Here is a 57,671-nt window from a genome sequence, read left to right on the forward strand (position 1 = left end):
GTGGGTGAAGGGCTCGAAGGCGGACATCACCCGCCGGGCCATGCGGGCTCGCGCCTCCTGCGCCGCCTCCAGCACGCTGGCAGCGAGCTGACCTGCGGGCATCGTACGGTACTTGTCGTCCAAGAAGGTCAGTGCGGTCATGTCGCCCTGGGCGGATACGGTCACCTCGACCGAGCGGTCCGCGGAGCGCACCGTCGCCTCGGCGTGTGCCAGTTCGCTCTCGGCGCGCGCCACGGCGGCCTCGGTCTCCTCCAGTTCCGCCATCGCCTTGGCGAGCCGCTGTTCGATCGACTCACTGTTCACCGCGCACTCCCTCTCCCGTTCCCTCTTCCGTGGCCTGCGGGCGTCCTCAGCGCCCGATGACCGCCGGGGCGCCGCCGTCGTCGGTGCCCCACACATCGTCGTCCTCGGCCAGCCACGCCTCGCGGGCGCGGTCGCCGCTCTCCGTGGACGTGCCACCCTGGCCGGCGGCGCCGGGCCCGCCCACCGGGTAGGGGGAACTGGAGGTGGTCGGCCGGGTGTACACGATCTCCTCGTCCTCGTCGGCTCCCGCGAGCCGTCCGACGCGCCCGCCCCTGGCACTGCCGACCGGGTCGGTGAGGACGGCCCGGGTGCGTTCGCCAGTGCCCTGGCCGCCGCCCGTGCCGCCCATGCCGGGCATGCCGCCGCCTCCCATGCCCATCGGGTTGAGCGGGGTGCCGTTCGCGGACTGTGCCGCCGAGTTGCCGACGAGCGCGGCGGCGCCGGGGGCAGCCGACCTGAGGGAGCCGCCGCCGTACGGGGTGCTGTCGTAGTCGTCGTAGTAGTCGTCGAGGCTGGAGTCCGGGCCGCCGGGCGAGTTCAGCGACCCGCCCGGTCCGTGGGTGTTCAGGCTGGACGACTGGGTGAGCGGGGAGTGGAGGCCCTGGGTGTTGAGCCCGTCGGTGTCCGGACCGTCGCGGTTGAGGCTGTTGAGGTCCGGGATGCGGTTGTTGAGCGACGGGCCGTCGCCGTTCAGGTCGGTCGTGGTGGTGTGGCCGCCGGAGTCGGTGGTGGTCAGCCGGCCCGTATCCGGGTCGAGGACCTGCTTGGAGCCGTCGGGGAACTCGGTGGTGAGCGTGCCGTCGTTGTTGAGGGTGGTGGTGGACCCGTCCGGGTTGGTGAACGACTCGCCGGGGTTGAGCTGGTGGGTGGTGACGTGGCCCGAGGGGTCGGTGACGGTGATCTGACCGGTGTCCGGGTTCAGGGTCTCCGTCGAACCGTCCGGGAAGTGGGTGCTGACGGTGCCGTCCGGGTTGATCTGCGCCGTGGACCCGTCCGGTGTGGTGAACGTGTTCGGGGCCGGATTCAGGCCGGTGGTGGTGGTGTGGCCGGCGGAGTCGGTGGTGGTGAGCTGCCCGGTGTCCGGGTTGAGCGTCTCCGTCGAGCCGTCGGGGAACTCGGTGGTGAGCGTGCCGTCGTTGTTGAGGGTGGTGGTGGACCCGTCCGGGTTGGTGAACGACTCACCGGGGTTGAGCTGGTGGGTGGTGACGTGTCCCGAGGGGTCGGTGACGGTGACCTGGCCGGTGTCCGGGTTCAGGGTCTCCGTCGAGCCGTCGGGGAATGTCGTGGTCAGCGTGCCATCGCCGTTGAGCTGGGACGTGGAGCCGCCCGGGTTGGTGAAGGCGCCGTCGGTCGGGTTCAGTGTCGACTCCGACAGGCTGCCGTCCGGGTTGAGGGTCTCCACATGGCCGGTCCTCGGGTCGAGCGTCTGGCTCGAACCGTCCGGGAAGGTGGTGGTGAGCGTGCCGTCGTCGTTGAGCGTGGTGGTCGATCCGTCCGGGTTCAGCAGGCTGGTGCCCGGGTTGAGCTGCGAGGTCGACGTGACGCCCTTCGGGGAGGTGTTGGTGACCAGGCCCGTGCGCGGGTCGATGGTCTGCGTCGAGCCGTCGGGGAACTTCGTGGTCAGAGTGCCGTCGTCGTTGAGCTGGGTGTTGCCCCCGGTAGGGGAGTTCAGCAGCGAGGAGCCCCCCTTGCTGTCCGGGTCGTTCAGGCCGCCGTTGGTCAGGCCGTTGTTCAGCAGCGAGGTGAGTGGGGGCATCAGTGCGGACGGGTTCGGCCCCCCGAGCGGGGAGTTCGGGTCACCGTTCAGGCTCAGGCCGTCGCCCAGACTGTTGTTCAGCCCGTCGTTGAGCGTGCTGAAGTTGTCGTTGCGACCGTCGCCGAGGCCGTTCAGCCCGTCGCCGAGGCCGTTGAGGCTCTCGTTGAGCCCGTCGTTGATCCCGTTGAGACTGTTGTTGAGCCCGTCGTTCAGCCCGTTCAGGTTGTCGTTGAGCCCGTCGTTGAGGTCCTTGAACCCGTCACCGAGGCCGTTGAGACTGTCGTTCAGCCCGTCATTGAGGTCCTTGAACCCGTCTCCCAGGTTGTTGAGGCTGTCGTTGAGCCCGTCGTTGAGATCACCCAGCCCGTCACCGATCGTGTTGATGTTGTCGTTGAGGCCGTCGAGGTAGTCGTTCAGCTTGTCGTTGTTCGCGTTGGCCTCGTCCTCCGCGATGTCGGCCTCCTCCTTGGCGAGGACTTCGGCCAGCGTCTCGGAGTTCTTGTCGGTGACCTCCTGGTCGAAGGCATCCGTCACATCCGCCCAGGCGGACTTCACGTTGCTGAGGGCGTCGATGGCCGGCTGCTTCAGCATCGAGTCGGCGTGGTCCGACCAGCTCTTGACGGCCGCGTCGGCGATCTTCTTCCAGGTGGTGTGCTGGGTGAGGTCGCCGTAGTCGGAGGTCTGCTTGAACGCGGCCGTGGTCGAGTAGGTCTTGTACGAGCCCCCACCGCCGTAGCCACCGTAGTACTGCGTCTTCACGTTGACGTGCTGGATGTTGTCCTTCAGGACGAAGCCGGACACTTCGTCCAGCACCTTCACCAGGTGCCGGTGCGGGTCGTGCTGGCCTTCCTTGGCCCAGTTGTTCCACGCAGTCTGGAGATCGGTGACCGCTTCCTTGAGTGCGGTCTGCGCGGCGGCCAGGGCGTCGCTCAGCTTCGACTTGGGGACGTAGCCGCCCACCGTGGTGTTCTTCGGGCTGTAGTCACGGCCGCCCAACTGGGATACGTATCCGTCGTAGTTGGTCTTCAGCTCCTTCAGCAGGTGCCAGAAGAGGCTGGCCGCCTTGCCCTTCCACGCGGCCTGGTCCTCGCCGAGCGACTTCATCCATCCGTTGACCACGTCCGAGTGGTCCTTGAAGAACTGCATCGCCCGGTCGAAGGACTGACCGGTCTCCTCGAAGGACTTGAACTCGACAGCGTTGCCATCGAGGACCGACAGGTTGCTGAAGCTCCAGCCCTTGGTGGTGTGGTTGTTCAGCAGCTCGTCCAGAGCCAGCTTGCTGCCGGAGATGTACTGGGCCATCGGGCCGGAGTCCCACTGGACGTGCGAGTACGAGCCCTCGAACTCGCCGCCGCCGGAGATCGCCCCGTCCCCCCACAGGTCGGCGCGGCCGTCGTCGCCCACGCCCACGCCGATCATCACGATCCGTGCCTTCTTCAGGCTCACGCTGTCGTGCGCGCCGTCGCCGCCCGCGTCGTAGAAGGCCAGGTCGTAGTCCTCGCCCTTGCTCTTCTGGAAGCCGCTGAGCGCCGTGTAGTCCTCGGTCGACACCGCGCGCATGGTCTGCCCGGAAATCTCCATCCGGAACAGCTTGAGGTCGGAGAAGTCGTCGCCGCTGTCGCTGCTGAGGGAATTGAACAGGCTGGAGCGGGCCGGGATGGTGTAGCCGGTGAAGTTGGTGATCGCCTGGGCGTAGTAGTCGTCCGGGTCGTAGGTGGGCGTTCCGGAAGTACTGTTGCCGTCGTCGGCCATGGCACGGACTCCACTGCTGGGGCTGAGGGGGGTGGGGGAGAGGAGGACGCGGGACCCTGCGTCAGCTGTCGGAACCGGTGCCGCTCATGTCGTCGTCGACCGTGTCGAAGATGTCCATCAGCTTCTCGCCGTCGATCGAGGTCAGACTGTCGCCCTGGGTCTTCAGCAGCGTCGTGATGGTCTCTTCGAGAGCGGACTCGATGTCCTCGAAGAGGACCTTCTGGCTCTTGAAGATGCCGTCCAGCGCGCCGCCCTGTGTCTTCAGGGCCTCGATCAGCGCCGAGCCGCCGGTCGGGTCCTCGCTGTCGCCGCCGCCCATCAGCCCGATGCGCAGCATCTTGGCATCGCCGGACGCCGAGCCCTCACCGGTCTCCGCGACCAGGTTCTTCAGCGAGCGGACTCCCGCGTTGTCCTTGCGGATGTTGAGCAGGTCGGTGATGAAGTCCCCGACATCGTTGTTCTTGAAGTTCTTGAGCGCCGTCGAGTCCAGATGGGTCAGATCTGCCATGGGTGCCTCCGGTGGCGGGACGCGCCGGACCTGCGTGGGCACGGCGACGGTGCGGGGAGATGGCTCCACCGCGCCGACCGAGGGCGGACCGGTCGGCGCGGTCGGGACGGCCTGCTCAGCGGCCGATGGTCACCTCGGACCACATCTGGCTGAGCGAGTTCTCGCTGTACTTGTAGTTGCCGGAGATGTCGCTCAGGAGCTGCGCGTGCGAGGTGAGCAGCGTCTCCATGTTCTGCACCGCGCCGTCCCAGGCGGCCTGCTTCCGGCGGTACGTGTCGGCGTCGTTGCCGTACCAGGTCTTGGACAGCTCGCTGAGCTCTGCCTCAAGGTTGGACAGCGTCTGGGCGATCGCCTTGGTCTGCATCACCATGTCGTCTGCCGCGTTCGACATGTGGTTGTAGCTGACGTAGATGAAACCGTCGCTCAGGTTGTCTGCCACGGTCTGCCTCTTTCACACGGAGTTGAGGGTGGGGGGCTGCCTGTCCGGTAGGTCACCGGGGCGTGGCGCCGATGTGGCGTCAGGTCGAAGTCAGCCGGCCAGTTGATCGAAGGCCGACTGGGATGCGTTGTACGCCTGGTTGATCGCGTCGTTCGACGAACCCTGGGTCTTGTTGTGCTCGACGAGGCTCTGGTTCAGCCGGTCGATGACATCCTCAAGGTTCTTGAGGATGACGTTGCACTGGCCGTCCCACTGAGCGAGGAGCTGGCCGTACTGGCCGCCGTCGCTGCCCTGATAGCCGGAGCCCAGGGTGGACTTGGTGCCGTCGACGTCCTGGCGAATCTTCATGATCCCGCTGAAGGCCGATTCAAGGGCCTGGATGCCGTTCCGGGTTGATGACTCGCTTGACTGCTGGCCGTCTCCCGCCATCGTCCCACCTTTCGTGAGTCGGATCTTGGTACGAGCAACTTGAGACTAAAGTGAGGCAAGTTGAGAAGACAACAAGCTGAGGTAGATCTGAGGTTGGCGCTCGATATTTTCCCGGGGCATTAACCGGTGGGAAACCTCCCCGGCGCAGCCGGATCTCAGGAGCCGGAAGCGGCCTTCCCGATACTCGATTCAGATGCCCGGACACCCGGTTCGGCGCCGCCGGTGCGACACTGCGTCGCGGGACCCGACGCGGCCTTCCCCGCTTCGGCGCCCGGGTTCGACCGCGCCGCGGCCTCCGTGCTCAGGTCCGGTCCGGTCGGCAGCAGCGACAGCAGCGTGGACGGAACCCGCACTGCATCGCCGTCGGAGTACCCGAGGGCGGCCAGCGCCTCCGCGTTCGCGACGCGGTACTTCACCCCGTCGTCGCCCACGAGGAACGTGGTGTTGCCGACCGTCGCGCCGGCCGCGCCCAGTACCCGCACCAGGGTGCCGTGCCCCGGGCGCGTCACCACGTGGTCCACCGCCACACAGGCCGGGACCAGTGCCGTGGAGTCGGCCGCCGCGTAGGGCGACAGCGCGACCTGGGCGATCCGCACCGACGTCACCCGCACCTCGCCGCCGTCCGGATCGACCCGCGTGCACGCCGCCTGCCCGGCGGGCAGCCGCAACGCCGCCGGCGGGCTGTCCGGCAGCCCTGCCACCGACGGGTCGGTGCCGGCCGTGCCCGGCGCCTGATGGGTGCGGAGATCCGAGACGCTGATGGCGACGGGCTCCGGGGACGCGCCGTCGTACGCCTTCCTGCGGGTGTCCGGGTCGCCCAGCAGCAGAGCCGCCTGAGTGGCCGTCACCGCGTGCAGGCCGTCCTTCTGGAGCACGTAGTCCTGGCTCACGGAGCCCGCCGTCATCCGGAACACCTGCCCGACCCGGGTCTTCCCGCCCGGCAGTGCCGGGCCCGGCGCGCCCCGGTCCGCGACCTTCGGGGTGGCCAGCTTCGGGCCGCTGACCAGGGCGTCCAGGAATGCCGCCGACACCGGGCGGGGCGTCACCGCACCGTAACCCAGTGACTCCGCCGCCCCCGACCTCCGGTCCAGCTCCAGCCTGCTGCCCTGCCACATCAGGTACGTGCGGTCGTCCGGCCCCCGCACCACCAGCGCCGAACCCGCGCCGACCGGCCGGGTCTCCACCGGCGCGCCCGGCACCAGTGTCGTCTCCTCCCCGTCGCCCGTGGAGCACACCTCCCACGCCGACGTCTCCAGGTCACCCGAGCCCGGTACGCCGTCCGGGGCGCCGGCGATGCCGACCGGTGCGCCCACCGGAGTGCCCTTCAGGGAATTCGTGCCCACCGCGGTCGTGTCCAGGTCCGCGCCGCCGATCAGCAGCGCCGAGGCGTAGTTGCGCACCGGACGCAGCCGGCCGTCCGCGTACAGGTAGCGGGCGCCCGTGTCCTTGTTGACGATCAGGGTGTCGCCGCTGCGCCAGGCGTCGTTGCCGCCCGGCCGGAGCAGCCCGTACACGAAGGCGCCGGCCGAGATCAGGACGGCGACGATGATGCCGATCAGCGCACCGCGGGTGGTACGTCCCAGCGGGCTCTCCGGGGCGTCGGGGTCGGCCAGCAGCATGCCCGAGGTCAGCCGCCCCATCATGAACGTGTGTGCTTGCACCTGGTCGCGCTTGGACCGCACGGTCGCCTCCTGCTCTCAGTGGTTCGTCGTCGTCGCGGTGCCCGGCCGGCCCGTCATCCGTTCCAGCCGCGCAGGGCGCCGAGGACGCCCAGCAGCCAGAGGGTGAGCGGCAGCAGGGAGACCGCCAGAAGGGTGTGCAGCAGCTCTGCGGCCCGGCCCCAGTACGGCACCAGACGGCGGCCCGGCACCGTCCACACCGCGATCGTCAGCACCGTCGCGACCACCAGCAGGCCCACCACCAGGAGCACCCGGTCCACACCGGTCAGGTCCAGGCCCCAGCCGAACGCCAGCAGCAGCAGACCCCAGGCGCCGGGCAGCACCAGCACCAGCCGCTGCGTGGTGTTCACCAGGCCCCGGCCGTGCAGAAGCAGCAGCAGCGACAGCACCAGCGCGCACAGCAGCGCGGGCAGCGTGGGCCGGTGCGCGAGCGCCACCAGGCAGGCCGACGCCAGCACGCCCGTCGCCCCGTACAGCGCCGTCATCCACTCGCCGGCCAACTCGGTGCGAGTTGCGACATCGTTGCCGCGGTAGGGCTCGATTCCCTCCTGCAGCTGTTGAGCGTTGGTCGGCAGCGCCGGCATCCGCATTCCCGCGAACCGGAACGACAGCGCCGGGACCAGGCCACCGAGGAGCACCGTCAGCATCGCCACCACGCCCGCCGCGGCGGCCGCCCGCAGGTCGAACAGGGTCATCACCGCACCGCCCACCGCCGTGGCGAACGCGGTCAGCGCGGAGGCCAGGAAGAGCGGGGTGCGTACCGCGGTGGCCGCAAGGGCGAGCACCGCGCCGCCCGCCCAGGCCGCCGCCGCGCCCAACAGCCGCGCGCCCAGCACCTGATGGGCCTGGGGTCCGCTCAGCTCGCCGCCCGGCACAAGCCAGCCCGCGAGAGCCAGCGCCGGAGCCGCCAGCAGACCGAGGACCGCGCCGGTCGTGCCGTCGTCCACCGCCCGGCTCGCCGAGGCCGCGCCGGCGAGCAGCAGCGCGCCGGTGGCGACGGCCGCGCCCGCGCGCAGCGCCACCGACGCACCGGGCCACGCCAGCAGCGCCAGACCGGCCAGCACGGCCACCGCGACCAAGGCGCGCAGCAGGTGCCGTGCCGCCCCCTCGCCCCAGTTGTGCAGCCGGTCCCGGGTGACCGAGGCGATCCCGTCGACCAGGTCGTCGAGGCGCACCTCGGGCAGCGCTTCGGTGCGCGGTCGCAGATGCAGGACGTCGCCGTCGGTCAGGCCCAGGGTCGCCAGCGTCGCCTCCTCGTCCAGCGGCCGCCCGCCGAGGCGCTGGAGTATCCAGCCGTCGTGTTCGAGACCCGTCTCCTCGATGTCCTCGCCCGCGTACCGCAGCACCGTCGGCAGCAGGTCGGCCACCGGCACGTCGGAGGGCACGGAGAGGTCGATGGTGCGGCCCGGGGCGCGCACGGTCAGGTGGCACAGGTCGGCCACGGAAGTGTCGGTCATACCGGGGGCTCACGTCTCCTGAACGTCGGAACGGAGGGCGTGGCGTGCGGTGTTGCAGGCCACTGAGGGGGAGGTGGCGCGAATGAGATGGACGACAGTCGAACGGCGGGCAGCGTGCGGAGGGAGGGGGTGACGTGGACTTACGGAGTTGACGGGGTGCACACTACTGTCACTCCCGGAGGCCCTCGTAACGGGAGCCCCGGCAGCGTGCACGGCACACATACCCGGCCGGGCGTCCCAGGACTCCGCCGTCCGTACGGCGCGCCCGTACCGCGCCCGCCGGCGTCGGCACCCGGTTCGTGCGCCGCCTCCGGGTACCGCCGCGTGCGTGAAGACCGCTAAGGAGCCCCAGCGTTGAGCGTGGTCCTGTTCCGTCGTCCGGCCCGTCGCCGTGGACCCGACATGCCGAGCGGCGAGCTGACCCTGCAGGAACCGCCGACCCTGATGGAGACCGTGCCGGACACGTCCGCGGTATGGACGTACCTGCCGATGGCCATGATGTCGGTCTCGATGATGCTGATGTTCCTGCGCATGGGAGGCCAGGGATCCGGCATCTTCATGTACATCGCGCTCGGCATGATGGTGCTCGCCGCCGCCGCGATGATGGTCGGTCAGGTGATGCGCAAGGCGGGCGACCGCAAACAGCGGCTGCGCGGCGAACGCCGTGACTACCTGCGCTACCTGGCGCAGAGCCGGCGCACCGTGCAGCGCACCGTCGTCGAGCAGCAACTCGCGCTCGCCTGGCGCCACCCCGAGCCCGCCGTGCTGCGCTCCATGGTGCGCACCACCCGGCTGTGGGAACGACGCACCAAGGACGTCGACTTCGCCGAGCTCCGCATCGCAGTGGGCGACCAGCAGCTCGCCCTGCGGCTCAACCCCGTCTCCACCAAACCCGTCGAGGACCTCGAACCGCTCTGCGCGCACGCCCTGCGCCGCTTCATCCGCGCCTACAGCACCGTCCCCGGCCAGCCCATCGCGCTCTACCTGCGCTCCTGGTCCCGGGTGCTGCTGCGCGGCGACCAGGACGCCGCGCGGGGCATGCTGCGCGCCGCGCTGAGCCAGCTCGCGGTCTTCCACCCGCCCGAGGAGGTGTGGATCGCGGTCTGCGCCGACGACGAGCACCGCGCCGAATGGGAGTGGGTGAAGTGGCTCCCGCACAACCAGCACCCCCAGGAGACCGACGGCGCCGGACCGCTGCGCATGGTCGCCTCCGCCTTCACCGACCTGGAGAACCAACTCGGCAGCGAGTTCTCCGAGCGGCCCGCCTTCGACCCGGATGCCGTGCCCGGCCGCGACGAACCGCTCGTCGTGGTGGTCGTCGACGGTGCCACCGTTCCGGCCGGCCACCGCTTCGACGGCCCGGGCTACCGCAACGCCGTCGTCCTCGACCTCTCCTCCACCCTCACCTGGCGCCCCGGCCGCACCACCCTCCGCCTCGACGTCACCGCCGAGACCGTCGCCCTGGTACGCACCGACCGCAGCCGCAAAGAACAGACGACCGTCCTCGGCCGCCCCGACCAGGTCGGCCCGGTCGCCGCCGAGACCCTGGCCCGGCTGATATCCCCGTACCGGATGAGCCTCACCGCCGACGCGGTCGAGCCGCTCTCCGCCGACATGGAGCTCACCACCCTCCTCGGCATCCCCGACCTGCACCGACTCGACCCCGAGTCCCTGTGGCGGCGGCACAACGGCTCCGCACGGCTGCGGGTGCCGGTCGCCGTCGGCGCGGACGGCCGCCCGGTGGAGCTGGACATCAAGGAGTCCGCGCAGGGAGGCATGGGCCCGCACGGCATGCTCATCGGCGCCACCGGCTCCGGCAAGTCCGAACTGCTGCGCACGCTCGTCCTCGGCCTCGCCCTCACCAACTCCTCCGAGACGCTCAACTTCGTCCTCGTCGACTTCAAGGGAGGTGCCACCTTCCTCGGCCTGGACGAACTCCCGCACACCAGCGCCGTGATCACCAACCTCGCCGACGAAGCCGCCCTGGTGGAGCGCATGCAGGACGCCCTCCACGGCGAACTGCTGCGCCGCCAGGAACTGCTGCGCGCGGCCGGCAACTACACCTCCGCCCTTGAGTACGAGCGGGCGCGCGCCGGCGGCGCCGACCTCGCCCCGCTGCCCAGTCTCTTCGTCGTCGTCGACGAGTTCAGCGAACTGCTCGCCGCGCACCGGGAGTTCATGGAGCTCTTCGTGATGATCGGCCGCCTCGGCCGGTCCCTTGGTGTGCACCTGCTGCTCGCCTCGCAGCGCCTGGACGAGGGCCGCATGCACCAACTGGAATCGCACCTTTCCTACCGGATCGGGTTGCGCACCTTCTCCGCGATGGAGTCGCGCGGTGTCCTCGGCGTCCCCGACGCCTACGAACTGCCCTCCCAGCCGGGCAGCGGCTTCCTCAAGAGCGGCGTCGAGGCGCTGACCCGGTTCCGCGCCGCCTACGTATCCGGCCCCTACCGCCGTCGCGGCGGCGTCGTCGCCCAGGCCCGCGTCGCCAGCCAGGTCGTGCCCTGGACCGCCGAGTACGTGGTGCCCCGCGCTCCCGCTCCGGCCACCGTCGCGCCCGAGGCGGAGGAGGCGGACGACAGCTCCAGCCTGCTGTCGGTCGCCCTGGACCGGCTGCGCGACGCAGGCCCGCCCGCCCACCGCGTGTGGCTGCCGCCGCTGGGCGCCCCGTCCCCGCTCGACGTCCTGCTGAACGGCCTGGCCGTCGATCCTGAGCGCGGCCTGACCGCGCCGCGGTGGAACGGCACCGGCAAGCTGCGGGTGCCTGTCGGCCTCGTCGACAAGCCCTTCGACCAGCGCCGCGATCCCCTCGTCGTGGACCTCGCGACCGCGGGCGGCCACGTCGCCGTCGCGGGCGGCTCGCAGAGCGGCAAGTCGACCGTGCTGCGCAGCCTCATCATGGGCCTCGCGCTCACGCACACCCCGCGCGAAGCGCAGTTCTACTGCCTCGACTTCGGTGGCGGAACGCTCTCCCAGCTCACCGGGCTGCCACACGTCGCCGGCGTCGCCGCCCGCCTCGACGCGGACCGGATCGGCCGCACCGTGGCCGAGGTGACCGCCGTACTCACCCGTCGCGAGCAGTTCTTCCTGGAGCACGGCATCGACTCGATGGCGACCTACCGGCGCCGCCGCGCCGCCGGGGAGTTCCCCGACGAGCCGCACGGCGACATCTTCCTGGTGATCGACGGCTGGTCCACGGTCCGGCAGAACTTCGACCAGTTCATCCCGACCTTCAACCAGATCGCCACCGGTGGCCTCAACTACGGCATCCACCTCATCGTCGCGACCTCGCGCTGGCTGGAGCTGACCGCCCCGGTGCGCGACCAGGCAGCGACCCGCCTGGAGCTGAGACTCGGCGACACGATGGACTCCGTGGTCGACGTCCGCAAGGCCGCCGGCGTGCCCCGTACGCCCGGCCGGGGGCTCACCGTCGACTCCAAGCTGCACTTCCTCTCCGCGCTGCCCCGCGGCGACGGCTCCAGCGACCCGGAGACGCTGAGCGAGGGCGTCAGCGACCTGGTCGAGCGGATCGCCGCCGCCTGGCACGGGCCGCGCGCACCGCAGGTACGGATGCTGCCGCACCGGCTGCCGGCCTCGGAGCTGCCCGCGCCGGAGCTCGGCCAGGGCCAGAGCCTCAGGCTGCCCATCGGGCAGGACGAGGAGACGCTGGACACCGTCTGGCACGACTTCTCCCGCACCCCGCACCTCGTCGCCGTCGGCGACACCGAGAGCGGCAAGACCAACCTGCTGCGGGTGGTGGCGGATGCCATCGTCGCCCGCTACGCGCCGACCGAGGCCCGCATCCTCGTCGTCGACTACCGCCGTGACCTGGTGGAGGCGGTGCCCGAGGAGTACCGGCTCGGGCACGCCGTCTCGGTCGATGCCCTCAAGCAGCTCGTCGGCGGCTCCGCGAAGGCGCTGCAGACCCGACTGCCCGGCCAGGAGATCACGCCGGCCCGGATGCGCCGCGCCGACTGGTGGTCCGGCCCCCGGTTGTTCGTCCTCGTCGACGACTACGACATGGTCGGCGGCGGCACAGTGATCGATCACCCGTTCGCACCGCTCTTCGACCACCTCGCGCTCGGCCACGAACTGGGCCTGCACATCGTCGTGGTGCGGTCCGCCACCGGCGCCGGACGCGGCCTGAACGACCAGCTGCTGCGACGCCTGGACGAGGTCAACACCCCGGGCGTCCTGATGTCGACACCGCCGTCAGAGGGGTACGTCTTCGGGAACGTGAAGCCGCGAGTACTGCCGCCGGGGCGCGCGCTGCACATCGTGCGGCGCAAGCCGGTACTGATCCAGACGGCGCTGGCGGCGGGGACGGAGCAGGAGTAGGCGGCCCCCGGCCCATGCGCCGCACTGATACGGCCCCGCACCCCCCGCCAGGGGCGCGGGGCCGTATCGCTCAGGGGCGCCGGGCAGACGGCCGCCAGCCCGTGCGGCGGCCCCGCGGGATGATCACGGCGAGCCAGACGACCGTGACCACCACGGCCACGCCGGCCAGCGTCGGCCACATGGCGCGGCGAAGCGGCCCGGCGGCCCTGTCCTCCGGCATCCGCACCGGGGCGGCCGACTCCTTGTCCGCGGCCAGTCCCGCCGAAGCCCGCGCGGCGGGGGAGGCGGAGGTGAGGACCGCGGTGACGGCGGCGTACGGGTCGACCCGCGGCACGGCGTCCGGGTAGGCCGATGACCGCAACAGACCGGCCGTCTGCGCGGCCGTCAGCTCCGGGTGCACCGACCGCACCAGCGCCGCCGCCCCCGCCACGTACCCGGCGGCCAGCGAGGCGCCCGAACCGATGTAGTGGCCGTTCTTCGACGGACCGATTCCGATCACCCCGTCACCGGGCGCCGCGAGCTCGGCGCTCCCGGTGGTGTACGAGCCGGCCGGCCGCTCACCCCTGACGTCCACGTCGAGCACGGACAGCACCCCGTCACTGGCGGCCGGGTAGTAGTCCCGGGCCGGGACCTCCCGGCCCACCCCGTCGGTCGGCGAGTCCGGCACGGCGGCCGCGATCAGCAGTACATCCTTCTCCGCGGCCAGTCGCACCGCGGACCTCAGTGCTGCCGTGTCGCGCGCGAACGCCGCCGACACGGTCACCACCTTGGCACCGGCCCCGACGGCGGCCTCGATGCCCGAGGCGACCCGCCCGGCCGTGGCGGCGCCGCGCTCGTCGGTTCCGCGCACCGCGACGATGGCCGAACGCCGGGCGACGCCCGCGAACCTCACACCCTTGTCCGACTGTGCGGCGATCAGCCCGGCCACGAACGTGCCGTGCCCGACACAGTCCTTCCCGGCCGCGCCGACGGCCGTCACGCGGCCCTTCAGCGTGGGCGCGGAGGACGAGACACCGGTGTCGACCACGCCCACCTTGACCCCGGAGCCGGACGCGAACTGCCAGGCGCGACCCAGCTGGAGGCTGATCTGCTCCCACGGCACGGCGGTGGCCTGCCGCCCCGACCCCTCGGTGCAGCCGCCGCTGCCCGTCAGCCTCGTCCTGAGCACCGGCAGTTCCACGGTGTTCCCGTCGGCCGCCGCGGCGCTCACAGCGCCGGCACCGCTCAGAGCGGCCGTCAGCAGCAGCGCCAGCGCGCCGGCGGCGGTCCGGGACAGGTTCCTCCCGCGCATCGCCGTCACGCCCCCGCCCCGCCCGAGGCGGACGCCGACACCGGGTCGGTGAGGTCCTCGGGGAGCAGCAGCCGCAGGTCGTCGAGGCTGGGCGCGGCCATTCGGCTGAGCCGTCCCGCCTGGCGCGTCATCATCCGCTCCAGCACCTGACGGGCGGTGCGCGCGTTGCCGAACGACCCGTCGCGCGGCAGGGTGTCGAAGTGGTGCCGCAGTACCGAGCCGAGTCCGGTACCGCACTCGTACCCGGCCTGCAACGCGTGTTGGCGCACGATGGTGACGAGTTCGTCGGACGAGTAGTCGGCGAACTCGATCTTCCGTGAGAACCGCGAGTGCAGCCCCGGGTTGGAGGCCAGAAAGCCCTCCATCTCGCTGGTGTAGCCGGCGACGATGACCACCACCTGGTCGCGGTGGTCCTCCATCAGCTTCAGCAGCGTGTCCACGGCCTCCCGGCCGAAGTCGGCGCCCGACGCCTCCCGAGGTGTGAGCGCGTACGCCTCGTCGATGAAGAGGACACCGCCCAGCGCCCGCCCGAAGACCTCCTTGGTGAGCTGCGCGGTGTGGCCCACGTAGCGCCCGACCATGTCGGCGCGGGACACCTCGACGAGCTGGCCCCGCGGCAGCACGCCCAAGGAGACGAGGAGTTCGCCGTAGAGCCGCGCCACCGTGGTCTTGCCGGTGCCGGGCGGCCCGGTGAAGACGAGATGGTGGCTGAGGCGCGGCACCGGCAGCCCGGCGGCCTCCCGTTGCCGGGCCGTGGAGACAAGGTTGACCAGATCCGTGACGTCCCGCTTGACGGCGGAGAGCCCGACCAGGGCGTCCAGGCGACTGAGCGCGTCGTCCCCGGCGTCGGTGCCGTCCGGACCCGCCTCGGAATCACGGGCGGCCTCCTCGCTGATGTCCTGCGGCAGCAGCAGTGTGAGGTCCTCCTCGGTGACCCGGGTCAGCGAGGCCAGCCGTACCGCCTGACGGTCCACCATCTCCTCGAAGACCTGACGCGCCGCACGGCCGTTGCCGAATCCGGCGTCCTTGGGCATCCGGTCGAAGTGTGTCGCCAGCGCCTTGCGGGTCTCGTCGTTCAGCACGTACTGGTGGCGCCCGCACATGCTCTCCAGGATCTCCACGAGTTCGGGAACCGAGTAGTTCTCGAATTCCACCGTCCGCGAGAACCGGGAGGCCAGACCCGGGTTGGAGCCGAGGAAGGCCCGCATCTCACCGGAGTAGCCGGCGACCACGACCACCACGTCGTCGCGGTGGTCCTCCATCAGCTTCAGCAGCGTGTCCACGGCCTCCCGGCCGAAGTCGGCGCCCGAGCCGCGCGAGTCGGAGGTGAGCGCGTACGCCTCGTCGATGAAGAGCACACCGCCCAGCGCCCGTTCGAAGGTCTCCGTCGTCTTGATGGCGGTACCGCCGATGACCTGCGCGACCAGATCGGCTCGGGAGACCTCGACCAGGTGCCCGGACCGCAGCGTCCCGAGCTCGGCCAGGATCGTGCCATAGAGCCGCGCGACCGTCGTCTTACCCGTGCCGGGCGGCCCCGCGAAGACCAGGTGCCGGCTCATCGGCGGCGCGGACATGCCCAACTGGGCGCGGCGCCGGGCGAGCTGGGTGAGGTTGACCAGCGTGCGGACCTGTTCCTTGACGTTGTCCAGGCCGATCAGGTTCTCCAGGGCGGCCATCGGGCCGTCCGGGCGGCCGGGACCATCAGACTCGGGCACGGTGCCCGCCGGATCAGTGCCCTCGGCCTCGCCGTAGCCCCAGGCGTCGCGGGACTCGTTGCCGGTGCTGTTCAGGTTCTCCACCGCGAGCCGGCCATTCGCCTTGGACTGGACGAGCCCGCCGCCCTTGTTCTCGCGCACAGTGCAGCCGACCACCGACACCGGCGACTCGGTCTCCACCCGGATGCCGTCACGGCCGTTCCCCGCCGCCTCGCAGCCGTTGAAATTGGCCCGGCCGCCGTCGCGGACCAGGAAGCCGTGGTCGGTGGCGGCGGCGGTCCGCACCCGGGTCGCCGTCAGCTCGCCGCCGTTGTCCACGACGACGCCGCAGCCGCCCGCCGACACCAACTCGCCGTCGCGCAGCGCAGCCGTGCCCTGGCCGCCGATCTCCAAGCCCGCGCCGCCGGGGCCGGTCACCTTCAGGCCTGCCAGATAGACGTTGCCCCCCGAGGCGACCGCCACTCCGGCGCCTCCCGGCGACTCCACCGAGCAGTCCTCCAGCCGGCCGCGCCCGCCGTCGGTCACCGAGACGCCGGTGCCGCCCGTGCCGGTGATGCGGGCCCTGCGCACCAGAGGGTTGGCTCCGCCCCTGACCACGATGCCGGTGCCCCTGACGTCCAGGATCTCCACACGGTCCAGCTCGGCCGCCGAGTCCGCTTCCAGCAGCACTGCCTCGGCCTCGCCGTCCCGGACGGTCAGCGAGGTCAGGGTGGGCGAGGAGGAACCCGCCACGTGCAGCGCCGGCCCCCGCGCGCCGCTGAGCCAGCAGTCCTCGTACGTGCCCCGCGAACGGTCGGTGACGAAAAGGCCGTTGCCCGCCGTGCGTGAGGTGCGGCAGCGGCGCAGCACCGGGTCGGCACCGTGCGAGACGATGATGCCCTGGCCGGTGGTGCCGTTGACCCGCACGTCGTCCAGCTCGACCCGGGCGGCGCTGGTGAGGTGAGCACCGATCGCGGTGTCGTGGATCACGGTCCGCAGTATCCGGACCGCGCTGCGCTCCTCCAGGGCCAGCGCGGGCTTGTCGGTCGAGGAGAGGTCGCAGTCCTCGACGGAGACCTGCGCGTCGCCGTTGGCCAGCAGGCCGTTGCCGCGTGCGTCGCGCACGGTACAACCACGTACCGTCGCCCTGCCGCGCTCGCCGATCACCACGCCACTGGTGCCCAGGTGCTCGAAGGTGCACGATTCCAGCGAGCTCTCGCTGGCCGAGGTGACGACCACGCCCGCGCCGGTACGGCTGGAGACCCGGCACTCGCGCATGGCCAACGAGCCGGAACCGCGGGCGAGGACAGTGGCCCAGGACGCGCCGGAGACGTCGCACCCCTGCATCGCCACCTGCCCGTGCGAGGCGTCCACGACGGGAGCCTCCTCGTCCTGGCCCTGCACCACCAGATCGGTCAGCATCAAGGCGTCGGCACGCAGCGATATCGCGGTCCCGGTGCGCGGTGCCAGGCGGACGCTGCCGCGCGACTGCTCGGCGGCGATGGTCACGCGGGTGGTGACGACGAGGTTCTCCTCGTATGTCCCCGGGCGCACACTGAGCACCGCCCCTCCGCGCGCCCTGGCCAGGGCCTCTGCGATCGTCCGGGCGTCCCCGGTGCCCTCCGGACAGATCGTCAGTACCTGGCGCACTCCGTTGACCTCCTTGTATCGGCACCCGTGGGTTGCGGTCGGCCCCATCATGCCTTCCTCTCACCTGCGATCCCACCCCAGTCCTGCCGTCGAGGCGGGGGACCGGGCGCTGTGCGATGCGTCGGAGGGTGGTGTACCGCGCATTACGGGATTTTCCGTAACACCCTTACTGGGCCCGGGGATTCTCCCGAGACCCATTGTTCATCGCAGAGATATGACTAGTCCCCGGATGTGTGCGTGAATGAGAGCGCTCACAGGGATGCACGACGAACTACGGGACGGATGGGCCAGATGACGGACCGGACCGGAACGGCCTCGAAGGTGACGACGGAAGAGACTTCTGCGGCCCTCGACCCCGCCGGAGCCGGCCCGGAAACGCACCCGGCTCCGGCGGCACCGGGCGTCCGGTTGCCAGAGGCCGGGCCGGGGGCGGAGTCCGAGTCCGCCGCCGAGCCGGTGACGTGGTCCGAGCCCGCCGCTGCCGGCCCCGCCGCTCAGGAGGAGACCTCCGTCGGCACGCATCCGGCGCAGGCGCCGGAGAAGGGGGACGGGTCCGCGGCCTCGGCCCCCGAAGCGGGGACGCCAACTTCCGCCCCCGAAACGGAGACGTCCCTTTCCGCACTCGATGCGGCGGCGGAGCCGGGAGTCGCCGAGGCCTTGGCGGCTTCGGAGCCTGAGGGTGCCGAGCCCGGCGCGGCGGCTCCGGCGGGGCGCCCGAGCCGTCCCCTGCTGGCGGGCGCCGCCTTGCTGGGGGCCGCGCTGGTCGCCGTGCCGGTCCTCCTCATGAGCCGTCACAGTGAGCCCGAGCGGCACGACACCACCGTCGCCAACCAGGCGGGCACGCTGCTGGGCGGCGGGGAGCCGACGAGAGAGGGGGCGCAGGCGTACGCTTCGTCGCCCGCTTCGCCCACGAAGAAGCGGGCGAAGCCGAAGAAGTCGCCGACACCGAAGGAGGTCGTGCAACGGCAGGCCCCGGTCGCGGCCCCAGTAGCGCCGTCGCCGTCCCCGACGAAGAAGCCCTCGCCGAAGCAGACCTCGAAGCAGACCCCGAAGCAGACCCGGAAACCCACCCCCGAGCCGGTGAAGAAGCCGTCCCGGCCGGCGGACATCACGGTCACGGCCACCAGGGTGTTGCGGGCCGGCGAATCCGTCGAGGCGAACAGGACGAGGCTGCGGATGCAGCGCGACGGCAACCTCGTCGTATACGACGAGAACGACAAGCCCCGCTGGGCCACCATGACCTTCGGCCACGACTACCAGGCGGTCTTCCAGGCGGACGGCAACCTGGTCGTCTACACCGCCGACAGTCGACCGGTCTGGGCCAGTAAGACCCAGGGCCACCGCGGCGCGATCCTGCGCCTCCAGAAGGACGGCAACCTGGTGATCTACGCGGGAGGGGCACCGCTCTGGGCGTCGAAGACCCAGCACTGAACGTGCCGCCCGTCGTGCGGGCACATGTCCGCACGACGGGCCCGCACCTTCGGCGGGACCCCGCCGGCCACCCTCACGGTGGACGGCGGCCACGCGGGGCGGCGGGTCTGTTCACGTCGTGACACGGAAGGGGGAAGTGGGCGCCCCCTGCCAGGTGGTGGCCGCCTCGGCGTGGGTCCGGTCGCCTGTCCGGTGCCCGTGTGGTGGAACTACGCCCGTGCGGCGGCCGTCTTGGCGGCCTCGATCGCCGACGCGAAGTCGGGCGTGGCCCCGATCTGCGCGAGCAGCACGTTCGCGGCGTTGTAGCAGTTGAACGTTTCGATCTTTCCCTCGCGGAGGTACCAGAGGTCCGCCGTCGGTACGTCGATGCGGTTCCCGGTGGGAGGGATGTCGCCGGCCGGAGTCGGAAACGCGCCGAGATGCGTCCCCTGAATCCGCAGCTCTACGGCGACGACGTCACCGAGCACATGCACTGCGAGCAGCTCACGGTGGATGTCGGGGAAGACGCCGGCCAACCCCGCCAGTGCCTGGGGTATCTGGTCCCCCTGGAATGTCATCGAGTTCGGCATGTCGTTGAAGGTTCCGTCATCGGTGAACAGGGCGCGGAAGCCCCGTCCGTCCAGGACGTTCCCCTCCGCCAGCCGGTATGCCTCGCGGACAACCTCTTCATTGCGTGTCACTTCTGTTCTCCTCGGTGTGCGGTGTCGTCGCGGGTGCAAGCCCTCACGGCGCCACTCGACGAAGTGGTGCGATCCCGCCGAATCGTCGGGTTCCGCGGCGGACGGGGCCGGTGCCCGCAGCGGGGCACGTACAGCGCTCCGCCTCGATGTCCAGTTTGATGATGGGTATCATTGGAACCCTTGTTATGATGAAGGTCATCATTGAAAAGGTCAAGTCGGGAACGACGGCGGAAGGACTGCAATGCCGCGGATCACCAAGGAGGACAAGGCCCGCAACCGGCGGAACATCCTCGAAGCGGCGGGCCGCATGTTCCGCTCGCAGGGCATCGACGCGGTCGGGATCGCCGAGCTGATGAAGGAAGCCGGACTCACCCACGGCGGCTTCTACAACCACTTCGCCTCCAAGAACGACTTGGTGGTCGAGGTCTGCAGGGCCTCCTTCGCCGCCTCACTCGAAAGCCTGGACGGCATGATCGAGGACGGTCAGTACAAGGCCGGCCCTCCGCTGAAGCATGTCGTGGCCGGCTATCTGTCCACCGCACACCGTGACGACGCGGACGGTGGCTGCCCCTCCGCCTCCCTGGTCACCGACGCCGTACGGCAGAACGAAGCGGTGCAGAGCGCGTACGCCGAAGGCGTCGAGGGCTATCTGGCCGGTTTCGCCGCCGAGTTCCTGTGCGAAGCCGAGGAGAAGGGCCAGGAACTCGACCCGGCCGAAGCCCGCCAGAAGGCCATCAGCCTGCTCAGCGAAATGGTCGGCGCACTGATGATCGCCCGCGCCGTACGCCACGTCGACCCCGGGCTCTCCGACGAGATCCTGGAGGCCGGCCGCAATCACGCCGTCGGCTGATGCGACCTGCGCTGCTGCGGGACACGGATGCGATCCGGTCGGTCGCAAGGACGGATGTGCTCACTGCGAGGCTGATCGGGCTGTCCCCGTATGGCTGGAGCTCAACTCCTCCACGCCGTCCGTGCGGTGCTCGTCCGGCATGTCGTTCTGCTTCCGGGCAGACCTTTCGTCTCCCGACGACGTTGCCGGCTTCATCCTCGGGAGCGCCAGGGCCTTCGCTCAGTTGTCCGCAGGAGGCGCACCGACGCCGCGGTCGGAGCGACGAGGCAAGCGTGACGGTTGCCATCACCGTGTGTGCCGCGCGCAGAGCGCGGCGAACAGCGCCACCCCGACGCAACTTGCCGATCGCTGCGTGGTGTTGTGGCATCCGGCGCTGCGCCTGCCTCCCGGGGCCCTACGTGTGACAGGGCTGTGCCGGAACAATTGCGCCATGGCGGGCTGTCAGCCGCCCCCTGAGCAGCGAGCCGATGCTGTGGAGCACCGCTTCGAAAGGCTTCGCCCCGATCCGTCGGGCCGACTGTCAGTGCCGTGATGCAGGATGCAGTGCATGATCCAGACTCTGCCCCTGGCCTTGCCCGGCACACTGGTGGACCACCACCGCCTCGACCTGACCGCGCTGTACTCCACGGGCTGGGGCTTGAGCCTCTTCGACCTCGCCGGAGCCTCGAACGGCGAGGTGTACGCCCTGTACGGCGTTTACCGGTACACCTACGGTGTCGACGACGAGGAGCCGGACCCGCAGACCGCGAACTTCGGATACAGGATCATCACCCGGTACTCCGAGGAGGGCGAGATCCTGGCCAGCGCGCAGTTCCGCACCGGCGGCCCGGACGAGGGAGACTCGGGCGTCGCAGACGGCGGCGACATCGGTTTGTGCGTCCTGCCCGACGGGGTTCTCGCCCTCACCGCAACGCCGGACAACACCACGCTCGTCGCTCCGGACCTGAGCCGGATTCTGGCCGTCTACGACTCGAAGGACGGGCGCCCCTACCGCGAGTTCACTCCCGGCGAAGGCGACCCCTTCGCCGGGTCAATCAGCATCACCCCATCGGGCCGACTGCTGTGCACCCTCGCCGAGTACGGCGTGTGGAGGTACGGCAACGTCCTCACCAACCTCGTCGGCATCGCCGAGGGAGCCCTGACCGCCGACTCCAAGCCGGCCATCCGCGCACTCGCCTCGCTCGACCCCGAACCGGCCCGCCACAGCGCCGTCGACCTGCGCCCCCACGCCACGTACCAGGACGCCCCCGTCGGCATGGCCAACCGGCCCCGGCCGGCCCTCACCGAACTCGTCGCCGCCGAGGACCGCCTCTCGGGCTGGGACCGGTCCCACCTCGGTCGCCCGGTCCCGCTCTCCGACGGCCTTTTCGTCGTCCCCGTCTACGCCAAGACATTCCGAGGCGGCAGCCGGGGCCAGCCCTTCGTCTTCGCCCTCGTCAACGACCAGGGCGAGATGACCGGACGACTCCGAGGCCTGCATGAGTGGCACGACTCGCCCTTCACCGGCTTCTGCTTCAACCTCGCCGCCGACCCGCACCGGGGCCACGCCTTCCACCTCAACCGCTACGGCCTCTACGCCTGGAACGCGGCAGGAGCACTCCGCGCCAAGCTGGACACCGACTCCAAGACGTTCAAGGCACTGACCCACTTCACCCTCGGATCCTGCGCGCCCAACGGTGACCTGCTGTTGGCCCACACCAAACAGCACCTGATCCTGCGCATCCCTGCCCCCGACGACCTGACCGACCTCGCGGCCTCCGTCGAAGAGGCACTGCGGGCGTACGCCCGACAGCGCACGGCCCTGAAGAAGCAGTGGAGCCCGGTGAACTGGCACTGGACACACTCAGCACCGCTCCACCGGCTCTGACTCATCCCAGCCGCCGGTCTCGGCCGGGACAGACGACAGACCTGGACCTTTGCCGCGTTCGCTCGTTTTCGTCCGAGTGGCTTGGAAACCCGCGCGATGCGCAGGGTGACGACGGCGTTCTCCCGGAGAGTGCCCGCCCACGTGTGTCCCCTCGGCCGAGGCCCGGCGGGCTGGGGTGACGCGTGCGGTCACCGCGCTGCGGGAGCGAAGGCTCTCCCCTGACCGCCTTGCTGCCCGTCAACACCACCGGTGAGATCTGATTCCCGTCCGGAGCGCGGCGGAGGCCGTCCGCGGTGCCGGGGAGTTCCTCCGGGTGGAGGACGGCCGCGCGGGCTTCGCCGCGGGCTCGGGAACGTACGAGTTCACGAGCTGACCGATGCGGAACGACCGACGGAGAGCCTGATGACCGATCCGCCCCTGATCCTGCCCGCCGCCGACTGAGTCGCGGCCCTGCCGGCCTTGGCCGGACCGGGGGAGTTTTGACGGCACCGGAGGACTCCGTGGATGCCGCTGGCGCGGCCCTCGGGTCTGCCGCAGTCGGGCCCTCGCCTCAGGTCCGTGCCGAGCGCGAGGCCGGCGGCCCCCGTCCGGTCCGCGCCGCTGAGGCTGGTGAGATTGAGACATGCGGTCATGCCTGGGCCCACAGAGGGAAGGAAGGAAGGTCCAGAAGCTAGGGAGGCTGTTGTGGAGCGGGATCGGGTCGGACTGGCAGAGGTGCTCGCTGCGGCCGAGGCGGCTGCGCCGGTGCGCTCACTCGATGTTGTGGCGCACATTCTGCGTGAGCGGTTCGGGGCGCGGCACGTGTCGTTTCTGTTCGTCGACGTCGTGGGCCGGCGACTGCTGCGAGTCCATGAGGAGAACGCAGCATCACGGGAGCACGGCGCCGGCCAGGTGATACTGGCCGGCAGCATGTACGACGAGGTCCTGCGCACCCAGAAGCCGGTTGTGGTGCTGGAGGGCGGACAAGGGCAGCGGGTGCTCGCCCCGGTCACCAACCGCGGAGACGCCATCGGTGTGCTGGAGCTCTATCTCGCCGACGCCACCGAGGACGTGCTGGAGCAGGTCGCGGACGTGGCACACGCGCTGGCGTATGTCATCGTCACCGATCGACGCTTCACCGATCTCTACCACTGGGGCAACCGCACCGCCTCGGTCACCCTGGCCGCGGAGATCCAGCGCCAGCTCCTGCCCTCGGCGCCCTCGTGCGAGGCACCCGAGTTCACTCTCGCCGGTGCCCTGGTCCCCGCCTCCGACATCGCCGGGGACACCTACGACTACAGCCTCGATGAGGACACTCTGCACCTGTCGATCACTGACGCGATGGGTCACGACGTCGACGCTTCCCTCATGGCCACCCTGGCCGTCAATGCCTCCCGCGGCGCCCGCCGCGCGGGCCTGGACCTGGCCGAACAGGCCCGCCAGACGCACCAGGCGCTCCTCGACCACGGCCGCCGGACCTTCGCCACCGGCCAGCTCCTGCGCATCGCCCTGGACGGCACCAGCGCCCAGCTCGTCAACGCCGGCCACCTCTGGCCGCTGCGACTGCGCGACGGCACAGTCGAGGAGATCCGGCTGCATATCAATCTCCCCTTCGGCGTCTCGGCCCAGAGCACCTATCAGGTACAGGACCTCGACCTGCGCCCCGGCGACCGCATCCTCCTCTACACCGACGGCATGCAGGAACGCCAAGCGAACACCGTCGACCTGTCCACCCTCCTGCGCGACACCGTCAGGGACCATCCCCGTGAAGCCGTGCGCGCCATGGTCGCCGCGGTCACCGAAGCCTGCGGGGGAGACGTGCGGGACGACGCCACTGTTCTGTGCCTGGACTGGTTCGGCCCCGCCCGCCGAAGATGAAGCCCCCGAGTGCCTGCACGCGGCGGTGGACGACGACATGCTGCGAGGTTTCCTGGACGATCGGGTTCAGCCGGTGGGTGCGTACGTGCGCTTCGCCGCCGGCGGAGACCGGCCGGGTGCCGAGACGGCGTCCTCGGGCGCCCTGGAGAAGGCGTAGAGGTCGGCGAGGAGGACCGGTGTGAGTAACGTCCAGCGGGGACTTCGTGCCCGCGCTCCGGTAGTTCCTCGACTCCTCGGCCGGCCCATCGCGTTCGGGACAGCCCTTGGGCCCGTCCGTCAGAGCTGTGAAAGCTCGTCGAGCAGGTCGTCCAGGCCCAGGGAGCCCTGAGAGAGGGCGGCCATGTGCCAGGCTTTCAGGTCGAAAGCATCGCCCCGGCGCTCCTTGGCCCTTTCCCGGCCGAGCAGCCAGGCCCGTTCCCCGAGCTTGTAGCCGATCGCCTGTCCCGGCATCGTCAGATAGCGGATGAGCTGGCTCTCCACGTAGTCCGCCGGGCGACTGCTGTACGCGCCGATGAATTCCAGGGCGAGGTGGGGCGTCCACCGCTCACCCGGACGGAACGGCGAGTCGGCCGGGATGTCCAGCTCCAGGTGCATGCCGATATCAACGATCACCCGGACGGCCCGCATCATCTGCGCATCCAGATAGCCGAGCCGTTCCTCGGCGTCCTTCAGAAATCCGAGTTCGTCCATCAGACGCTCGGCGTAGAGGGCCCAGCCCTCGATATTGGCACTGACCATGCCGACGGTCGCCTGGTAGCGGGAGAGGTCGCCTGAGACGTGTATCCACTGGGCGAGCTGGAGGTGGTGACCCGGGACGCCCTCGTGATACCAGGTGGAGACCAGGTCGTACACCGGGAAGCGGGTCTCGCCCATGGTCGGCAGCCAGGTGCGGCCGGGGCGGGAGAAGTCCTCCGAGGGCGGGGTGTAGTACGGGCCTCCGCCGCCTCCGGACGGCGCGATACGGGACTCCACACGCCGTACCCGGTCGGCGAGTTCGAAATGGGTGCCGTCCAGGGCGCTGATCGCCTGGTCCATCAGGCCCTGGAGCCAGTCTCGGACCTTCTCCTCGCCCTCGATGTGCCGGCCGTGCTCGCGCAACCGGGCCAGCGCTGTCCAGGGGGTGTCCGCGCCGGGGAGGACGCGTTCGGCCTCCGTCCGCATCTCGGCGAGAAGACGATGGAACTCCGACCAGCCGTAGGCGTATGCCTCGTCGAGGTCGAGGTCGGTGCCGTTGTAGTAACGGGCCCAGCGGGCGTAGCGCTCGCGGCCGACGGAGTCCGGGGCGCCTTGGACGGCGGGTTCGTATTCCTCGCGGATCCAGTCGCGCAGTCCGGTGACGGCGGCGGTCGCGGCACGGGCTGCCTCGTCCAGCTCGCCGCGCAGCGTGTCGGGACCGGCGGTCGTGAAGTCTTCGAACCAGCCTCGCCCTTGGCCGTCGGAGTCGGCCCACTGATCGAGCTGGTCGGCGAAGGCGGCGGTGGGGCGCGGGGCCGCGTACAACTCGCGTTCGAGTCCGAGGGCCAGGCACTCGCGGTAACCGGCCAGCGCCCGGGGCACGGCCCGCAGGCGCTCGACGACGGCGGCCCAGTCCTCCTCGGTCCGGGTCGGCATGGCCGTGAAGACGTCGCGGACGAAATGGGGCGGCGTCGCTATGTTGCCCACGGCGCGCAGGTGCTCACCGGCCCCGTGTACCGCGAGTTCCGCCGTGAGGCGTTCGCGCAGCAGGCGAGCGCAGCGACGTTCGGTCCCGCTGTCGGCACCGGGCAAGTGCTCGGCCTCGGTGAGGCGCGCGAGGGTCTCCCGCGCGAGGGCCGCGAGGGCGTCCGCGCCGGCCGGTGAAGTGTCGGGCAAGCGGCTGGAACTCGCCGGCACGCCGAGGAACGTACCCGTGATCGGGTCGAGGTCGATGAGGGCGTTGACGTATGCGTCGGCGACTTGACGAGGAAGCGGGTTGTCGGTCTGCGTCATGCGGTCATCCTTTCGTAGAAGCCGACGCCAGTCATCAGTCGTCCAGGGGGCCGCGACACGGATGATCCGTACCGGTCCCAGCTCCGTTTGCCGTCGGCGTCCGGCTCCCGAGAGCGCGCCGACGGGATCGCCGCCGTCCTGGAGGACATGCCCCGCAGGGGCGACACCCCGATCATCGGTCCCGACAAGGACATCGCCCGGCTGTCCCCGCTCAAGCACCGCAACCGCTCGGCTGCTGCAGCTTCACCGCCGGCGCCCAGCGACCGCAGCGTGACCCCGACTCGCCCGAGCCGGACGGGGACGACGATCAGGAGTGAGCAGGGCCGGGTCGGTGGGCCGCGGCGCGCGGTCCCGACTCAGGACGACTGCGTGGGGGTGGTGCGCCGCAGACCGTCGAAGAGGAGGGCGGTGATCTGCCGGGCCTCGATCAACCAGCCTTCGGTGGCACGCATTCCGCAAATGCCGCCCAGGGCGCGGAGCAGGGTGGCGCCTGTGACGTCGTTGCGGAGGGTGCCGGCCGCGCCGCCGGCTTCGAGCAGCAGGGAGAGTGCGTCGGCCATACGGGCGCGTGCGTCGTCGAAAACCGGTGAGTCCGTTGCCATGATGCGCTCCAGCACGCTGGACATCCCCTTGCCCACCGCCGCGTGATCCACGAGCAGCAGCAGGAAGCGCCGCAGCGCCTCCTCCGGGGTGTGCTGGTTCAGCAGAGCGCCGGGGGCGGCGCACAGGTCATCGACCTCTTGGCGGTAGACCTCCTCGATCAGTGCTTCGCGGGTCTCGAAGTGGCGGTAGAGAGTTCCGACGGCGACGCCGGCCCTGCGAGCGATGTCCTCTACATGCGCGTCGGTGTCGCCGCCGAGGAATGCCTCGCGGGCCGCGGACAGGAGTGCCTCGCGATTACGTCGTGCGTCGGCGCGCAGGGGGCGTGCGGGCGACAAAGGAGCCTCCATAAGGTGAGCCTGGTTCCGTTTACATGTATCGTTTCCGGAGTCAGGTTCATCTTACGGAGGAGATGCCCCATGCCGAACACCGATGAGGGTCTGGCCGGCCTGCGGGTGCTGGTCACCGGCGGCAGCCGGGGCCTGGGCGCGGCAACCGTACGCCGCTTCGTCGCCGCGGGCGCGACCGTGCTGGCGGCTTCCCGCAGCCGGCCCGACGAGGACAGCGGTGCCGCCTTCCTCGCAGCGGACCTCTCCACACAGCAAGGAGTGGCCGACCTCGGCCGCCGGGTCATCGAGCAGGTGGGCGGTGTGGACGTGCTCGTGAACAACGCGGGCGCCGCGAGCGCCCCGGCACCGACCCTGAGCCGGTCGGACGCCTCCTGGCAGGCGGACCTGGAGATGAACCTCCTCAGCGCGGTGCGCTTGGACCGGGTCCTGGTGCCGGGAATGGTCGAGCGGGGCTCCGGCGTCGTCGTGCACGTCTCCTCGATCGCCGGCCAACTGCCCCAGCGCACCGAGGCGTCCTACGCCGCCGCCAAGGCCGCGCTCAACACCTACAGCCGCGAACTGGCCACCGAGGTCGGCGAGCACGGGGTGCGTGTGGTCTGCGTCCTTCCCGGCTTCGTCGTCACCGACGGCGCCACCGCGCACCTCCGCCACACGGCCGAGGTGCAGGGCGTGACCACTGAGGAAGTAACGCAGCAGATCGTGGACCACCTCAAGGTCCCCATGGGCCGCCCCGGAGATCCCGAGGATGTCGCCGAGATGATCGCCTTCCTCGCCTCGCCCCGCGCGAAATGGCTCACTGGAGCACAGTTCCGCGTCGACGGCGGCATCATCCCGACCGTCTGAACCCCCCGACAGTACGAACAGGACACTCCAATGCCCATTACTCTGACCTCCGTGATCATCGATGCCGCCGACATCGAGAAGGAAAGCTCCTTCTGGCACCGGCTGCTCGGCGGCTCCCTCACCCCCACACCGACCCACCACTTCATCCAGGCCCCCGGCCTTCCGGTGATCGTCGTTCAGTCCGCCCCTGGGCGCACCGCACCGAACTGGCCGGATGGCACCTTCCAGCAGATGCATATGGACTTCGGCGTCGACGACCTCGCAACCGCCGACCGCACCGCCACCGCCGCGGGCGCCACGCGCCTGCGACCCACCGATGAAGTCACTGCGGAAACCAGCACCGGCAACCGCGTCTACGCCAGCCCGGCCGGACACCCCTTCTGCCTGCGCTCGAACTGAGCCGGGCGTCGATGTCCACCGAACTGCGCCTGCCCTCAAACGGTGGCACGCTCAAGTGATCAACGCACCACCCACGGATGATCACGTGATCGTGGAGGCGCCGGTGCGTGATGGGGGCTTCCCCCGGCTCAGCAGGACGAGATGGGGAGACGCTGGCATGAGGGGCAGTCGTTCAGCTTGATCGGGCGGGCGCTCGGGGCGCCGATGCAGCACGCCCGTCGCTTCCTGCCCAGAGCGGCGGCGTCCGTCCCACCCGCGGACGCGGCCAGAGCGGCAGCGAGCGCGAGGAGATATCCCGCGGCATCGCCGCCGGGGAATCGGCCCGGCAGCCGGCCAAACAGCCCGCCCGGTCCCCTTCGACCGCCTGCCGGTCGATATGACCGTCGACGTCCACACATACCTGATGCGGAGTGCGCATACGCCCAGTACAGGGCAGGCTGCATGTGGCTGAGCACGCTCGGCGGCGGCCGAGCAGGATAGACCGCCTGGCAGTAGGGCGTGCGAGAACGAGGGGTGTTCGGCCGGCACACGGCGCCCCGCACGGGACGCCATCGAAGCGCGGCAAGAGGGGTGGCCGGCCCGGGTGCCTTCCGCAGCCCGCTTATGCTGCCGCCATGGGCTTGGATCTCATGCTGTTCATGGCGGACTGGAAGTATCTGAGTGCCATACCCGTCGAGAAGCGGACCGAGGCACTGGAGGACGCCGCCTACCCGCCTCTGGAGCCTGACTGCGAGTACCCCGGCGGCAGTCGGAACGGCGGCTGGGCGTGGCTTCCAGACCGGGAGACCGCATGGTGCGCCGAGTACGACTTCAACACGACCACCGGCGCCTATCGCCCGCACTCCCACGCGGGCGACGCCTGGGACGACATGCGGCCTCTCGCCGACGCGTTCGTGCGCGATGCGATGGACACCTTTCTCATCGATCTGATCTGGAATGCGAACCCCGCCGACGATCCTGCACTGACCGGCGGCGGAGGGTTCTTCCCGGCGGCCACCGACCGCCGGCACCCAAACGTCCTACTGGCGTGCCCGCCCGAGGCAATGCCTGGCAAGGCCCGCGCCTGGACGCAGGTGCAGCCCCGCCTGGAGGTGCTGCGCGAACCGTTCGCCGCGGAGTGCGAGGGCTGGGCAGGCCGCCCAAGCACCTTCAACGACTTCACCACGCTCCTGCATGAATGGGGCGCCGTGACTACTGAGGCTGCGCGCCGCGGTTGGGGACTGGTGGGCCTGCCCTGACCGTGAGCTGCGAGACGAACGTAGCCCGTACGCATTGCGGTACCTCGCAGTGCACTCCGCAACTGGCGAGCGAAACGCCAGCGGTGACCGGTTCCTCGATCGAGCCAAGCCATTACATCGCGCCAAACGCGTGACCGAGTGGTATGGAGGGGTGCGCGTCGGTAGACAGGGTGCCTAGGGACCAGGTGGGGGATGTGGGGGAGGGCTGCGGCCGTGATGCTGAGATCAAGGTGGGAGTTTTGCTCGCTGTGATCGTCTTTCTCCGGCTCCGTCGCCGTACCGAGGCCCACATCGCAACGACGAGAAGCTGACCGTCGTCATCGTGCTCGCCCTGGGCATGGTGCTCGCTCCGCCCCGGTGGGCGAGGGGGATCCTCAATCCCTGGGTCAACTGCCCCCCGGTTCCGCCCACTGACCCCCGGAGCCCATCCGATGCCCACCCGCCACCCGCCACCCGCGCCGCCGCCACCTCGCGTCACGGCGGCCCACACGCAGAACAACTCCGCACCGCCGCTACGTGGGCTCCCGCCGCCAACGACAGCGCGACCGCCAGGTCCTCATTCTTGAGGTCGGAGCCCTGGGCATCGCCGCGGTGGGGTTCGCCGTCGTCTGGCTCGTTACCCACGTGTGGGCCATGGCCATGCTCGGGGCTGTTGCTGTCGTGGCCGAGACCCGGTTCGTCAGCCAGCGCTGCCAGCGGCAGGCCTGGAACCGGGTGCAGCAGCAGGCGCTGCGTTACGCGCTGCCGCAGCTCGACGCCCTGGGTCACCGCGAGTTCGAGTACGCGGTCCGGGACCTGATGTGCCACGACGGATGCACCGACGCCCGCCAGCTCTACGGAGCCGACATCTCGAAGGGGGCGTCGCTGCGTGATAGAGGCCGGTTGCCACAGCGGAGAACCGGTAGTGCGTGACGGATCTGGATCCGGCTCAGGTGGAGAATGGCTGAGCGCCAGCCCAGGACCGCGATCCGGCGGCATCTGCGGGAGACTGTGGGGTGCCTACTTCCAAATCGCTTGCAGCCTCCGACGAGATACGTGCGTATCTCATCGATCAGTTGAATCTCGCCCTGCGACGTCCCGGAATGTATGGGAAGGAGTCGGAGCTGGCCTTGCGCATGCTGATGGATCACTTGCTGTTCGTGGAGTGCCAGCCCGAGGCTTTGGCCGAGCAGCAGCGGGTCTGGGAAGAGCGTGGTGCCTGGGCCAGCACTGGCGTCGCGGGCGTGTTCCGCGAACTGATCCCGGAGCGCTATTACGAGTACGGGATTGCCTCGGTGTATGCCGAGTTCGCGCACCACCGCGGCTGGCTCAAGCCGGACCGCGTACTGGACCCTGACGAGTACTCAGTCCTGCAGGGTGCGGTCCGCCAGTGGGCAGGCGAGGATCGTGCGTGGACGGACATCCTCGACGAGTTCGGCACCCCGTCCATGTTGTTCGGCAGCAACAATCCCTACTACGGCAAGACCCTCAGCTACCTGACTGAGAACCCGGACGAACCGATGGTGTCCTTCCACCTCTGGAACGGGAGTGCTCCGGGAGCCGAGCAATCATGGCCACCTCCGCACGAAGAACCCCTCCTGCTTGCAGTGCGCTTCGGAGCGGGGCCCTTCCGCCAGACGTTCACCTTCACACCGGAGGGCCGGCGACGGCTCCCTGCGGAGTAGAACTCAAGATCAGCGGGTGCTCGGTGCCTGCTCTGCTTTCGGACCCTCAGATAGGTTTCTCCCCCGTGGGTGAGGCTTTCGGCGCCGTGGCCAATCAGCAACCCAGGCACGTGGTCGTAGGACGGCAGCGCCGCCAGTGCAGCCCGGAAGTCGATGTCTCCAAGCAGATCGGAGACTCGCTGAACCTCTGTCGCTTCAAGCCCATTCGGCGTGGGGCCGAAGAATTCGATGGCATGAGGGTGAGCGTTGAGGAACCCAACATCCAGCACCCCGCCGCCGTCAGTGGCCCGCCTGAGAGCGGCGAGGCGGGAGTCGTCGACTCCGGCGATCTCGCAGACGCGGGTCAGCATGGCCGGAGCCCAGTCCAGGTCGAGGCTGTCAGCCGCTGGCGGGTCCCACTGGTGGTCACCATCGGATGACTCCGCGGCACGCGTTCGACAAGAGGCGAGATAGACCGCAGAGACTCGCGCAAGCTGCTGGGTAACGGCCATGACAAGCAGTATCCCGGCTGCGTCCACCGCTTTTGCCTGACGTCCGAGCGTCACAAGATCAGCGACAGAGCCGATGAACGCGCTCAGCTCGGCATCCAGCGACACGAGATCGGATGATCCAGGCAGGCCGACGGATGCGACAATCTGGCCATGCCTGAGGAGTTGTCGCGCTGGTATCGGGGCCGCTTGGTTGTGGGGCCGTTCAGGCTGTTCGGGGCCGGTGAGCTCGAAGATCTCGAACGGGAGATCGGGCTGCCCCTGCCGACCTCGTACCGCTCCTTCCTGGAAACAGGGGGCGGAGGAAGTCTGACGTACTCGGTCCGGCTGCCGGCTTGTGAGCCGGAACCGTTCCAGAGCTTCGACGACCTCTATCGGCTCGGCCGTGACGACGAAGGCGGGTACGGCTGGGGCACCTTGCTCGGTGAGTACCGCCGTAGCCGTGATGGGCGGCGAGCCGGTGAGGGCTCGCCGACCGGCCTTCTTCCCATCGCCCGTAACGGCGGCAGCGACACCCTATTCCTTGATCTGAACCCCGCCACTCATGGCCAGCTCCACGCCTTCGTCGCCGGCATCCCTCACCTCGGATACCTGTCGACGGGCGTCTTCACCAAAGTCGCGAACGGCTTCGACGACTACCTCGACATGCTCGTCGTCGACCCCGACCTGGCGGCTGACACCTGGGCCGATGTCGCCGAGAGCGATTCCACCGACCCTTGGCGGCGGACCGTCGAGGAATGGCTGGACACAGAACTGCCAGGCTGGCGTGCTGAGCCGTGGGCAGTGGCCTGACCTTCCGGTCAGGGTGGTTGATGAAGCGGCGCTGGTGTCGCGTTCAACAAGTCCTCTTGCAGTACGGCTACCCACCCTCCTCCTCGGTCGGTTCGGCAGCCCACCGCACCACGCTCCCGCAGAGGTGCCAAGACGCCGATTCCGGCCACCGAGAGCCGTTGCACAATCTTTACCTCATCAAGGCACCCAGCTGCGCTCCGCTCCGCGGGCGCGTTGTAGGCCCGTGGCGCATAAGACGAGAACCAAGCTCGCGGCTTCAAGACGATGCCTCCGGCGGCGGCGCTCAGAATCCGGCATGGCAGGGGGGCGTTCGCGAGTGGTGGGTGGAGGTGAGAGTGGAAGCCGGACGAAGCGACTCCAAAAAATAAGCGTTCATCACTTATCCGCCCGATAGAGCTTGATGTCCTTGTTGGCGAAGAGGTGCACGTAGCCGCACCGCCAGCAGATCAGCCCCGTGGCGTTCTCGTCGGCCCAGGCCAACTTCATGAACTCCATCCCGGTGCTGTTGAGCAAGACACCCCGCTCTCGAAACACGTCGCTCTGGCAGACCTGGCACTTGAGCCATGTCTCCCCCAGTGCAGCATGTACCGGCTTCGCCATCGAGTGCGCCCCCGTCTCTTGCTCCCGCGTGGAGAGAACGAGACTACGCGGCAGCGCGAGCCGCTCACAGTCTGCATGGGCGCACATAGGGTCGCCTGCATGGGCCTCCTTGCCCCTGATCCCGAGAGTGCGAGGCGGTTTTTTGTCAAGGCCGCCGAGGTCCTTTACATCAACAGCTGACATAGACGGGCGCGAACAGCGCCGGTCAACGCCGACCGGAGCGGACCAGCGATCCAGGCGGGACGTTCATTGACTATGGCGGTGGGGGAGTGGTCTGAAGTCGTCCCCGCAGCCCTCCCGCTCGGAGGGTGGCCCGAACCGCTTGATGGACCAGCAGAGCAGTTCGCCACCTCGAACTGCTCCTCCTCGCACCCCTCGTCATGATCGCGCACCGCCCGCTTCGCCGGGGCCGCTGGCGACGCGGCGGGCGACTGCGGAGCGGCCTCGTACATCGGGGCTGGGCCGGCCACGTCATCCCCGGCGTAGCGAGGGCGGCGCGCTGATGCGCGGTGGGCTTGTTCCGTCTCGCCTTGGTGTGGAAAAGCCACACCCCGAGCTTCAGGGGCACCGGCTCCCTTCCCCCGTCGACGAGGACGTCTACGACCGCGCCCCGCGGGACGGGCCGGTCAGAGCCGTATTGCTCGATCCACTGGGTGAGGGCCGTCAGCCCGCGCTGGAGCGCCTGCTGTGCTTGGGCTCGGGTTCTTCGTCGTACGGGGTACCGCCGGGGCGGGAGACGGGGCCACGGCACCCTGGATGCCGAGCCTGGCGAGCCGTTTGCGCTGTTCGGGCAGGGGCTGGCCCAGGTGCCGGGCTCGTGTTGCCGCCGGCGCCAAGTGCCGATGTCGTGGCCCTCGAAGGTGACGCCGGGCTCGATGTGGAGCAGGTGGGCCGTCGGCGTCGAGGAGGTCGGCGAGGATGCGGTAGTGGCGGTGCCGGTCCAGCGGCCAGGGGCAGTCCCAGTCCTTGTCGATCGCGGCGAGCTCCGCGGCCCGTTTCACGGCCCGGTCCGGGTCCTTGCCGAGGCTGTTCTTCACAAGGGGCTCCGGTCGGCGAGCCGCACGACCATGCCCTCGGTGGGGTACCGCGGCGGACTGACCCCGAAGATGCACCTCGCGGCCGACAGCCGCCGCCGGCCCCTCGCCTTCGTCCTCACGCCGGGCCAGGCAGGTGACGCACCGGCGTTCGAGCAGGACATGAACCGGGTACGAGTGCCCAGACCGGTCGGCCGGCGCAGAATCACCCAGACGTGGCCCTGGCCGACAAGTCCTAATCCTCGCGGGCGATCCGCCGCCACCTGCGCCGGCGCGGAAACCGAGCAGTCATCCACCCGCTACGACAAAACGCCACCTCCTACCTCGCCGCCATCTTCATTTGGTCAGCCAGGCGATCCCAATGAAATGGTCTGGGGGACTCAGGGACCGAAACCCTCAGGCAGCGGGATCCCGAACTTCCGGCACAGCAACGGGACATCGTGGCGATCGACATCACGAGCCGCGTATCCCGTATGGCAGCGCACCGCCCACTCGGCCGACTCGCAACGCACTGCGGTCCCGGCGATGGAACCGTGTCCGGCGAGTGCCTCGGCCGGAAAGGCAGCGCCATCCACCACGGATCCGTAGTGCAGCGATCCATCCGCAAGAGACTCGTAGAGGTGCAAGTCGACCCGCAACCCTACGCCGTCGTGCAGAACGAAGTTCCACGGCCTGTCACCAGGCCACGGGAAGATCCGGTCGACGCCGGCCTCCCCGAACGCAACGAACAGCGGGTCAAGATGTGCGGCCGGCACCCATAGATCGAGGTCGGAATGATCTCTCGTCTGCTTCCCGAGCAGTGCATCCACGCTCCACCCCCCACCCACACACGCATCCACGCCGTGGGCGTGGAGCCGCTCCAAAAGTGCGAGTGCATCCTCGGCTGACATCGCATAGTGGCTCACCGTGCGAAAGTAGAGGTCGGACAGACGTCGCATCCAGCGATTTTCACGACTTCACCGGACCGGGCCCCCTGCGACGGACTTCCGAGTAGCGCGCGGCCCCCGGTAATCCCGACATCACCTGCCCTACTTCGGCGTCCGATCCGGCAGCAACGGCTCCATCCCCGCCCGCTACCGGGTCGAGGGGCTGGACTACTGGTTCCGTTGGGGCGTCCGAGCAGAGGAGGCCGCCGTTGATCATTAGGTGTTGTGTGGACAACCAATGATCATGCGGCGGCCGCGGACGCCTGCGGAGTGCCTGCCCACGGGCAGGAGGCGTTCGAGGGTCTGGGGGCCGGATCGCGGGCCGGTTCTCCCGGGTTGAACCCCGCCGCCGGGTGCTGCGGTTGGTCTCCGGGCTGCTGTCGGACCTGCCGCGCAAGAACTGCTGGACCTGGCTGAACACGCGGGCGACGCCACCCCGGACGGCATGCAGCATGTGCTGCACCGCGCGAAGTGGGACGCCGACGCGATCCGGGACGACATACGCGCCTACGTGGTCGCCCGTCTCATCGACACCGATGCGGTGCTCGTGGTCGACGAGACGGGCGATCTGAAGAAGGGCACGGTGACTGTCTGCGTCCAGCGCCAGTACCGGCACGACCGGCCGTACCGAGAACGCCCAGGGCGCCGTCTATCTCGTGTACTCCGCCGCTCGCGGACATGCTGCCATCGACCGAGCCCCGTACGTGCCGTGCTCGTGGACCGATGACCCGGACCGTTGCCGGAGCGCAGGCATCCCCGACGATCTGGACTTCGCCACCAAGCCCCGACTCGCCGCCCGGATGGTCATCCGGGCCTTGGACGCGGGAACACCCGCGCGCTGGGTAGCGGGAGACGAGGTCTACGGCGACAACCCGCGCCTGCGGATCGCTCTGGAACACCGCCAGACCGGCTACGTCCTGGCCGTGTCCAGCACTCACCCCGTCCTCACCCACTCCGGGAAGTTCCAGGCGAGGGTCCTGGCGGCGCGGATCCCCAAGCGAGCCCGGCCAGCGGCGCTCGGCCGGAGCGGGCGCGAAGGGCGACCGGCACTACGGCTGGGCCCAGGCTGACATCCAAGGCTCAGCCGGTCGGGCCGGCCATTGGTGGCTGCGGGACCGCCGCAATCGCCGAACCGGCGAACTCGCCTTCTACCGCTGCTTCTCACCCCGGCTGGTGCCGCTGTCCGACCTGTTACGGGTGGCTGGACAGCGCTGGACGGTGGAAGAGACATTCCAGGCGATCAAGGGCCTGACCGGCCTGGACGAGCACCAGGTCCGCCGCTGGACCTCCTGGCACCGGTGGGTCACCCTCGCCATGCTCGCCCACGCCTTCCTCGCCGTCACGGCAGCCACCGAACGTCGCGACCGACCCGCCCCCGGCGGCCTGATGCCCTTGACCGGCAATGAGATCCAGCACCTGTTCGCAACGCTGATCAGCCCAGTCCATGACCTCGCGCATCGCCTGTTTCGCTGGTCGCACCGGCGACGACGGCGCCCAGCCGGCGCCCGCGACTGCCACTACCGTCGGCAAGAGGCACTCAGCCATGAAGATCACGATCTACGGCTGGAGTACCAGGACGCGTATCGAGTCGTGCTCACCGTGACTGCTTGAGTCCGCGCCGAGGTGTCCGCCAGCGTGGGCGACGGGCACGTCACGTCATGGGTCTGGCCGGAACCTAGAGCCGCGCCGGTGCTACTCGGGGTGCCATCGTTGGGCCGAGTAGGAGCCCGCGGTGGCGCGCCCTCATCTCGGCTGTGGGGAAAGTACGTTGACGTTCTTCGGACAGTGGTCAATCATCGCTGCTCATGCTTCAAAGTGAGATTTGGGATGACCGGGCCGCTCAGAGCTATGACACACCTGGGACTGGCATGTTCGCACCGGAGGTGCTGGGGCCAACGGTGGACCGCCTGGCGGAGCTCGCGGGGGGCGGGCGGGCGCTGGAGTTCGCCATCGGGACCGGACGGGTGGCACTGCCGCTCGCGGAACGCGGCGTCCCGGTCAGTGGCATCGAACTGTCGAAGCCGATGGTCGATCAGCTCCGTACCCAAGCGGACGAGGCGGCCATTCCGGTCGTCGTCGGCGACATGGCCGCTGCCCGAGTCCCGGGCGAGTTCCAGCTCGTCTACCTCGTCTACAACGGCATCTCGGTCCTGCTCACGCAGGCTGAGCAGGTTGCCTGTTTCCGGAACGCCGCACGCCACCTCGCGCCGGGTGGTCGGTTCGTCATCGAGCTGTGGGTTCCCGAGCTTCGCAAGTTGCCGCCAGGCCAGCAGGGCGTGGTCTTCGGGTCGGCGCCGGGCTATATCGGGCTCGACACCTACGATGTTCTGCGCCAGCAGGTCGTCTCGCACCACTTCGGGTTCGACGCCGACAGTGGCCGTGAGGCCAGCCTGTTTCGCAGCCCACACCGATACATCTGGCCGGCTGAACTTGACCTGATGGCCGAGCTGGCCGGAATGACGCTGGAGTCCAGGCACGCAGACTGGACGGGAGCGGAATTTACCGCAGAGTCGCGCTCCCACGTCTCCGTGTACAGGACGGCCGGCCAGCTCTGACCGGGCAAGTCTCCGATCCCCTCGGGCGACTTCGGCAGCATGACGCCGTACATGTACCCGGCGCGGCGGCCCCTCGCCCCGCCCGCATACACGTTCTCGCTGACCGCGTGCTCCAGAAGCCCTCAGGGCCGAGGATCGGGACGCCTTCCTCGGTGCCGTGGGGGAGGACGCCGCGGACACCGCCCAAGTGGTCGCCGTGCGAGTGGGTGTAGATCACGCCGGTCACGGGACGTTCGCCGCGGGCCTCCTTGTAGAGCGCGAACGCGGCGGCGGTCTCCGCGGAGATGAGCGGGTCGATCACGATGACTCCGCGTTCGCCCTCGACGAGCGTCATATTGGAGATGTCCAGGCCGCGGACCTGGAAAATGCCCGCGGTCACCTCGTACAGACCCTGACGGGCGCAGAGCTGACCCTGCCGCCACAGGCTGGGATGGGCGGTGTCGGGACACTCGCCCTGCAGGAAGGCGTAGGCGTCGTTGTCCCAGACCACCGTCGGCGGCCTGCACGACGCCTGGGACGAGAGCGCCGACAAACCCTTGGTCGGCGTTACCGAAGTGGGTGGTGTCCTCAAAGGGGAGGGCTGCGCCCATGGGCTCACTCCGCTCCACGATGGTCCGGCCCACCTCAACACCGCGCGCCCGTAGACGCACTTTGTCAGCTCTCTCCTGTTACCTCGTGAGGGCCCGCTGTGCTCCGCCGCCGTGCAGAGTGCCACTCCTGCCCCTCGGCAATCGCAGCCCTCAGGGCCCCGAACACCTCAGGCCGTGCCGATACGCCTCCGCCTTCACCGAGGCGGGCGCCGAGCCCGGGGGCGTCCAGCGCTCGGACGAGCGACGGCTGAGCACCGGCCAGGACAAGACGTCCTCCCGCATCGGCGAGGACGCGGGCGTACCGGTCGACCGTGTCGACGGGCGGGGCCGGTTCAGATGGTGGTGATGGTCTTGTACTCGGTGTAGGTGCCGAGGCCGACGGCACCGTACTCACGGCCGATGCCGCTGGTCTTGAAGCCGCCGAAGGGGCCGTCGAAACCAATGGGGGCGCCGTTGACGGTGACCGTGCCGGTGCGCAGGCGCCGGGCGACGGCGAGGGCGTGGTCGGTGTCGGCGGACCAGACACCGCCGGAGAGGCCGTATTCGGAATCGTTGGCGATGCGGACGGCGTCGTCCTCGTCGTCGTAGGCGATGACGACGAGCACCGGGCCGAAGATCTCCTCCTGGGCGACGCGCATGGAGTTGTCGACATCGGCGAAGAGGGTCGGGGTGACGTAGTTGCCCGCCTCCAGCCCCGCAGGGATGTGGGAGCCGCCGGTGATGAGGCGGGCTCCTTCCTCGATGCCGACCCGGATGTAGTCGCGTACGCGTTGCTGCTGGTCGCGGCGGATCATCGGGCCGATGAAGGTGTCCTGCGCCAGGGGGTCGCCGACCTTCAGTGACTCCACCAGTTCCTTGAGTGCGGTGACGACCTCCTCGTAGCGGGAGCGTGGCGCGAGGATGCGGACCTGCGCGATGCACGCCTCTCCGTTGTTGAGGAGCGAGCTGAACTTCAGCCCGTGAACGGCCTGCTGGAGGTCGGCGTCGGGGAGGATCAGCGCGGCCGACTTGCCACCGAGTTCGAGGCTGACCCGCTTGAGCTGCTGCCCGGCGATGGACGCGATGGTCCGTCCGGCGCGGGTGGAGCCGGTGAAGGCGATCTTGTCGACGTCAGGGTGGGAGATCAGGTACTCACTGGTCGCCCGGTCGGCGGGCAGTACGCTGATCACTCCTTGCGGGAGCCCGGACCGCTCCAGCAGCTCAGCGAGGAAGCCCATGCTGAGGGAGTTCTCCGGGGAGACCTTGAGTACCACGCTGTTGCCGGCGAGCAGCGCGGGGATGATTTTCGCGTTGGCGGCGGAGAACGGCGAGTTCCACGGGATGACGGCCGCGACGACGCCGATCGCTTCACGGCGCACGATGCTGCGGAAGGGGCTGGCCGGGTCGGACGGGACGAGGACGGCCTCCCAGTCGAAGTCCTCGGCGGCCTTGAAGTAGGCGTTGGCCTGCCGGGTCAGGCCGCCCTGCCCGGCGAGTGTGAACCAGGCCGCCGATCCGTTCTCGGCGGTGATCAGCTCGGCGACCTTCTCCGCGTTCCGCTCGCGCAGGTCGTTGTAGCGGCGCAGGACGGCGAGGCGTTCGTGCGGCGGGGTGCCACTCCACACACCGGACTCGAACGAGGCCCGGGCGGCCGCCACAGCGCGGTCGACATCGGCGGGCTGGGCCTGGGCGGCGCGGCCGACGACGGACTGGTCGTGGGGGGAGCGGATGTCGAGCAGCTCCGGATCGCTGGGCTTCACCCAGGAGCCGCCGATGAAGAGCCGGTCGTAGGTCGTCGTCATGACGTTCGATCCTTTCGAGCAACGCATCTGTCACTCTAATGTAGCACTTAGGTCCTGTTAGGGCTCACTCGTGAGTCAGAATGTGCAGCATTAGGCACGCGCAAGGTAAGTTTTTGGGATGAGAGCTGACGCTGCACGCAACCTGGAAGCCGTTCTGACGGCGGGAGCACGCACACTCGCCGTCGACGCGGGGGCGAGCATGGCCGACATCGCCGCGGAAGCGGGCGTCGACCGGCGCACCGTCTACCGGCGCTTCGCCTCCCGGGAGGCCCTGCTGGCCGCGGTCTACGAGGCCCGGCTCGACGCCATCGAGGCGGTGATCCGTGAGGCCCGCCTACGGGAGGCCCCGGTGCAGGTCGCCCTGCACCGCTACATCGAAGGCGTCATCGAGGTCAACCGGACCTGGCCCGTAGACCTCGCCCGCATGCTGACCGATGCCCCCTCCCGCGAGCGGCGCGATCACTTCGTGCGCGAAGTCGACGCCTTCCTCCAGCGCGCCACCGACGAGGGACTTTTCCGGCCCGGACTCCCAGCGGGATGGGCCTCCGCCCTCATCCCCCTGTTCATGCACCAGGCATCCCGAGAGCTGCCCCGACTCACCCCCGGCCAAGCCGCCGACATCGTCGTCGACACCCTGCTCCACGGCATCGGTACGACCCCGCCTCCGCCCGCTTCCCCGCCGCATCCAAAGGGCGGGCACGATGACCTTCCAGGCCGCAGACAGGAACCGTGAACCCGGTTCGACCACGCACCACAGACCGGACACACGGCGCCGTCGGCAATCGAGGGAAACAACAGCTCCTTCAGCCGGAGCAGGACCTCTTCCACGGTCCTGAGCATTCAGCCCGACTGCGTCGCCCTGGGACCAGGCAGATGCGGTGTGCCGCAGGTCGACACCCAGGTCCATCAGGACGACGTCGACGCCGAACGCATCCAAGTGCGGGTCGTGCCCCGGGATGGCGGTGAGCGTGTGGCCGGCGGGGTTGTTGACGACGACGCGGGCCCCGGCGGCCTTGAGCGGATGGGGCGTTTCGAGGCCGGGCCCGGGGCGTGACTAAGTCGGCGGTGGCGGCTGCGGGGAACGGCGGGCCGAGCGGCTGCTAATCGGTGCGGTTCATGGCGGCGACGGTACGAGTTGGAGTGCGCTCCAGCTCAAGTCCGGCATTCGGGACCGCCCGCGACACGCCGGGCGGCCGTCCCGATCTCCTTGCCGCACCGCACACCGGAACAGCACAGTTGTGCGGCTCCGCACGGGCGGGGCGTCGGGAAGCGGTACGGCAACGGGGGCGGGCGATGACGGTCGACGCGCTGGAGCAGGGGAACGGCAGAGCGGAGCCGGTGCGGATCTACGAAGGACGGGACATCGAGGAGATGCGCCAGGTCGTCGGAGGGCGACTGTCGCCGCACCGGCTGACGGTGCTGGGGGCGCAGCGGACGCCGAGCAGGTTCCGTGCCTTCCACGAGGGGGCCGTGGGGCTGTACGACCTGGTCTACGGCGCCCCGGTGCGGCTGCTGGTGCAGGAGCTGCCCGACTTCTACACCGTCGTCCTGCCGCAGGCCGGCGCGGGGGTTCTGGCCGTCAACGGCACCGTCCTGCCGTCCCCGCTGTGCGTGGCGGGGCCGGGGGACGTGGTCCTGATGGACTGGGACCACCGGGCGGTCAACGGGGCGCTCGCCATGTCCCGGGCCGTCGTCGACGAGGTGACCTCGGTGCGGCTCGGCGACGTACCGCGGGAGCCGCTGCGCTTCCGCCGGCCGCATCTGGACCGTGCGGATCCGGCCGTACGCTCCTGGCTGGCGCTCGTCGCCGCGTTCCGGCAGTTCCTGCTCTCGCCGCTGGCGCTCCGGCCCGGCCTGGGCGTACGGCACTTCGAACGCCTCCTGGTCGACACCCTGCTCGACGTACAGGCCCATTCCTGGAACGACGAGGTGCCCGGCCTCGGCACCACGATGCTGCCGAACGCCCTGCGCCGGGCGACGGAGTACTGCGCGGACCACGCCCACGAGCCCGTCTCGGTCTCCGACATCGCGCAGGCCGCGCGGGTCGGCGTCCGGACGCTGCGGGAGGCCTTCCGTACGCACCTCGACACCACACCCCTGACGTACCTGCGCAGGGTCCGGCTCGACCGTGTCCACCAGGATCTGACGGCCCTCGCCGCGGGCCGCGCCACCGGATCGGTCACGGAGGTCGCCTGCCGCTGGGGCTTCACGCACCTCGGCCGCTTCAGCGCGGAGTACCGGCGGGTGTACGGACGACTGCCGTCGGATACGGCGAAGGGACGGTCCTGACTATCCGCAAAAGCGGCCGACTCCCGCTCCCGAAGCGGATAGTTCGCGGGGGCCGCCCGGGCGAGTCTGGATTCCGACGGCGGCTCCCGCCGCCGTCGGGGTCGAATGACGAAGGGACAACAGTCTCCATGGCTACGAAGACTGGCAAGGGCCGACGCAGCGGTGTCCTCGCGAAGATGGCGGGCGTGACCGCCGGGCTCGCGCTTCTCACCGTCGGCACGGTCACCCAGGCCCAGGCATCCCCGTCCGCCGGCTACATCGGCGACGGCTACGCCAACAACACGCACGGCGTGTGGTGCGTCCAGCACCTCCTCAACGACATCGCCTCCGACCAGGGCTACGGTCGTCCCCTGTCCGAGGACGGCCTCTGGGGCCCCAACACCCGCAGTTGGGTGCAGTGGTACCAGCGCACCGCCCCCTCCCTCTTCAACCTCACCGTGGACGGCATCGTGGGCCCCAGGACCGGGGGCTATCTGCTGGTGGAGGGCGACCAGTACTACGGCGGCAAGAACTACTGCTACAGCTACGTGCCCTCGGTCTTCTGACGACGGCCGCACCGCATACCGGACCGCACGGCCCGAAGCCTCCGGAGGGCTTCGGGCCGTGCGGCCCTGTGCGTTCCGGGGAGGGGATTCCGCCACCCCGCAGCGAGGACCCGTCAGCGCCCCGCACCGCGATCGTCGTCCCAGGCCGGGACCGTCGTGGTCCCCGATTCCCAGTCGCGGCGCAGGATCGCGTACCCCACGGCGTCGTGGACGCTGCCGTCGGCGGCCGGCCACGCCTCGCGGTAGTGGGCCTCCTGCACGTAACCGCACCTGCGGAACGTACGCCGCATCGCCGCGTTGTCATGGCGGGTGTTGCCCTCGACCCGACGGACCTTCGGGAACTCGGTGAACACGTACCGCGTGAGCCAGGCCAGGGCCTGGGCGCCGAGGCTGTTCCCCCGGTGCCCGGAGTGGATGCGGAGGTCGAAGAGGGGCGCGCTGTCGCGCAGGTCCATGAGGCGTACGAAGCCGACGCGTTCGCCCGTACGGGTGATCCAGAACGACCGGTTGTCGTCGCCCTCGAAGCGGCCCTCGTCGATCCACCGCCGGGCCTCGTGCGGCTCGACGGAGTCGCGGCCGTGAAACGGCCATGTGTCACCGGAGAGGAAGGCGACCAGCTCGTCCGCGTGGGCGGGCTCGAAGAGTTCGTATGTGATCTCAGTGTCCACGGGCGCACTGTAGTGACGGAACCGGAGCCCGGGCACCGCTTTATCACCCGGCTCTCGGCGTGCAGCCTTGGACAGACGCCGGCCTCGGTCCGCTCCCGCAGTCGGCGCCACGCGGTCACCCCGGAGCAGCCCACTGCCTCCGTAGGTACGTCGCGCCCGGAGGCACCGTCCAGCCATACGTACATCACTCCCGCGAGCGCCGCCCGGGCGGGAACACACAGTCGGCCTTCGTGCCGCAGGCAGGCCCCGCTCACCCGCCGGGTGGGGAGACTGCCGGCGCCCCGCACACCCGGGGGTCGATTCTCTGTGAACGGCCTCGTCCTGGCCGCAGTCCAGGGCGTCACCCCCGGCGCAGCTGGTACGCCCCCGCGCAGTTGACGTACGAGATCGCGGAGGGTGGCTCTACGGGTGAGGTGGAGGTTGAGTCGCTTGCCTTGCCGGGCGGGTGCTGTGGCCCGCGCAGGTGCGGATCAGTTGTGGCCGGTGCTGGCGGCTGCTTGTGCTGCGTGGACGGTGGGGTAGAGGTTGAGGAGGGTGTCGGCGCCGACGACCTGGAGGAGGTGTCGGACGGCGAAGGAGGGGTCGGCGATTCTGAGGTCGCCCTGGTCGTGGAGGGTGAGGACCAGGCGCAGGAAGGAAGAGTCGGCGAAGTCGATGCGGTGGGCGTCGAGTATGACCGTGCCGTGCTGAGCGAGCGCGGTGTCGGCCTGAGCCTGCAGGGCGGGCAGGGACTCGCTGTCGACGTCTCCGTCCGGGGCCAGGACCGGCACCGGTCCACCTGCCTGACGGGGTTCTTGAGTCGTCATACGACCGATCCTGGCACTCGACGAGCATGTAGTACACCCAACCCGGGAGCCGCCCTTGAGACTGCCGGCACGAAACGTCGCCTCGACCGGTTCGGCACTGAACTTGTCAGGGCCGGTTCACTCGAAGGAATGGCCTCACGCCGGCACTCTCCTTCGCCATCGGCGTATGCCATACCGTGCACGCACGCGTCCACCTGCAGGAAGCGGCGGGCCGAGTCGGGGCGAGCCCCTGACGGGTCAGCCCTGCTGCCTTCGCCCGCTCCAGCGCGGTATGCAGATCCGGCGCCCCGGCCGCCAGGACGGTCAGTCCTTCGTGCAGGTAGCGGTAGGCGGTGGAGGACGACAGGCCGGTGTCGCGGGTGAGTTGCGTCAGGCGGCGCTTGACGAGCTGGTGGAACTGTATCTGCCGGACTGTGCGCGGCGCCTGGACGACGGCCCGGTGATGACCGACCCGGACTTGCCCTACGAGCAGCGGAGCCATCTGCGCCGGGTCCGGTACGGGCGCGGCAAGGCCTTCGAGGATGCGCCGCTGTGGAACGATGCCGTGTCCAGCAGGGGGAAGGTGGTGGTGCGTGGCATGACGTCCAAGGCGGAGGTACTGCGCCGCCTGCACCACAGCTACGTGACCCAGCAGGATCTGGACAGTCCGGAGGGCGAGCTGGCGGTTCAGGTGCTGCAGGGGTGCAAGGCCATCCAACGCTCCCGCGCGATCGGCGACGGCGACTTCGTCGACGAATCGGATCTGGAGCGGAAGCTGGATGCCCTGCAGTGGCGCGCCTTGGTGATCGCCGCCGGTCGGGGCGAGCAGGCTCGTGCCCAACTCCTCGCTCAGCTGCGACAGCTGGAGGTGCTGGCCGCCGCAGTCCTGGAGTTGGATACGGCGTTCCGGCAGCGCAACAGCAGCCCTTCCCTGGGCGCCCGGATCGCCGCGGCCGCCCATGGGGTGAAGGCGGTGCTCCAGCACTGGCCGCCGAAGGTCGAGGGAGCCGTTGCGGAGTCAGCTCATACGACGGCGTAACCCCCGAACAGGCATCCCTTGACCGACATGGACCCAGATCGCCGCCGCGGCCCTCCTCCTGCTCCAGCTCGACTACGACCGAACCATCTGAATTGCCACACAACGTCATGATCCGTTACTGGGAAGGCTCAGTGTGTGCCTTGCCGTGTGACGGCCGTCAGGCAGAACGTTCGCCACCTGGGTGTGGAACGCGTCCTGTGGCTCGTCGAGGCGAATCCACGGTGCAAGCGCGCCCTCGGGGTCCCGGTCGGGGAACCCGAGGTGCGCCTGGGCGGGGTGCTCGGCGCACTGGAGTGGGTATCCGTCGGCTGTTCGGGCACACGGGAGGTCATGCACGGACAACATGCGCGTCCCAGCAGCGGCAGTCTCATCGGCCAGCCCTCCGCCGAGACACCGCCGCCAGACCATGACGGCGCCAAGCACTCACGCCGAGGCCGGCGCACCGGCCGCCTGCGCCGCCGCGTCCTCGCTTACCGGGCAATCGATCTCCTGTCCACGCACATCCCGGACGACCCGGGTCCGGGCGATGAATGTCTGCTCCTTGTGCACACCCGCCAGGTCGTCGGCGAGGTCCGCTACCGGATCTGCACTGAGTGCGCCCAGGGCGTCATTACCACCGTCGCTATCGACGAGCGCTTCCACAGCACCGGCCTGGGCACCCGTGCGCTGTCACATCTACGGTCCCGCCACCCGGGACTGGCCTGGCGCAGCACACTGCGGAAGCGCACCACCCGTGATCTCCTGCGCCGGATGCTCATCCCCACAAACCCCTCTGCCACGCCCTGCCCCCACGCTCACCAGGCACTCTCCGCCCCGGCCGGCCCGATACTCGCCAACGGCTGATTCCAACGCTCCCCGGTTATGGCGCACAGTGGAGAAGGGCTCCTCGCATCCCGGGCCCGCTGCGGAGAGCGAGAACCCGCTGCCCCGCGGACGTACGGTGGTCGCGCTCCGCGCCGTCGCGGGTGTGCCAGTCACCGCCGTACGGCCCGCACACACCACCAGCTGACACAAAGCCCCAGCTCAGAACCTTGACGTCTCCAACGTAATCACGCACCAACTTGCTACAGCAACGGCTACCAGTCCCGCCAGTCATCCGTGATCTCGGTGCGGCTGATGCCTCGCCTCGCGGCCAGAGCGGGGACGTTGATGCCGTGCTCCATCAAGGTCTCGTCGATGTAGAGGCACAGTTCCTCCCGCTCTTCGGTCTCGTAGCCGGACCCGTTGTGGTCCTCGTTGATGTCGTTCAGCACCAGAACGACACGCTTGATCGCTTCGAACACCTGCTCGTCGTCCAGGTCCCGGAGCGCCTCTACGTCCGACTCGAACGTACGCAGCGCCTCATCCGTCGCCGCCAGCAGTGACTCAGGGAAGAGCTCCTCCAGAAAGGCATCACTCCGGTCCCGCTTCCCCGCCGCGAGCTCCATTGCCTCTTCGCGCACGCGCTCACGCCACAGTGCTGATGGTTTGATTGCCATGTCCTGGACCGTAAGCCCAGGCTCTGACAGTGAGCTTCCCTTTTGATCAGGTGGCGAGTTCGAGGGCGACGACGGCACGGGCGACGGCGGTGATCCGGATGGTGCTGCAACGGAGCTTCCGCAGGAGCCGCCAGCATCTGAGGGTGGCCATGGCACGTTCGCCGAGGCTGCGGATCTTGGCATGATCGCGATCGTGACGCCGGCGCCGGCCACGCAGACTCTCGCCCCGGAACGCGACGCGGACAGCAGGGCCTGCACGTTCATCCCATGGTGCTTCTCCCGGAGTGGTGCGACTGGTCGGCTGCGATGCGGTCGATCGGAGCACTGTGCCGTCGAGGATCACATACGCGTTGCTCGCCACCGCCGTCATGGCCTGTTCCAGCGCGGGCGCCCGAGCGGCCGTAAGGTCAACAGCCTCGCGTATGTACCTGTAGACCGTCGCGATCCCGAGCTGGAGTCGCCGCAGCGCAGGTGGGCCAGGACGAGCAGGGCCTGTCGGCCGCAGGTGAGGCGGCGCCGCCGGGAGGCGATGCGGCGGCGGTGGCCTGCGGGGAGGCTGGTGAGATGCTGCGGTGTACGGCTGGACAGATCGATGCCGGATGGTTGGGGCTGCCGGTCCGATTACCCACCACAAGCGGCTTCAATACGTCAGCCACTCCCTATCGGGGATCAAGTCCTCGATCCATTCTTGGCCTCGCATGGCCCACTGAGGAGCAAGGAACACTGGGCGGCAGCGGGCGTGGTCACCGTTCTGCTGGCAGCGCAGGATCAAGCCCAGACTGAGGAGATACGGCTCCCCACGGGGCCCGAAGCGCAGGCCGCAGACGTACTCGGGCAGGTTTGGATCGTCCTCAAGTGTTGACGCGGTCTCCTCAAGCCAGGGTTCGAGTTCCGAGGGCAGCCGGCCAACCAGAGGAGTGCCGTCGAGGCTGACCTGGGGGCCCCGGCAGGCGTCGACAGCGACTGCAGCCAGGGTCTGGGACTCCTGGTCGTAGTAGGTGTCGATGCCGACTCCGTCGAAGGGATACCAACGCGCGTACCTCTCACCCCGTCCCGTGATCGGCTCGCCCAGAGCGGCTGAGACTTCCTCCTTGCTCTGACCGAACCGTATGGGCCCCACGGACTTTGACGGGACCCACGTCCACTCAGGACGCTCTGCGTCCCAGAGGAACCTCTCCGCGAACCAAACCAACGAACCCACCCCAGAGCGAAGCATGCATGCAGGAAGCATTCTTGCAAGGCACGTTGCGAGGCACCGCGAGCCTGCCTGCGGGGCCGATCCGGCATTCCAGAGAGGGCCCTGGTGGCGAAGGGGTGCGAGACGCAAGCGACGACCGAAAGTGCGGGCTGCTGACCCGGTCGCGCCCACCTCGGCCGGTGGCAACTCATCACCACGATGGTCCAGGCAGCCCTTATCCTTCAGCGCGCACCAGCTTGAGGTTCGAAAGGCTCGAAGTGAGCGCGTCAGGCCCCGGGGCTCGTGTCCCGGAGCCTGACGCGATCCGCTCAACAGCTGGATGGATGCGTCACGCCTCGACCCCGTGACAGGAAGGCTGCCGATTGAGCGTCTGTGACAAGTAGCCTGCCTCCTGGGTGGCAACCACGCTGCTTCGCCCAGCACTGTTGTCAGCCCATTCGGCTCTGCCAGCGACAGATATCGTGCTTCGGCTCAGAAGCGCCACGGCGGCTGTGACGGCCGATGCGTACGCGCGCCACTTCTTGAAGAAATCCAGCAGGTCCTCGTTGAAGCGCTCCTTGTCGCCCGGCACCAGGGCTATGCCGTGCGAGCCGCCTTCATAGACCTTCAGCTCGGCATCCGCGATGAGCCGGGCGGACTTGCGGCCGGTGGCGTCGATTGGCACGAACAAGATCCCCGGTCGAGCATCCCTCCGGTCTCCGTCGGTCGCCATTCTGCACATGACCGAGGCGGTTGCGAGGCCCGGCGCCGGCCCTGCGGTGGCTCGTCGGCCTCCTTGGGGCCGTCGCTCCCCGTGCGAACGCCGGAAGCCGCCACCACGCTGCGGCCGACGGACCGCGTCGGAACCGGACCAGCTGAGGCCAGAGCCGCCGACCAGGGCGCGGCATGCGGAGCCGCGGGGGCGCACGCGCGAAGTCCGGGGCGAGGAATTCCGGACGTCGGAGCTCCACCGGCAGGCCGTGCCGGACCGGTCTCGCACATAGGGTGCCGCCGGTCGCGCGCCGTGATCATGACCATCGGCTCCCACCCGAGCCCGCCGCATCCGCAGACAGCGCCTCCACCGGCACACCGTGGCCGTCCGCACCGCGCTTCAGCGGCGAACCTCGGCCGCCGGGCAGGGCGGGCGCACTCATGGGGGCGGATGCGGGACAGACGGCTCTCGCATGGATCGGTTGTCCGCGACAGGACCGGCGGGCCCTCGGCCGCTGTCGCGTCGTCTCCCGCGACGGGGCCTGCCGGTGGGCCGGCCGAGCACGACTCCGGCCAGGACCAGTGTCAGTCCGCCAAGTTGCTGAACGGTCAGTGCCTCGGAGGCGATCACCGTGCCCAGCAGTACACCTGTGGCGGGATTGAGCAGGCCGAGCAGGCCTACGGTCCCCGCGGGCAGGTGCCGCAGTCCGGTGAACCAGGCCGTGAAGGCCAGTGCGGTGGCGATGAGGGCGACGTAGGCGAACGCGAGGAGGGCGGACGGGGAAAGTGCGGGGGGAGGCCCCTCCATGGCAGCCGCCGCGGGGAGCAGCAGCAGTCCGCCGGCGGTGAGCTGCCAGGCGGTCGAGGCGAGTACGTCGGCGTCGGCGCTCCACCGCTTGGTCAGGATGTGGCCGAAGGATGACGTGGCCATGGCGGCGGCCGAGGCGAGGACACCTCGCACGCTCACGTCCTCCGTGCCGGTGAGCAGCATGGAACACACTCCGGCGAGCCCGATCCCGGCACCGACGAGGTGGGTTGTCCGGGGTCGTTCGGATATCAGGAGCCAGGCCACGAGCATCATCGTCAGGGGGGACACCGCCATGACGGTCGAGGCCAGGCTTGTCGGCAGCGTCTGGGATGCGACGTAGACGAGGGTGAAGAAGACACTCACGTTGAGCAGGCCCAGCACGGCGGATCTCCACCACCACGGGCCGCGCGGCCGCTGTCTGCAGAGGGCCAGCAGGACGAGCCCAGCGGGCAGCGCCCGCCAAGCCGCGCCGTACAGGGGGTGGTCGTCGGGCAGGAACTCGTGCGTGACGAAGTAGTTGGTACCCCAGGCCGCCGGTGCGATCGCGGTCACCACTACCCAGCGCTTATTCGCTTCCATGGAAGCGAATATAGCTTCCCGGGAAGCTACTATGGATTCATGGAAGATCGGCACGCGCTGGACCATGTAGCCCGCATTCAGGCCGAGTGGCGTCAGCAGCGGCCTGACGTCGACATCTCCCCACAGGGCGTGATCGGCCGGCTGCACCGCCTGGCGGGCCGGCTCACCGGGGAGCTCAGTCGCGTCTACGACCGCTACGGCCTCAGTGAGGGAGAGTTCGACGTCCTGTGCGCACTGCGACGCGCAGGTGAGCCATACGAACGGGCTCCGGGCGAGCTCGCCGCCCACACGATGGTCACCACCGGCGCGATCACCAAGAGGATCGACCGCTTGGAGTGGGCCGGGCTCGTCACTCGTCGCCGGTCGGACGACGACCAGCGTGGCCGGATCGTCGCCTTGACCGGGCCCGGACGCACACTGATCGACCAGGCGTTCGCCGACCACATGCGCAATGAACGCCGTCTGCTGGATCTGCTGACACCCGGCGAGGCCGAGACGCTCGAATCACTGCTCACTACCTGGCTCGCCCGCGTGGAAGACGGAGCGTGAACGCTGAGGCCCGGAAACCAGTGGGCGGCCTTGACGGGGAGGTGAACGTCTCGTAGGGCCGAAACTCCTGGGTGACCGTGCGTAACTGCTCGGTGGGCGGACCGGTGCTGTCGCGGAGGGTGTCGCAGGTGGGCGCCTTGCCTGCCAACATGCCGCCATGCCGACATATCGGTAATGGAGAGGCGTGGGGGTCGGCAGGCGGTGCGACGTGGGCTTCAGGAGTGGTGGCGCGGAGGGACGGCGGGTGAAGGGGACGGGGCGGGGATGTGGTTGGCGGGGCTGCGGCGTTTGTTGAGAAGGATGAGTCCGGCGATGGTGATGAGTCCGCCGAGGATCGCTACGGGCCGTGGTCGCTCACCGAGCCAGAGGTAGGAGGCGGCGAGCGTGACCGCGGGAACGAGGTAGAGCGCGGCGGTGGCGGCGGTGACGCTGAGCCGGGCGACGGCGTAGCCCCAGACGGCGAACCCGGCGGCCGAGGGCAGAATGCCGAGGAAGACGACCGCCGCGGTCGCACCGGCCGGGGCACCGAGCGCGGCCCGGAAGGCGCTGGGGGCGAGGGGGGCGAGAAGAGCGGTTCCGGCCCACATCGCGTAGGTGGCGACTTCGAACCCGGTGTAACGGCGAAGCAGCGGCTTGACCGTCAGGTGGTAGACGGCCTGACTGCACGCGGCCGCGAGGACGGCCCACGCCGCTGCCGTGTATCCGCTCTCCTTGCCGGACACGGCGATGAGGGCCGCGCCGGCGAGGGCGACGAGTGACCCGCCGGCCTTGGCCGGGGTGAGCCGTTCGCCCAGGAAGCCGGCCGCCAGGACGGCACTCATTGCCGGGACGGCGGCCACGATGAGGCTGGCAGTGCCTGCGGGGACGTGGATCTCCCCCCAGTTCAGCAGCAGTTGGTAGGCGCTCATTCCGGCGCCGCCCGCGAGGACGATGCGCCAGAGATCGGTGCGCGCGGGGCGGCGGACTCCCAGCGACGGGGCGACGGCCCCCAGGGCGAGGGAGGCGACGGCAAGGCGGAGGAAGGAGAGTTGGGAGGGCCCGTAGCCGTCCAGTGCCACCCGGATCGCGGGGAAGGCGGTGGCCCACAGCAGCACGGTGGTGGCGAGGGCGAGCAAGGTCTTGTCTAGCTTCACCCGGTCGACTCTGCCAGGTAGGGTGGATTAGGTCTATTTACCTTTTTCTTGTTGATCGAGTAGAGGAGCTTTCTTGTTGGAGGTCCGCCGGCTCCGTGTGCTGGCCGAGTTCGCTTCGCACGGCACGGTTGCCGCCGCAGCCCGGGCCCTGCATCTCACCGGGCCCGCCGTGTCGCAACAACTGGCTGTGCTGGAGAAGGAAGCAGGGGTGCAACTTCTGGAGAAGCGCGGCCGTACCCTGCACCTGACCGGCGCGGGGCAGCGTCTCGTGGATCACGCACATGTCCTCCTCGGCAACCTCGCCGCCGCCGAGTCGGATCTGACGGCACTGCGGCGGGGCGAACGCGGCACCGTCCGCGTCGCGGCGTTCGCCTCGGCCGCCCGCGCGATCATCCCCAGCCTCTGGCCCGAACCCGGCGCGGCACCGGCCCCGGAAGAGCCCGCCGTGTTCCTGGTCGAACACGAGCCCCCGGCGGCGGAGGGCGCCCTTGTGCGCCGTGAGGTCGACATCGCGGTCACCCACTCCTACAGCCTGCTGCCCCGCCCGGCTCCCGCGGGCTGTGAACACACGGCCCTGTTCGACGAACCCGTGCATCTCGTCCTGCACCCCGCCGATGCCGCCGACCACCGCCTCGCTCCCGGTGCGCAGGCGGACCTGCGCCGGTTCGCCGACGCCCCGTGGCTCCTTCCCGGACCCGAGACGGCCTGCCACGAAATGACACAACGCGCCTGCGGCGCCGCCGGCTTCGTCCCGCGAGCCGTGGCAGTGGCGGGCGACTTCGCTGTTCTGACCGCCCTGGTCGCCCGCCGCGCAGGAGTCGCCCTCATTCCCCGCATGGCGTTGCCTTCCCCGGGACCGGACCTGAGCATCCACGCGCTGCGTGTACCGGTCCACCGCAGCGTCCGTGCCCTCCACCGCGCGGGGACGGAGCGGCAACCCGGCATCCGACATGTTCTCGACCGGCTCACCATGGCCCGCGACGGCTGAAGGCAGCTCACTGGCTCAGGGGCTGCGGCGGGGCCCCGCGCCGAGTCGGTCTCGGACTCAGAGCGCGAGCGTCCAGGGGGGCAAGGCACAGGGGGCCTCGGGTGAGTGCCCGTATCGGCTGACTTTGACGGGTTCTTCAGCTCGGGCTCGGGTGCCGGCGAGGCGGTAGGAGTCGGTGCCGGTCTCGATGATGGTGCCGTTGAAGGTGAGGCGGTCGAGTTCCATGCAGCCGAGGTCACTCGGATACGGCTGCTGCCGGGACATGGTTCGATAGTTCCTTCGTCAGACACGCGGCCGCAGGGCGCAAACAGGGGTGACGGGGGCGCCTTGGGATCAGACAGGAGCGAACGGGCGGAAACGTCTCCGGCGATCGAGTCAGCCGTCTCTTACGTCAGGGACAGCGACCCTGGCCTCAACAGTCCCAGCCCGTTCGGCCACCCACCGGTGTGAGAGCCGAGTCGTAACGAGCTGTCCTCGTGTTCGGTACCTCGGCAACCGCCTGGCGCTGCCTGACACGGCTGGTCAAGGCAGATGAACGGCTCCGCGTTCGCGCGCGTGGAGATGTCCCTCGGCTTCGTGCGGGGCACGAGGCGGCAGGACCCTCTCCAGGGTGTAGCCCGCCTTTTGCGCGACTCGGCAGGAGGCGGGGTTGCCCGCGTTGTGGATCAGTTCCAGGCGGCTGAGTCCCGCTTCCGTCCTGGTGTCGAAGGCCCAGGTCGTCATCAATTCCACGGCCCTGGAAGCAACGCCGAGGCCCCGTGCCGAGGCACCCGTCCAGTAGCCGACCTCACCGCACGCCTCGCCGCCGGACTGTTTGAGAACGATGTGCCCCACGACCCGCCCAGTCATGAGAATGGCGAAGCTGAGCCGCTTCCCGGACTTCCAGCCCGCCTCCTGGGTCGTGATCCAGCGCTCCGCGTCCTGGAGCCCCGCCACGCGGTGCGACGTCCAGCGACGGACTTCCTCGTCATCGGCCAACGCCGCCAGCGCGCTGGCGTCACCCGGCTCCCACGGCCTCAGCGTCAGATCGGTCGAGCGCAGCACCACGGTCGTCACCGCTTGGTCCTTCCTGTCCTCCTGCCACCCTAGACGGCCGAGGTCACACCCCTTGACCTGCACCGGAGTATCCGCAACTTCTGACGGCTGCCGGGAAAACTGCGGCCCGTGGCGCGGACCCCGTCCTGGGCGGTGAAGAGTGGCAGTGTCAGCGGACATCGTCCGCGACCTCACCCTCTGAATGGCCGGCCGCAACCTCCTCGGACGACCAACCAGGCAGGTCAGCGAGTTCTAAAACACGCGCCACGCGCCAGTCTTCTGAGTCAGGGTGTGTCCAACAAGGACGTGGCGGCTCGCCTCGGCTCGGACCGCGCATGCGGTAGGCCGCTGGCGTGCGAGATTCGTCGAGCACCGGATCGCCGGTCTGCATGACATGCCGCGTCCAGGTGGCCCGCGGACGGTGACGGACGAGCAGGCGGCTGCATCGGTCACCAGGACGCTGGAGTCCACCGAACCCGACGGGCGACAACGTCACGTATCAGATCGGCGTCCGCCCGATGCCCCCGGAGCTGTGGGGCAACGTCCCCAACGACGAGCGCGTGCACCCCGGTCGAGACCTCGGCCTGGCTGTCCCTGAAGAACACCACCACCGGGGAAGAGGCCCAGGGCCGGAACGAACTGACCCACACGCTCACGCTGAGCCCGATGGAGCAGCACGACATGGCTCTGCTGCTCGTCGTCACCGACGAGGTGGGCAGCGAAGTCTTCGCACCCTTCGATATCGCCCAGTAGAACGGCGCGATGAGCGACCGGTCGGCGGCATACCCGTGATCGTACGAGGCAGCTGAGCGCTCAAGGGGACGAGCCGGAGGTGGCGTTCTCTCCTGCCAGTCGGTCTTCGGCCTGCTCGATCCGCTCGTCACCGGCCTAGCCGAGTAATTTATTGCGTTCGGCTGAACATTTTTTGCGAGCTGACTGTATGGTGGCGACATGACAGTGAAGGTAGGGAAGGTAGCGGAGTTCGCGGGCGTGAGCGAGCTGACGGTCCGGCGCGTGCTGAACGGCAGTCCGAGTGTTGCTGCGGCGACCAGGGAGCGGGTTCTGCGAGCGCTGGACGTCCTGGGTCTGAAACGTCCGGCCGGCGCGACGGCGGAGCGGTCGCCGCTCGTGGGCCTTGTGGTCCCCGATCTGCAGAACCCGGTCTTCCCTTCTTTCGTGGAGGCGCTGGCGGGGCGCTTGAACAAGCGCGGTTATGTGCCGGTGCTTTGCACTCGTACAGCAGATGGGGTTTCCGAGGCCAACTACATCGAGATGCTGCTGGCGCAGAACATCGGCGGGATCGTTTTCGTCGGTTCCAGTTACACGGACGTCGGCGCGGAGCAGGGGGCGGCGCTGAAGGAGCGGCAGGTGCCGATGGTGCTGGTGAACGTCGCCGACGAGAACTCCGATCTGGTGCAGATCGCCGCCGACGACATGCAGGCTGTTCAGCAGGCCATGCTGCACCTGGAAGGAATGGGGCACGAGCGCATCGGGCTGCTGGTCGGCCCCGGCGGCCATGTGCCGTCGGTGCGGAAACTGCGCGGCTTCGCGCAGTTCTGGCAGTCCCGGGGAGTGCATCAGACGCAGTGGACGCCCTGGGTGGGCCACAGCCTCTTCGCCCTGGAGGCGGGTGCGCGTACGATCTCCGATCTTCTCGACCAGGGAGTGACCGCAGTTGTTTGCGGAAGCGACACTCTTGCGCTGGGTGCGGTCAGAGGGGCCCGGCGGCGCGGGCTCACGGTGCCGGAGGACCTGTCGGTAGTGGGCTTCGACGACTCCGCGTTCATGAGCGCGGTCGACCCGCCGCTGACGACGTGCCGACAGCCGGTGGCCGCCATGGCCGAGGCTGCGATCGAGTCCCTCGACGAGCAGATCCGCAGCCGTCGGACCGTGCCGGGCCTGACCCTCTTTCAGGCGGAGCTGATCGTCAGGTCCTCCACCGCGAGACCGGGTTTCGGCAGGTCACGGCCGAAGTAATCAATCTTTTGCAACTTGTCATTGACTTTTTACATAGCTGACTTCTACCTTCTGCGTATCCGCCGGGGCTTCGGTTGACGGGGCACCGGCGCAGTGCATCCACGGAAGGTAGATCAGTCATGAGCGGACTGCGCAGTCGCCGCAGGTTCATCGGCGCGGGGATAGCCTGCGTTCTCACCGGAGGGCTTGCCGCCTGCGGCGGCTCTCCGTCCTCGGGTAGCGAGGGCGGCGTGGTCACCATCTCGGTGAACGGCATGCCGCCCAAGACCCAGCCGGTGGACCGGAAGTACTTCGAGGAGGACGTCAAGGCCTTCGAGAAGGAGCACCCGAAGATCAAGATCGATGCCCGCGAGGGCCAGATGGACCCCAAGACCTTCTCCGCGAAGCTCGCCGGGGGGCAGTTGGAGGACGTCTACTACGTCTACTTCACCGATCCCGCCGGTCTCATCCAGCGGCGCCAAGGTGCGGACATTACGAAGTACGCCAAGGACCTGTCACGGGTCAAGGACGTCAAGCCCGAGTACCTGAAAGTGTTCACCGGACCCGACGGAGGGCTCTACGGCCTGCCGAACGGCCAGTACTCCCTCGGCCTGATCTACAACCGCGCCCTGTTCAAGAAGGCCGGACTCGACCCGGACAAGCCGCCCACCACCTGGGAAGAGGTTCGCACGGCCGCCAAGAAGATCACCGCGCTGGGTGATGGGACGGTCGGCTATGCCGACTACAGCAAGAACAATCAGGGCGGCTGGCACTTCACGTCGTGGGTCTACTCCATGGGCGGCGACATCGCCGCCCAGGACGAGGGTGGGAAGTGGAAGGCGGCCTTCGACAGCAAGGCCGGCCATGACGCGCTCCAGATGCTGCATGACATGCGTTGGACCGACAACTCCATGGGCACGCGGCAGTTGCTGCAGATCGACGACGTGCAGAAGATGATGGGCTCCGGCAAGCTAGGCATGTACATGGCTGGACCGGACAATATTCCCACCATCGTCAAGCAGTTCGAGCGCAAGTACAGCGAGTTCGGCGTCGCCGCGATGCCGGGCAAGGCCACCCTCGGCGGCGGCAACGGCTTCATGTTCAACCCCAAGGCATCGCCGGAGAAGATCAAGGCCGGCATCGAGTGGGTCCTGTGGAAGTACCTCAACCCCGACCGGACCGAGTTCGAGGACAAGCGCGCCTCCGGCAACGACGTTCCGATCGGGCTTCCACTGGACCGGCTCCTGAACGGACCGGCCGCAAGCAAGCAGGAACGCGCGCACGCGAAGTACGCCAACGTGCCGCAGAAGAACTACAAGCCGTTCACCGAGCGGAACGACCTCCTGACCCAGAAGGTCGAACCGCCGAACGCGCAGCAGATCTACACCGTCCTCGACGGCATCATGCAAGCAGTCCTGACGAAGAAGGACGCCGACCTCGACCAGTTGCTCAAGGACGCGTCCAAGAGGGTCGACACCATCCTCGCGACGGTCAAGTGACATGGCGGCTCCGACCCTCACCCGGGAACCAGCTTCCCCTCCCAAGCCGCAGAAGGCCAGCATGAACAACCCGACCGGGCGTCGGCGCCGCCTCAGCGAGCACCTCGTTGCCTACAGCTTCCTCAGCGCGGGCGTGCTCTGCTTCGCCCTCTTCTCCTGGTACCCGATCATCCGCGGCTGGCTCCTCGGCTTCCAGCAGGTGACCTTCTCCCAGCCCGCCACTTGGGTGGGCTGGGACAACTACCGCCGGCTCTTCGACGACCCGCTCTTCGTGACCGCGTGGAAGAACACCGGCTACTTCACCCTGCTCGCCCTCGTCTTCGGATTCGCCGCTCCCTTCCTCACCGCGGTCGTCCTCAACGAGTTCCGCCACGCACGTACGTACCTGCGCATGACCGTCTACCTCCCGGTCATGCTGCCCCCCATCGTCACCATGCTCCTGTGGCGCTGGTTCTACGACCCGGGCCCGGGCCTGTTCAACAACGTCCTGGAGACCCTCCACCTGCCGGCCCAGCAGTGGCTGGAGTCGGAGAACATCTCCATGATCTCCCTCGTCCTCGTCTCCACCTGGGCCAACATGGGCACAAACACCCTCATTTACCTCGCCGCACTCGGCTCCATCC

General features: G+C 69.3%; 45 protein-coding genes and 7 pseudogenes (2 of these 52 cut by a window edge). 25 read left to right on the forward strand and 27 right to left on the reverse strand.

Annotated features, from left to right (window positions below; translation table 11 throughout):
• The 7 genes from ACZ6C6_RS08850 to eccD form a co-directional block, all read right to left on the reverse strand.
• Positions 1-303 carry the 5' portion of a YbaB/EbfC family nucleoid-associated protein gene (locus ACZ6C6_RS08850; protein ID WP_469200541.1) on the reverse strand. Its footprint begins 147 nt before the window's first position, so the window shows 303 of its 450 coding nt (coding positions 1-303); its start codon is at positions 301-303; its stop codon lies beyond the left edge, outside the window.
• 46 nt (positions 304-349) lie between these two features.
• Positions 350-3,811 (reverse strand): AAWKG family protein, encoded by a 3,462-nt coding sequence (locus tag ACZ6C6_RS08855; RefSeq protein WP_469200543.1) that lies wholly within the window; start codon positions 3,809-3,811, stop codon positions 350-352.
• Between the two features lie 61 nt (positions 3,812-3,872).
• Entirely contained in the window at positions 3,873-4,319 is a 447-nt protein-coding gene (locus tag ACZ6C6_RS08860; RefSeq protein ID WP_469200545.1) for a type VII secretion system-associated protein, read from the reverse strand.
• A 115-nt stretch (positions 4,320-4,434) separates the two neighbouring features.
• A complete protein-coding gene (locus ACZ6C6_RS08865) occupies positions 4,435-4,758 on the reverse strand; it encodes a WXG100 family type VII secretion target (RefSeq protein ID WP_018522576.1) in 324 nt (107 codons plus the stop codon).
• A gap of 90 nt (positions 4,759-4,848) precedes the next feature.
• Positions 4,849-5,187, reverse strand: coding sequence for a hypothetical protein (locus ACZ6C6_RS08870; RefSeq protein WP_018522577.1), 339 nt, complete (start codon positions 5,185-5,187; stop codon positions 4,849-4,851).
• 155 nt (positions 5,188-5,342) lie between these two features.
• Complete coding sequence (gene eccB, locus ACZ6C6_RS08875; RefSeq protein ID WP_469200548.1) at positions 5,343-6,869, reverse strand: type VII secretion protein EccB; 1,527 nt, start codon at positions 6,867-6,869, stop codon at positions 5,343-5,345.
• 53 nt (positions 6,870-6,922) lie between these two features.
• Positions 6,923-8,323, reverse strand: a complete 1,401-nt coding sequence (gene eccD / locus ACZ6C6_RS08880; protein WP_469200550.1) for a type VII secretion integral membrane protein EccD — start codon at positions 8,321-8,323, stop codon at positions 6,923-6,925.
• A gap of 402 nt (positions 8,324-8,725) precedes the next feature.
• Between eccD and eccCa the strand changes: the two genes are divergently transcribed.
• Positions 8,726-12,661 (forward strand): type VII secretion protein EccCa, encoded by a 3,936-nt coding sequence (gene eccCa, locus ACZ6C6_RS08885; protein ID WP_469200552.1) that lies wholly within the window; start codon positions 8,726-8,728, stop codon positions 12,659-12,661.
• Positions 12,662-12,731: 70 nt separating this feature from the next.
• Here the strand turns inward: eccCa and ACZ6C6_RS08890 are convergent, their stop codons facing one another.
• A complete protein-coding gene (locus ACZ6C6_RS08890; RefSeq protein ID WP_469200553.1) occupies positions 12,732-13,961 on the reverse strand; it encodes a S8 family serine peptidase in 1,230 nt (409 codons plus the stop codon).
• The gene (locus ACZ6C6_RS08895; RefSeq protein ID WP_469200555.1) at positions 13,958-17,296 is read right to left on the reverse strand and encodes a right-handed parallel beta-helix repeat-containing protein; all 3,339 of its coding nucleotides are present in this window, start codon (positions 17,294-17,296) and stop codon (positions 13,958-13,960) included. The genes ACZ6C6_RS08890 and ACZ6C6_RS08895 overlap by 4 nt, the downstream gene beginning before the upstream one ends.
• A 291-nt stretch (positions 17,297-17,587) precedes the next feature.
• Between ACZ6C6_RS08895 and ACZ6C6_RS08900 the strand changes: the two genes are divergently transcribed.
• The gene (locus ACZ6C6_RS08900) at positions 17,588-18,727 is read left to right on the forward strand and encodes a hypothetical protein (protein ID WP_469200557.1); all 1,140 of its coding nucleotides are present in this window, start codon (positions 17,588-17,590) and stop codon (positions 18,725-18,727) included.
• A 209-nt stretch (positions 18,728-18,936) separates the two neighbouring features.
• On the opposite strand, the gene ACZ6C6_RS08905 is transcribed toward ACZ6C6_RS08900, so the two are convergent.
• The gene (locus tag ACZ6C6_RS08905) at positions 18,937-19,407 is read right to left on the reverse strand and encodes an ester cyclase (protein WP_469200559.1); all 471 of its coding nucleotides are present in this window, start codon (positions 19,405-19,407) and stop codon (positions 18,937-18,939) included.
• A 241-nt stretch (positions 19,408-19,648) separates the two neighbouring features.
• Between ACZ6C6_RS08905 and ACZ6C6_RS08910 the strand changes: the two genes are divergently transcribed.
• The 3 genes from ACZ6C6_RS08910 to ACZ6C6_RS08920 all read left to right on the forward strand — a co-directional run bounded on the left by ACZ6C6_RS08910 (position 19,649) and on the right by ACZ6C6_RS08920 (position 23,981).
• Entirely contained in the window at positions 19,649-20,257 is a 609-nt protein-coding gene (locus tag ACZ6C6_RS08910; RefSeq protein ID WP_469200561.1) for a TetR/AcrR family transcriptional regulator, read from the forward strand.
• 547 nt (positions 20,258-20,804) lie between these two features.
• Complete coding sequence (locus ACZ6C6_RS08915) at positions 20,805-22,124, forward strand: hypothetical protein (protein WP_469200563.1); 1,320 nt, start codon at positions 20,805-20,807, stop codon at positions 22,122-22,124.
• A gap of 684 nt (positions 22,125-22,808) precedes the next feature.
• The gene (locus ACZ6C6_RS08920) at positions 22,809-23,981 is read left to right on the forward strand and encodes a PP2C family protein-serine/threonine phosphatase (protein ID WP_469200565.1); all 1,173 of its coding nucleotides are present in this window, start codon (positions 22,809-22,811) and stop codon (positions 23,979-23,981) included.
• A 276-nt stretch (positions 23,982-24,257) separates the two neighbouring features.
• Here the strand turns inward: ACZ6C6_RS08920 and ACZ6C6_RS08925 are convergent, their stop codons facing one another.
• Together ACZ6C6_RS08925 and ACZ6C6_RS08930 are read right to left on the reverse strand one after the other, a co-directional pair.
• Entirely contained in the window at positions 24,258-25,949 is a 1,692-nt protein-coding gene (locus ACZ6C6_RS08925; protein ID WP_469200567.1) for a DUF885 domain-containing protein, read from the reverse strand.
• 356 nt (positions 25,950-26,305) lie between these two features.
• Positions 26,306-26,887 (reverse strand): TetR/AcrR family transcriptional regulator, encoded by a 582-nt coding sequence (locus ACZ6C6_RS08930; protein WP_469200569.1) that lies wholly within the window; start codon positions 26,885-26,887, stop codon positions 26,306-26,308.
• 81 nt (positions 26,888-26,968) lie between these two features.
• Between ACZ6C6_RS08930 and ACZ6C6_RS08935 the strand changes: the two genes are divergently transcribed.
• The 7 genes and pseudogenes from ACZ6C6_RS08935 to ACZ6C6_RS08965 all read left to right on the forward strand — a co-directional run.
• Positions 26,969-27,742, forward strand: coding sequence for an oxidoreductase (locus ACZ6C6_RS08935; RefSeq protein WP_469200570.1), 774 nt, complete (start codon positions 26,969-26,971; stop codon positions 27,740-27,742).
• 30 nt (positions 27,743-27,772) lie between these two features.
• Entirely contained in the window at positions 27,773-28,141 is a 369-nt protein-coding gene (locus ACZ6C6_RS08940) for a VOC family protein (protein ID WP_469200572.1), read from the forward strand.
• A 614-nt stretch (positions 28,142-28,755) separates the two neighbouring features.
• A complete protein-coding gene (locus ACZ6C6_RS08945) occupies positions 28,756-29,379 on the forward strand; it encodes a hypothetical protein (protein WP_469200574.1) in 624 nt (207 codons plus the stop codon).
• Positions 29,380-29,895: 516 nt separating this feature from the next.
• Positions 29,896-30,291, forward strand: coding sequence for a hypothetical protein (locus tag ACZ6C6_RS08950; RefSeq protein ID WP_469200576.1), 396 nt, complete (start codon positions 29,896-29,898; stop codon positions 30,289-30,291).
• 83 nt (positions 30,292-30,374) lie between these two features.
• A complete protein-coding gene (locus tag ACZ6C6_RS08955) occupies positions 30,375-31,043 on the forward strand; it encodes a hypothetical protein (RefSeq protein ID WP_469200578.1) in 669 nt (222 codons plus the stop codon).
• A gap of 641 nt (positions 31,044-31,684) precedes the next feature.
• Positions 31,685-32,323, forward strand: coding sequence for an SMI1/KNR4 family protein (locus ACZ6C6_RS08960; protein WP_469200580.1), 639 nt, complete (start codon positions 31,685-31,687; stop codon positions 32,321-32,323).
• Between the two features lie 1,654 nt (positions 32,324-33,977).
• Positions 33,978-34,193: pseudogene (locus ACZ6C6_RS08965) on the forward strand (IS5/IS1182 family transposase); the annotation flags it as partial.
• A gap of 144 nt (positions 34,194-34,337) precedes the next feature.
• On the opposite strand, the gene ACZ6C6_RS08970 reads toward ACZ6C6_RS08965, so the two are convergent.
• Positions 34,338-34,895, reverse strand: coding sequence for a nucleotidyltransferase domain-containing protein (locus ACZ6C6_RS08970; RefSeq protein WP_469200582.1), 558 nt, complete (start codon positions 34,893-34,895; stop codon positions 34,338-34,340).
• 251 nt (positions 34,896-35,146) lie between these two features.
• On the opposite strand from ACZ6C6_RS08970, the pseudogene ACZ6C6_RS08975 reads away from it, so the two are divergent.
• A pseudogene (locus ACZ6C6_RS08975) lies at positions 35,147-36,419 on the forward strand (IS701 family transposase); the annotation flags it as partial.
• Positions 36,420-36,688: 269 nt separating this feature from the next.
• On the forward strand, positions 36,689-37,438 hold the full coding sequence (locus tag ACZ6C6_RS08980) for a class I SAM-dependent methyltransferase (RefSeq protein WP_469200584.1): 750 nt from the start codon (positions 36,689-36,691) through the stop codon (positions 37,436-37,438).
• A gap of 17 nt (positions 37,439-37,455) precedes the next feature.
• Here ACZ6C6_RS08980 and ACZ6C6_RS08985 read toward each other — a convergent pair.
• Positions 37,456-38,028, reverse strand: a pseudogene (locus tag ACZ6C6_RS08985) (MBL fold metallo-hydrolase); the annotation flags it as partial.
• A 118-nt stretch (positions 38,029-38,146) separates the two neighbouring features.
• Here ACZ6C6_RS08985 and ACZ6C6_RS08990 point away from each other — a divergent pair.
• On the forward strand, positions 38,147-38,374 hold the full coding sequence (locus ACZ6C6_RS08990; RefSeq protein WP_469200586.1) for a hypothetical protein: 228 nt from the start codon (positions 38,147-38,149) through the stop codon (positions 38,372-38,374).
• Here ACZ6C6_RS08990 and ACZ6C6_RS08995 read toward each other — a convergent pair.
• Complete coding sequence (locus ACZ6C6_RS08995) at positions 38,361-39,809, reverse strand: aldehyde dehydrogenase (RefSeq protein WP_469200587.1); 1,449 nt, start codon at positions 39,807-39,809, stop codon at positions 38,361-38,363. The genes ACZ6C6_RS08990 and ACZ6C6_RS08995 overlap by 14 nt on opposite strands.
• Before the next feature lie 118 nt (positions 39,810-39,927).
• Between ACZ6C6_RS08995 and ACZ6C6_RS09000 the strand changes: the two genes are divergently transcribed.
• The 4 genes from ACZ6C6_RS09000 to ACZ6C6_RS09015 all read left to right on the forward strand — a co-directional run bounded on the left by ACZ6C6_RS09000 (position 39,928) and on the right by ACZ6C6_RS09015 (position 42,643).
• Complete coding sequence (locus tag ACZ6C6_RS09000; RefSeq protein WP_469200589.1) at positions 39,928-40,542, forward strand: TetR/AcrR family transcriptional regulator; 615 nt, start codon at positions 39,928-39,930, stop codon at positions 40,540-40,542.
• Positions 40,543-40,689: 147 nt separating this feature from the next.
• Complete coding sequence (locus ACZ6C6_RS09005) at positions 40,690-40,863, forward strand: hypothetical protein (protein WP_469200591.1); 174 nt, start codon at positions 40,690-40,692, stop codon at positions 40,861-40,863.
• Between the two features lie 239 nt (positions 40,864-41,102).
• Positions 41,103-42,098 (forward strand): AraC family transcriptional regulator, encoded by a 996-nt coding sequence (locus ACZ6C6_RS09010; protein WP_469200592.1) that lies wholly within the window; start codon positions 41,103-41,105, stop codon positions 42,096-42,098.
• 128 nt (positions 42,099-42,226) lie between these two features.
• The gene (locus tag ACZ6C6_RS09015; protein WP_445064933.1) at positions 42,227-42,643 is read left to right on the forward strand and encodes a peptidoglycan-binding domain-containing protein; all 417 of its coding nucleotides are present in this window, start codon (positions 42,227-42,229) and stop codon (positions 42,641-42,643) included.
• 113 nt (positions 42,644-42,756) lie between these two features.
• On the opposite strand, the gene ACZ6C6_RS09020 is transcribed toward ACZ6C6_RS09015, so the two are convergent.
• The 3 genes and pseudogenes from ACZ6C6_RS09020 to ACZ6C6_RS09030 form a co-directional block, all read right to left on the reverse strand.
• On the reverse strand, positions 42,757-43,311 hold the full coding sequence (locus ACZ6C6_RS09020) for a GNAT family N-acetyltransferase (RefSeq protein WP_469200594.1): 555 nt from the start codon (positions 43,309-43,311) through the stop codon (positions 42,757-42,759).
• A 470-nt stretch (positions 43,312-43,781) separates the two neighbouring features.
• A complete protein-coding gene (locus tag ACZ6C6_RS09025) occupies positions 43,782-44,117 on the reverse strand; it encodes an STAS domain-containing protein (RefSeq protein ID WP_469200596.1) in 336 nt (111 codons plus the stop codon).
• A gap of 241 nt (positions 44,118-44,358) precedes the next feature.
• Positions 44,359-44,493: pseudogene (locus ACZ6C6_RS09030) on the reverse strand (IS5/IS1182 family transposase); the annotation flags it as partial.
• A 66-nt stretch (positions 44,494-44,559) separates the two neighbouring features.
• On the opposite strand from ACZ6C6_RS09030, the gene ACZ6C6_RS09035 reads away from it, so the two are divergent.
• On the forward strand, positions 44,560-45,135 hold the full coding sequence (locus ACZ6C6_RS09035) for a hypothetical protein (protein ID WP_469200598.1): 576 nt from the start codon (positions 44,560-44,562) through the stop codon (positions 45,133-45,135).
• 423 nt (positions 45,136-45,558) lie between these two features.
• Here the strand turns inward: ACZ6C6_RS09035 and ACZ6C6_RS09040 are convergent, their stop codons facing one another.
• The 6 genes and pseudogenes from ACZ6C6_RS09040 to ACZ6C6_RS09065 form a co-directional block, all read right to left on the reverse strand.
• Positions 45,559-45,777 (reverse strand): hypothetical protein, encoded by a 219-nt coding sequence (locus ACZ6C6_RS09040; RefSeq protein WP_469200600.1) that lies wholly within the window; start codon positions 45,775-45,777, stop codon positions 45,559-45,561.
• A 434-nt stretch (positions 45,778-46,211) separates the two neighbouring features.
• Positions 46,212-46,613 carry a hypothetical protein gene (locus ACZ6C6_RS09045; protein ID WP_469200602.1) on the reverse strand — a complete coding sequence of 134 codons (402 nt, stop codon included), beginning with the start codon at positions 46,611-46,613 and terminating at the stop codon, positions 46,212-46,214.
• A 46-nt stretch (positions 46,614-46,659) separates the two neighbouring features.
• Positions 46,660-47,207: pseudogene (locus ACZ6C6_RS09050) on the reverse strand (helix-turn-helix domain-containing protein).
• A gap of 46 nt (positions 47,208-47,253) precedes the next feature.
• Positions 47,254-47,805, reverse strand: coding sequence for a hypothetical protein (locus ACZ6C6_RS09055; RefSeq protein WP_469200604.1), 552 nt, complete (start codon positions 47,803-47,805; stop codon positions 47,254-47,256).
• 523 nt (positions 47,806-48,328) lie between these two features.
• A pseudogene (locus tag ACZ6C6_RS09060) lies at positions 48,329-48,475 on the reverse strand (alpha/beta fold hydrolase); the annotation flags it as partial.
• A 465-nt stretch (positions 48,476-48,940) separates the two neighbouring features.
• A complete protein-coding gene (locus ACZ6C6_RS09065; protein WP_469200606.1) occupies positions 48,941-49,888 on the reverse strand; it encodes a DMT family transporter in 948 nt (315 codons plus the stop codon).
• Between the two features lie 39 nt (positions 49,889-49,927).
• Here ACZ6C6_RS09065 and ACZ6C6_RS09070 point away from each other — a divergent pair, with 39 nt between their 5' ends.
• Positions 49,928-50,437, forward strand: coding sequence for a MarR family winged helix-turn-helix transcriptional regulator (locus ACZ6C6_RS09070; RefSeq protein ID WP_469200608.1), 510 nt, complete (start codon positions 49,928-49,930; stop codon positions 50,435-50,437).
• A 215-nt stretch (positions 50,438-50,652) separates the two neighbouring features.
• Here ACZ6C6_RS09070 and ACZ6C6_RS09075 read toward each other — a convergent pair whose 3' ends face one another.
• Positions 50,653-51,570 carry a DMT family transporter gene (locus ACZ6C6_RS09075; protein WP_469200610.1) on the reverse strand — a complete coding sequence of 306 codons (918 nt, stop codon included), beginning with the start codon at positions 51,568-51,570 and terminating at the stop codon, positions 50,653-50,655.
• Between the two features lie 73 nt (positions 51,571-51,643).
• On the opposite strand from ACZ6C6_RS09075, the gene ACZ6C6_RS09080 reads away from it, so the two are divergent.
• Positions 51,644-52,558, forward strand: a complete 915-nt coding sequence (locus ACZ6C6_RS09080) for a LysR family transcriptional regulator (RefSeq protein WP_469200612.1) — start codon at positions 51,644-51,646, stop codon at positions 52,556-52,558.
• Positions 52,559-52,708: 150 nt separating this feature from the next.
• Here the strand turns inward: ACZ6C6_RS09080 and ACZ6C6_RS09085 are convergent.
• Both ACZ6C6_RS09085 and ACZ6C6_RS09090 read right to left on the reverse strand, forming a co-directional pair.
• Positions 52,709-52,777, reverse strand: a pseudogene (locus ACZ6C6_RS09085) (ATPase); the annotation flags it as partial.
• Between the two features lie 303 nt (positions 52,778-53,080).
• Complete coding sequence (locus ACZ6C6_RS09090; protein ID WP_469200614.1) at positions 53,081-53,614, reverse strand: GNAT family N-acetyltransferase; 534 nt, start codon at positions 53,612-53,614, stop codon at positions 53,081-53,083.
• 930 nt (positions 53,615-54,544) lie between these two features.
• On the opposite strand from ACZ6C6_RS09090, the gene ACZ6C6_RS09095 reads away from it, so the two are divergent.
• The 3 genes from ACZ6C6_RS09095 to ACZ6C6_RS09105 all read left to right on the forward strand — a co-directional run.
• On the forward strand, positions 54,545-55,570 hold the full coding sequence (locus ACZ6C6_RS09095) for a LacI family DNA-binding transcriptional regulator (RefSeq protein WP_469200616.1): 1,026 nt from the start codon (positions 54,545-54,547) through the stop codon (positions 55,568-55,570).
• Positions 55,571-55,800: 230 nt separating this feature from the next.
• Positions 55,801-57,048, forward strand: a complete 1,248-nt coding sequence (locus ACZ6C6_RS09100; protein WP_469200877.1) for an extracellular solute-binding protein — start codon at positions 55,801-55,803, stop codon at positions 57,046-57,048.
• Between the two features lie 61 nt (positions 57,049-57,109).
• On the forward strand, positions 57,110-57,671 hold the 5' portion of the coding sequence (locus tag ACZ6C6_RS09105; protein WP_469200618.1) for a carbohydrate ABC transporter permease. Its footprint extends 323 nt past the window's final position; the window shows 562 of its 885 coding nt (coding positions 1-562); its start codon is at positions 57,110-57,112; its stop codon lies beyond the right edge, outside the window.

The organism is Streptomyces sp. NPDC041814 (assembly GCF_055590565.1).

Coding starts and splice junctions, on each gene's coding strand:
- ACZ6C6_RS08855 (WP_469200543.1), bottom strand. CDS start 3,811: ATGGCCGACGACGGCAACAGTACTTCCGGAACGCCCACCTACGACCCG.
- ACZ6C6_RS08860 (WP_469200545.1), bottom strand. CDS start 4,319: ATGGCAGATCTGACCCATCTGGACTCGACGGCGCTCAAGAACTTCAAG.
- ACZ6C6_RS08870 (WP_018522577.1), bottom strand. CDS start 5,187: ATGGCGGGAGACGGCCAGCAGTCAAGCGAGTCATCAACCCGGAACGGC.
- eccD (WP_469200550.1), bottom strand. CDS start 8,323: ATGACCGACACTTCCGTGGCCGACCTGTGCCACCTGACCGTGCGCGCC.
- eccCa (WP_469200552.1), top strand. CDS start 8,726: ATGCCGAGCGGCGAGCTGACCCTGCAGGAACCGCCGACCCTGATGGAG.
- ACZ6C6_RS08900 (WP_469200557.1), top strand. CDS start 17,588: ATGACGGACCGGACCGGAACGGCCTCGAAGGTGACGACGGAAGAGACT.
- ACZ6C6_RS08910 (WP_469200561.1), top strand. CDS start 19,649: ATGCCGCGGATCACCAAGGAGGACAAGGCCCGCAACCGGCGGAACATC.
- ACZ6C6_RS08915 (WP_469200563.1), top strand. CDS start 20,805: ATGATCCAGACTCTGCCCCTGGCCTTGCCCGGCACACTGGTGGACCAC.
- ACZ6C6_RS08925 (WP_469200567.1), bottom strand. CDS start 25,949: ATGACGCAGACCGACAACCCGCTTCCTCGTCAAGTCGCCGACGCATAC.
- ACZ6C6_RS08935 (WP_469200570.1), top strand. CDS start 26,969: ATGCCGAACACCGATGAGGGTCTGGCCGGCCTGCGGGTGCTGGTCACC.
- ACZ6C6_RS08940 (WP_469200572.1), top strand. CDS start 27,773: ATGCCCATTACTCTGACCTCCGTGATCATCGATGCCGCCGACATCGAG.
- ACZ6C6_RS08945 (WP_469200574.1), top strand. CDS start 28,756: ATGGGCTTGGATCTCATGCTGTTCATGGCGGACTGGAAGTATCTGAGT.
- ACZ6C6_RS08960 (WP_469200580.1), top strand. CDS start 31,685: ATGCCTGAGGAGTTGTCGCGCTGGTATCGGGGCCGCTTGGTTGTGGGG.
- ACZ6C6_RS08970 (WP_469200582.1), bottom strand. CDS start 34,895: ATGCGACGTCTGTCCGACCTCTACTTTCGCACGGTGAGCCACTATGCG.
- ACZ6C6_RS08980 (WP_469200584.1), top strand. CDS start 36,689: ATGCTTCAAAGTGAGATTTGGGATGACCGGGCCGCTCAGAGCTATGAC.
- ACZ6C6_RS08995 (WP_469200587.1), bottom strand. CDS start 39,809: ATGACGACGACCTACGACCGGCTCTTCATCGGCGGCTCCTGGGTGAAG.
- ACZ6C6_RS09000 (WP_469200589.1), top strand. CDS start 39,928: ATGAGAGCTGACGCTGCACGCAACCTGGAAGCCGTTCTGACGGCGGGA.
- ACZ6C6_RS09010 (WP_469200592.1), top strand. CDS start 41,103: ATGACGGTCGACGCGCTGGAGCAGGGGAACGGCAGAGCGGAGCCGGTG.
- ACZ6C6_RS09015 (WP_445064933.1), top strand. CDS start 42,227: ATGGCTACGAAGACTGGCAAGGGCCGACGCAGCGGTGTCCTCGCGAAG.
- ACZ6C6_RS09025 (WP_469200596.1), bottom strand. CDS start 44,117: ATGACGACTCAAGAACCCCGTCAGGCAGGTGGACCGGTGCCGGTCCTG.
- ACZ6C6_RS09035 (WP_469200598.1), top strand. CDS start 44,560: ATGACCGACCCGGACTTGCCCTACGAGCAGCGGAGCCATCTGCGCCGG.
- ACZ6C6_RS09045 (WP_469200602.1), bottom strand. CDS start 46,613: ATGGCAATCAAACCATCAGCACTGTGGCGTGAGCGCGTGCGCGAAGAG.
- ACZ6C6_RS09065 (WP_469200606.1), bottom strand. CDS start 49,888: ATGGAAGCGAATAAGCGCTGGGTAGTGGTGACCGCGATCGCACCGGCG.
- ACZ6C6_RS09070 (WP_469200608.1), top strand. CDS start 49,928: ATGGAAGATCGGCACGCGCTGGACCATGTAGCCCGCATTCAGGCCGAG.
- ACZ6C6_RS09095 (WP_469200616.1), top strand. CDS start 54,545: ATGACAGTGAAGGTAGGGAAGGTAGCGGAGTTCGCGGGCGTGAGCGAG.